The sequence below is a fragment of the Streptomyces sp. NPDC088246 genome (assembly GCF_044741025.1).
Lineage (GTDB): Bacteria > Actinomycetota > Actinomycetes > Streptomycetales > Streptomycetaceae > Streptomyces.
Map to the genome: position 1 here is coordinate 1 of NZ_JBIURV010000003.1, position 56,319 is coordinate 56,319.

General features: G+C 70.8%; 52 protein-coding genes, 2 pseudogenes and 1 riboswitch (1 of these 55 only partly in view). Of the genes and pseudogenes, 30 read left to right on the plus strand and 24 right to left on the minus strand.

The annotated features are described in order from the left end of the window. Nucleotides 1-87 precede the first annotated feature (87 nt). From ACIPEK_RS05135 to ACIPEK_RS05145, 3 genes are all read right to left on the minus strand, one after another. Complete coding sequence (locus tag ACIPEK_RS05135) at nt 88-879, minus strand: enoyl-CoA hydratase/isomerase family protein (RefSeq protein ID WP_383067883.1); 792 nt, start codon at nt 877-879, stop codon at nt 88-90. Between the two features lie 151 nt (nt 880-1,030). Further along, complete coding sequence (locus ACIPEK_RS05140) at nt 1,031-1,252, minus strand: helix-turn-helix domain-containing protein (protein WP_018518904.1); 222 nt, start codon at nt 1,250-1,252, stop codon at nt 1,031-1,033. Between the two features lie 341 nt (nt 1,253-1,593). After that, nucleotides 1,594-3,192: an ABC-F family ATP-binding cassette domain-containing protein gene (locus ACIPEK_RS05145; protein ID WP_401990837.1), complete on the minus strand. Its 1,599-nt coding sequence runs from the start codon at nt 3,190-3,192 to the stop codon at nt 1,594-1,596. A gap of 272 nt (nt 3,193-3,464) precedes the next feature. Here ACIPEK_RS05145 and ACIPEK_RS05150 point away from each other — a divergent pair, with 272 nt between their 5' ends. Next, nucleotides 3,465-4,355: a neutral zinc metallopeptidase gene (locus ACIPEK_RS05150; RefSeq protein WP_401990840.1), complete on the plus strand. Its 891-nt coding sequence runs from the start codon at nt 3,465-3,467 to the stop codon at nt 4,353-4,355. A gap of 116 nt (nt 4,356-4,471) precedes the next feature. After that, nucleotides 4,472-4,885, plus strand: a complete 414-nt coding sequence (locus ACIPEK_RS05155; RefSeq protein ID WP_114243849.1) for a VOC family protein — start codon at nt 4,472-4,474, stop codon at nt 4,883-4,885. A 57-nt stretch (nt 4,886-4,942) separates the two neighbouring features. Here the strand turns inward: ACIPEK_RS05155 and ACIPEK_RS05160 are convergent, their stop codons facing one another. The 3 genes from ACIPEK_RS05160 to ACIPEK_RS05170 all read right to left on the minus strand — a co-directional run bounded on the left by ACIPEK_RS05160 (nt 4,943) and on the right by ACIPEK_RS05170 (nt 8,341). After that, nucleotides 4,943-6,253, minus strand: coding sequence for a hypothetical protein (locus tag ACIPEK_RS05160; protein WP_093895737.1), 1,311 nt, complete (start codon nt 6,251-6,253; stop codon nt 4,943-4,945). A 185-nt stretch (nt 6,254-6,438) separates the two neighbouring features. Further along, nucleotides 6,439-7,566 (minus strand): alpha/beta hydrolase, encoded by a 1,128-nt coding sequence (locus tag ACIPEK_RS05165; RefSeq protein ID WP_401990843.1) that lies wholly within the window; start codon nt 7,564-7,566, stop codon nt 6,439-6,441. Nucleotides 7,567-7,681: 115 nt separating this feature from the next. After that, entirely contained in the window at nt 7,682-8,341 is a 660-nt protein-coding gene (locus tag ACIPEK_RS05170) for a class II aldolase/adducin family protein (RefSeq protein ID WP_401990846.1), read from the minus strand. 261 nt (nt 8,342-8,602) lie between these two features. On the opposite strand from ACIPEK_RS05170, the gene ACIPEK_RS05175 reads away from it, so the two are divergent. The 9 genes from ACIPEK_RS05175 to cobI all read left to right on the plus strand — a co-directional run bounded on the left by ACIPEK_RS05175 (nt 8,603) and on the right by cobI (nt 21,835). Further along, nucleotides 8,603-9,868, plus strand: a complete 1,266-nt coding sequence (locus tag ACIPEK_RS05175; RefSeq protein WP_401990849.1) for an anion permease — start codon at nt 8,603-8,605, stop codon at nt 9,866-9,868. Nucleotides 9,869-9,903: 35 nt separating this feature from the next. Beyond that, nucleotides 9,904-10,134: a hypothetical protein gene (locus ACIPEK_RS05180; RefSeq protein ID WP_114243854.1), complete on the plus strand. Its 231-nt coding sequence runs from the start codon at nt 9,904-9,906 to the stop codon at nt 10,132-10,134. A gap of 171 nt (nt 10,135-10,305) precedes the next feature. Continuing rightward, nucleotides 10,306-10,437, plus strand: a riboswitch (cobalamin riboswitch). A 144-nt stretch (nt 10,438-10,581) separates the two neighbouring features. Further along, nucleotides 10,582-11,610, plus strand: coding sequence for a cobalamin biosynthesis protein (locus ACIPEK_RS05185; protein ID WP_401990852.1), 1,029 nt, complete (start codon nt 10,582-10,584; stop codon nt 11,608-11,610). Beyond that, entirely contained in the window at nt 11,607-13,148 is a 1,542-nt protein-coding gene (locus ACIPEK_RS05190) for a cobyric acid synthase (protein WP_401990855.1), read from the plus strand. Before ACIPEK_RS05185 ends, ACIPEK_RS05190 begins: the two co-directional genes overlap by 4 nt. 8 nt (nt 13,149-13,156) lie before the next feature. Further along, the gene (gene cobN, locus ACIPEK_RS05195; protein WP_401991812.1) at nt 13,157-16,822 is read left to right on the plus strand and encodes a cobaltochelatase subunit CobN; all 3,666 of its coding nucleotides are present in this window, start codon (nt 13,157-13,159) and stop codon (nt 16,820-16,822) included. Between the two features lie 169 nt (nt 16,823-16,991). Continuing rightward, a complete protein-coding gene (locus ACIPEK_RS05200) occupies nt 16,992-19,001 on the plus strand; it encodes a putative cobaltochelatase (RefSeq protein WP_401990858.1) in 2,010 nt (669 codons plus the stop codon). Beyond that, nucleotides 19,001-19,600: a cob(I)yrinic acid a,c-diamide adenosyltransferase gene (cobO, locus tag ACIPEK_RS05205; protein WP_351198654.1), complete on the plus strand. Its 600-nt coding sequence runs from the start codon at nt 19,001-19,003 to the stop codon at nt 19,598-19,600. The genes ACIPEK_RS05200 and cobO overlap by 1 nt, the downstream gene beginning before the upstream one ends. A gap of 10 nt (nt 19,601-19,610) precedes the next feature. After that, nucleotides 19,611-21,092, plus strand: a complete 1,482-nt coding sequence (locus tag ACIPEK_RS05210) for a cobyrinate a,c-diamide synthase (protein ID WP_401990861.1) — start codon at nt 19,611-19,613, stop codon at nt 21,090-21,092. Beyond that, entirely contained in the window at nt 21,089-21,835 is a 747-nt protein-coding gene (cobI, locus tag ACIPEK_RS05215) for a precorrin-2 C(20)-methyltransferase (RefSeq protein ID WP_383067861.1), read from the plus strand. The genes ACIPEK_RS05210 and cobI overlap by 4 nt, the downstream gene beginning before the upstream one ends. A 23-nt stretch (nt 21,836-21,858) precedes the next feature. On the opposite strand, the gene ACIPEK_RS05220 is transcribed toward cobI, so the two are convergent. Next, a complete protein-coding gene (locus tag ACIPEK_RS05220) occupies nt 21,859-22,581 on the minus strand; it encodes a ZIP family metal transporter (RefSeq protein ID WP_383067859.1) in 723 nt (240 codons plus the stop codon). Nucleotides 22,582-22,696: 115 nt separating this feature from the next. On the opposite strand from ACIPEK_RS05220, the gene cobM reads away from it, so the two are divergent. The 6 genes and pseudogenes from cobM to cobC form a co-directional block, all read left to right on the plus strand. Continuing rightward, the gene (gene cobM / locus ACIPEK_RS05225; RefSeq protein ID WP_401990866.1) at nt 22,697-23,545 is read left to right on the plus strand and encodes a precorrin-4 C(11)-methyltransferase; all 849 of its coding nucleotides are present in this window, start codon (nt 22,697-22,699) and stop codon (nt 23,543-23,545) included. Continuing rightward, nucleotides 23,542-24,831, plus strand: coding sequence for a precorrin-6y C5,15-methyltransferase (decarboxylating) subunit CbiE (cbiE, locus tag ACIPEK_RS05230; RefSeq protein WP_401990868.1), 1,290 nt, complete (start codon nt 23,542-23,544; stop codon nt 24,829-24,831). The genes cobM and cbiE overlap by 4 nt, the downstream gene beginning before the upstream one ends. Next, a complete protein-coding gene (gene cobJ / locus ACIPEK_RS05235; RefSeq protein WP_401990871.1) occupies nt 24,828-26,552 on the plus strand; it encodes a precorrin-3B C(17)-methyltransferase in 1,725 nt (574 codons plus the stop codon). The genes cbiE and cobJ overlap by 4 nt, the downstream gene beginning before the upstream one ends. Continuing rightward, nucleotides 26,549-27,157, plus strand: coding sequence for a precorrin-8X methylmutase (locus tag ACIPEK_RS05240; RefSeq protein WP_401990874.1), 609 nt, complete (start codon nt 26,549-26,551; stop codon nt 27,155-27,157). Before cobJ ends, ACIPEK_RS05240 begins: the two co-directional genes overlap by 4 nt. Continuing rightward, nucleotides 27,154-28,062 carry a sirohydrochlorin chelatase gene (locus ACIPEK_RS05245; protein WP_401990877.1) on the plus strand — a complete coding sequence of 303 codons (909 nt, stop codon included), beginning with the start codon at nt 27,154-27,156 and terminating at the stop codon, nt 28,060-28,062. Before ACIPEK_RS05240 ends, ACIPEK_RS05245 begins: the two co-directional genes overlap by 4 nt. After that, a pseudogene (gene cobC, locus ACIPEK_RS05250) lies at nt 27,995-29,134 on the plus strand (Rv2231c family pyridoxal phosphate-dependent protein CobC); the annotation flags it as partial. The gene ACIPEK_RS05245 and the pseudogene cobC, both read left to right, overlap by 68 nt. A gap of 133 nt (nt 29,135-29,267) precedes the next feature. Here the strand turns inward: cobC and ACIPEK_RS05255 are convergent. Beyond that, entirely contained in the window at nt 29,268-30,296 is a 1,029-nt protein-coding gene (locus tag ACIPEK_RS05255; protein ID WP_401990880.1) for an SCO1860 family LAETG-anchored protein, read from the minus strand. A 335-nt stretch (nt 30,297-30,631) separates the two neighbouring features. Next, nucleotides 30,632-31,708: an amidohydrolase family protein gene (locus tag ACIPEK_RS05260; RefSeq protein ID WP_401991815.1), complete on the minus strand. Its 1,077-nt coding sequence runs from the start codon at nt 31,706-31,708 to the stop codon at nt 30,632-30,634. A gap of 132 nt (nt 31,709-31,840) precedes the next feature. Between ACIPEK_RS05260 and ACIPEK_RS05265 the strand changes: the two genes are divergently transcribed. From ACIPEK_RS05265 to ACIPEK_RS05290, 6 genes are all read left to right on the plus strand, one after another. After that, nucleotides 31,841-32,947 (plus strand): pyridoxal-phosphate-dependent aminotransferase family protein, encoded by a 1,107-nt coding sequence (locus ACIPEK_RS05265; RefSeq protein ID WP_401990883.1) that lies wholly within the window; start codon nt 31,841-31,843, stop codon nt 32,945-32,947. Nucleotides 32,948-33,275: 328 nt separating this feature from the next. Then, a complete protein-coding gene (ectA, locus tag ACIPEK_RS05270) occupies nt 33,276-33,806 on the plus strand; it encodes a diaminobutyrate acetyltransferase (RefSeq protein ID WP_401990886.1) in 531 nt (176 codons plus the stop codon). Nucleotides 33,807-33,900: 94 nt separating this feature from the next. Further along, nucleotides 33,901-35,169, plus strand: coding sequence for a diaminobutyrate--2-oxoglutarate transaminase (gene ectB, locus ACIPEK_RS05275; RefSeq protein WP_401990889.1), 1,269 nt, complete (start codon nt 33,901-33,903; stop codon nt 35,167-35,169). Between the two features lie 68 nt (nt 35,170-35,237). After that, nucleotides 35,238-35,636 carry an ectoine synthase gene (locus ACIPEK_RS05280; protein WP_401990892.1) on the plus strand — a complete coding sequence of 133 codons (399 nt, stop codon included), beginning with the start codon at nt 35,238-35,240 and terminating at the stop codon, nt 35,634-35,636. 3 nt (nt 35,637-35,639) lie between these two features. After that, nucleotides 35,640-36,533, plus strand: a complete 894-nt coding sequence (gene thpD / locus ACIPEK_RS05285) for an ectoine hydroxylase (RefSeq protein ID WP_401990895.1) — start codon at nt 35,640-35,642, stop codon at nt 36,531-36,533. A gap of 107 nt (nt 36,534-36,640) precedes the next feature. Continuing rightward, nucleotides 36,641-37,666, plus strand: a complete 1,026-nt coding sequence (locus ACIPEK_RS05290; RefSeq protein WP_401990898.1) for a VOC family protein — start codon at nt 36,641-36,643, stop codon at nt 37,664-37,666. An 86-nt stretch (nt 37,667-37,752) separates the two neighbouring features. Here the strand turns inward: ACIPEK_RS05290 and ACIPEK_RS05295 are convergent, their stop codons facing one another. After that, nucleotides 37,753-38,829 (minus strand): alkene reductase, encoded by a 1,077-nt coding sequence (locus ACIPEK_RS05295; protein ID WP_401990900.1) that lies wholly within the window; start codon nt 38,827-38,829, stop codon nt 37,753-37,755. A gap of 154 nt (nt 38,830-38,983) precedes the next feature. Between ACIPEK_RS05295 and ACIPEK_RS05300 the strand changes: the two genes are divergently transcribed. Further along, on the plus strand, nt 38,984-39,469 hold the full coding sequence (locus tag ACIPEK_RS05300) for a MarR family winged helix-turn-helix transcriptional regulator (protein WP_401990903.1): 486 nt from the start codon (nt 38,984-38,986) through the stop codon (nt 39,467-39,469). Between the two features lie 41 nt (nt 39,470-39,510). Here the strand turns inward: ACIPEK_RS05300 and ACIPEK_RS05305 are convergent, their stop codons facing one another. The 4 genes from ACIPEK_RS05305 to ACIPEK_RS05320 form a co-directional block, all read right to left on the minus strand. Next, nucleotides 39,511-40,572 carry an aminotransferase class V-fold PLP-dependent enzyme gene (locus ACIPEK_RS05305; protein ID WP_401990906.1) on the minus strand — a complete coding sequence of 354 codons (1,062 nt, stop codon included), beginning with the start codon at nt 40,570-40,572 and terminating at the stop codon, nt 39,511-39,513. A gap of 121 nt (nt 40,573-40,693) precedes the next feature. Next, nucleotides 40,694-41,413 (minus strand): DsbA family oxidoreductase, encoded by a 720-nt coding sequence (locus ACIPEK_RS05310; protein ID WP_401990909.1) that lies wholly within the window; start codon nt 41,411-41,413, stop codon nt 40,694-40,696. Nucleotides 41,414-41,545: 132 nt separating this feature from the next. Further along, nucleotides 41,546-42,256: an Imm52 family immunity protein gene (locus ACIPEK_RS05315; protein ID WP_401990912.1), complete on the minus strand. Its 711-nt coding sequence runs from the start codon at nt 42,254-42,256 to the stop codon at nt 41,546-41,548. Between the two features lie 44 nt (nt 42,257-42,300). After that, nucleotides 42,301-43,281, minus strand: a complete 981-nt coding sequence (locus ACIPEK_RS05320; RefSeq protein WP_401990915.1) for a GlxA family transcriptional regulator — start codon at nt 43,279-43,281, stop codon at nt 42,301-42,303. A gap of 70 nt (nt 43,282-43,351) precedes the next feature. On the opposite strand from ACIPEK_RS05320, the gene ACIPEK_RS05325 reads away from it, so the two are divergent. Continuing rightward, nucleotides 43,352-44,758 carry an MFS transporter gene (locus tag ACIPEK_RS05325; protein WP_401990918.1) on the plus strand — a complete coding sequence of 469 codons (1,407 nt, stop codon included), beginning with the start codon at nt 43,352-43,354 and terminating at the stop codon, nt 44,756-44,758. Nucleotides 44,759-44,836: 78 nt separating this feature from the next. On the opposite strand, the gene ACIPEK_RS05330 is transcribed toward ACIPEK_RS05325, so the two are convergent. The 3 genes and pseudogenes from ACIPEK_RS05330 to ACIPEK_RS05340 all read right to left on the minus strand — a co-directional run bounded on the left by ACIPEK_RS05330 (nt 44,837) and on the right by ACIPEK_RS05340 (nt 47,716). Continuing rightward, entirely contained in the window at nt 44,837-44,986 is a 150-nt protein-coding gene (locus ACIPEK_RS05330) for a hypothetical protein (protein WP_401990921.1), read from the minus strand. A gap of 38 nt (nt 44,987-45,024) precedes the next feature. Beyond that, nucleotides 45,025-46,617: an ABC transporter substrate-binding protein gene (locus ACIPEK_RS05335; RefSeq protein WP_401990924.1), complete on the minus strand. Its 1,593-nt coding sequence runs from the start codon at nt 46,615-46,617 to the stop codon at nt 45,025-45,027. 657 nt (nt 46,618-47,274) lie between these two features. Then, nucleotides 47,275-47,716, minus strand: a pseudogene (locus ACIPEK_RS05340) (ATP-binding protein). A gap of 174 nt (nt 47,717-47,890) precedes the next feature. Here ACIPEK_RS05340 and ACIPEK_RS05345 point away from each other — a divergent pair. Next, nucleotides 47,891-48,448: a Scr1 family TA system antitoxin-like transcriptional regulator gene (locus ACIPEK_RS05345; RefSeq protein WP_401990927.1), complete on the plus strand. Its 558-nt coding sequence runs from the start codon at nt 47,891-47,893 to the stop codon at nt 48,446-48,448. Then, nucleotides 48,445-48,651 carry a DUF397 domain-containing protein gene (locus ACIPEK_RS05350; RefSeq protein WP_401990930.1) on the plus strand — a complete coding sequence of 69 codons (207 nt, stop codon included), beginning with the start codon at nt 48,445-48,447 and terminating at the stop codon, nt 48,649-48,651. Before ACIPEK_RS05345 ends, ACIPEK_RS05350 begins: the two co-directional genes overlap by 4 nt. A gap of 457 nt (nt 48,652-49,108) precedes the next feature. Here ACIPEK_RS05350 and ACIPEK_RS05355 read toward each other — a convergent pair whose 3' ends face one another. From ACIPEK_RS05355 to ACIPEK_RS05385, 7 genes are all read right to left on the minus strand, one after another. Continuing rightward, nucleotides 49,109-49,900, minus strand: coding sequence for a class I SAM-dependent methyltransferase (locus ACIPEK_RS05355; RefSeq protein WP_401990933.1), 792 nt, complete (start codon nt 49,898-49,900; stop codon nt 49,109-49,111). A 93-nt stretch (nt 49,901-49,993) separates the two neighbouring features. Continuing rightward, nucleotides 49,994-50,410 (minus strand): transposase, encoded by a 417-nt coding sequence (locus tag ACIPEK_RS05360; RefSeq protein ID WP_401990936.1) that lies wholly within the window; start codon nt 50,408-50,410, stop codon nt 49,994-49,996. Further along, nucleotides 50,353-50,763: a transposase gene (locus tag ACIPEK_RS05365; RefSeq protein ID WP_401990939.1), complete on the minus strand. Its 411-nt coding sequence runs from the start codon at nt 50,761-50,763 to the stop codon at nt 50,353-50,355. Before ACIPEK_RS05365 ends, ACIPEK_RS05360 begins: the two co-directional genes overlap by 58 nt. Before the next feature lie 9 nt (nt 50,764-50,772). Continuing rightward, nucleotides 50,773-50,994 carry a hypothetical protein gene (locus tag ACIPEK_RS05370; RefSeq protein WP_401990942.1) on the minus strand — a complete coding sequence of 74 codons (222 nt, stop codon included), beginning with the start codon at nt 50,992-50,994 and terminating at the stop codon, nt 50,773-50,775. Beyond that, the gene (locus ACIPEK_RS05375) at nt 50,994-51,347 is read right to left on the minus strand and encodes a hypothetical protein (protein WP_401990945.1); all 354 of its coding nucleotides are present in this window, start codon (nt 51,345-51,347) and stop codon (nt 50,994-50,996) included. The genes ACIPEK_RS05370 and ACIPEK_RS05375 overlap by 1 nt, the downstream gene beginning before the upstream one ends. A gap of 121 nt (nt 51,348-51,468) precedes the next feature. Next, nucleotides 51,469-52,080: a DUF1349 domain-containing protein gene (locus ACIPEK_RS05380; protein ID WP_401990948.1), complete on the minus strand. Its 612-nt coding sequence runs from the start codon at nt 52,078-52,080 to the stop codon at nt 51,469-51,471. Beyond that, a complete protein-coding gene (locus tag ACIPEK_RS05385; RefSeq protein WP_401990951.1) occupies nt 52,077-53,597 on the minus strand; it encodes an aldehyde dehydrogenase (NADP(+)) in 1,521 nt (506 codons plus the stop codon). Before ACIPEK_RS05385 ends, ACIPEK_RS05380 begins: the two co-directional genes overlap by 4 nt. Nucleotides 53,598-53,751: 154 nt before the next feature. On the opposite strand from ACIPEK_RS05385, the gene ACIPEK_RS05390 reads away from it, so the two are divergent. From ACIPEK_RS05390 to ACIPEK_RS05400, 3 genes are all read left to right on the plus strand, one after another. Further along, nucleotides 53,752-54,522 (plus strand): IclR family transcriptional regulator, encoded by a 771-nt coding sequence (locus ACIPEK_RS05390; RefSeq protein WP_383067815.1) that lies wholly within the window; start codon nt 53,752-53,754, stop codon nt 54,520-54,522. 2 nt (nt 54,523-54,524) lie between these two features. Beyond that, nucleotides 54,525-54,998, plus strand: a complete 474-nt coding sequence (locus tag ACIPEK_RS05395; protein WP_401990954.1) for a GNAT family N-acetyltransferase — start codon at nt 54,525-54,527, stop codon at nt 54,996-54,998. A gap of 306 nt (nt 54,999-55,304) precedes the next feature. After that, nucleotides 55,305-56,319, plus strand: partial view of a peptidoglycan D,D-transpeptidase FtsI family protein gene (locus tag ACIPEK_RS05400; protein WP_401990957.1) — the 5' portion only. Its footprint extends 437 nt past the window's final position; only the first 1,015 of its 1,452 coding nucleotides appear in the window; it begins with the start codon at nt 55,305-55,307; its stop codon lies off the right edge, out of view.

The window sequence follows — 56,319 nt, forward strand, 5'->3', positions numbered from 1 at the left end:
GCTATGGGGGAGTCGGTGACTGACGACAACGCGGGAAGCGTGCGTGCCAGGGCGTGGCCGCCCGGTCGGAGGTCACCCGACAGGCTCTCAGTCGGTGATGCCCGCCAGGTCGCGCAGACGGCGGCCCTGCGCGGCGCGTTCGGCGACACGCTGCTCCTCGTAACCACGGGAAACGGCACCGCTCAGCAGCGCCTTGGTCTCCACGACCGCGTCGCGCGGGGCAGCCAGCAGTGCGCCGGCCAGATCGCGGGCGGTGGCGTCCAGTTCGTCGGCGGGGACGACGAGGTTGGCCAGGCCGGTGCGCTCGGCCTCCGCGGCGTGCACGAAGCGGCCCGTGGCGCAGATTTCGAGCGCGCGGGCGTACCCCACCAGGTTGACCAGGGGGTGTGTGCCGGTGAGGTCCGGGACGAGACCGAGGCTGGTCTCGCGCATGGCGAACTGCACGTCCTCGGCGACGATCCGCAGATCGCAGGCGAGGGCGAGCTGGAAGCCGGCACCGATCGCATGCCCCTGGACGGCCGCGATCGACACGATGTCGTTGCGGCGCCACCAGGTGAACGCCTCCTGGTACTCGGCGATGGTCGCGTCGAGCTCGGCCTCCGGGCCGCGCGCCATGTCGAGGAAGGACGGCTCACCGTCGAACCCCTCGGGGGTGAACGCCTGCCGGTCGAGGCCCGCGGAGAAGGACTTGCCCTCGCCGCGGAGCACAACGACCCGCACATTGCCGGGCAGTGCCCGTCCGGCCTCCGTCAACGCCCGCCACAGAGCGGGGGACTGAGCGTTGCGCTTGGCCGGATTGGTGAGGGTCACCGTGGCAACCGCGTCATCGACGGTGAGTCGTACGCCGTCCTTGTCGAGCACAGAGTCGAGCGAGGTCATGGGGCGCCTCCGGATCGGGTCAGTCAGCATTTCGCGCTAAGTGACTGAACAGTAACCACCCGGCCGATATCACGATCGACCGGGTGGCCACCGCCGAAACCGGTGAGCCCCGGGACGGGCCGGACGACCTGCCCCGATCCGCCGAAGGCCGTCAGGCCGTGGCGGCTTTCTTGCCTCGTGTCGCTCCGCCGCGTCCACGCAGCGTGACTCCGGACTCACTGAGCATCCGGTGGACGAATCCGTAGGAGCGGCCGGTCTCTTCGGCCAACGCCCGGATGCTCGCACCGGAGTCGTACTTCTTCTTCAGGTCTGCCGCGAGCTTGTCGCGCGCGGCGCCGGTAACCCGGCTGCCCTTCTTCAGAGTCTCGGCCACCCGTGCCTCCTCATGGGAAGTGCGCTCTGGACTCTCATGATCACCCCTCGGAGGCTTCCTGGCCACCCATTCGGCAAGGTCCGTGCAACCGGATCGCTGCCCGGAGAACGGGCCCACACAACCGGAATCCCGCATTCTGCGGGGCTGTGGGGGCGAGTGGGGACAGACCCGGGACGAACCGCCAGGTCAGGGCCACACGGGGATTGCAGCCCCAAATGGGTGCGCCCGGCAGGTATCTGCCGGGCGCCGCGCCGAGGTACGAGACGTACTCACGCAGATGATGGATCACGCATAGGCCGAATGATCCAGACGAAGTGGATCAGACGGCGACGGGGCCGGAGTCAGGCCAGAGCGACGAGGTCCCGGTAGTCCGCGCCCCACAGGTCCTCGACACCGTCCGGCAGCAGGATGATGCGCTCCGGCTGAAGCGCCTCGACCGCTCCCTCGTCGTGCGTGACGAGGACGACGGCGCCCTTGTACGTGCGCAGCGCGCCGAGGATCTCCTCGCGGCTGGCCGGGTCGAGGTTGTTCGTCGGCTCGTCCAGGAGCAGCACATTGGCGGAGGAGACCACCAGGGTCGCCAGCGCGAGACGGGTCTTCTCACCGCCGGAGAGGACGCCGGCGGGCTTGTCGACGTCGTCGCCGGAGAAGAGGAACGAGCCCAGCGTCTTGCGGACCTCTACAAGGTCGAGATCCGGGGCGGCGGAGCGCATGTTCTCCAGGACCGTGCGCTCCGGGTCGAGGGTCTCGTGCTCCTGGGCGTAGTAGCCGAGCTTGAGCCCGTGACCCTCGATGACCTCGCCGGTGTCCGGCTTCTCGGCGCCGCCGAGGAGCCTGAGCAGGGTGGTCTTGCCTGCACCGTTGAGGCCGAGGATGACGACGCGGGAGCCCTTGTCGATGGCGAGATCCACATCGGTGAAGATTTCGAGCGAGCCGTAGGACTTGGAGAGCCCCTCCGCCATCAAAGGGGTCTTGCCGCACGGCGAGGGCTCGGGAAAGCGCAGCTTGGCGACCTTGTCGGAGACCCGGACGGCCTCCAGGCCGGAGAGCAGCCGCTCGGCGCGCTTGGCCATGTTCTGCGCGGCGACGGTCTTGGTGGCCTTGGCGCGCATCTTGTCGGCCTGCGAGTTGAGCGCAGCCGCCTTCTTCTCGGCGTTCTGGCGCTCACGCTTGCGGCGCTTCTCGTCGGCCTCGCGCTGCTGCTGGTAGAGCTTCCAGCCCATGTTGTAGACGTCGATCTGCGAGCGGTTGGCGTCGAGGTAGAAGACCTTGTTGACGACCGTCTCGACGAGCTCGACATCGTGGGAGATCACGATGAAGCCGCCGCGGTAGGTCTTGAGGTAGTCGCGCAGCCAGACGATCGAGTCGGCGTCGAGGTGGTTCGTCGGCTCGTCGAGCAGCAGGATGTCGGCGTCCGAGAACAGGATGCGGGCCAGCTCGACGCGGCGGCGCTGACCGCCGGAGAGTGTGTGGAGCGGCTGTCCGAGCACCCGGTCGGGCAGGCTGAGCGCGGCGGCGATGGTGGCGGCCTCGGCCTCGGCGGCGTATCCGCCCTTGGTGAGGAACTCCGTCTCCAGGCGCTCGTACTTCTTCATCGCCTTCTCACGGGTGGCGCCCTTGCCGTTCGCCATCCGCTCCTCGTTCTCGCGCATCTTGCGCAGGATCTCGTCGAGACCGCGGGCGGAGAGGATGCGGTCGCGGGCGAGTACGTCGAGGTCGCCGGTGCGCGGGTCCTGCGGGAGGTAGCCCACCTCGCCGGATCGGGCGATGGTGCCGCCGGCGGGATTGCCCTCGCCCGCGAGGCACTTGGTGAGGGTGGTCTTGCCCGCCCCGTTGCGGCCGACGAGGCCGATGCGGTCACCCTTGGTGATACGGAAGGAGGCGGACTCGATGAGGATGCGGGCGCCGGCGCGCAGCTCGATGCCGGAAGCGGTGATCACGGTAAAACTCCAGGGCGGTGTGGACGGCGGACGGGACGATGACAGAGTTCGACTCGACGCCGCTACTCATGCACAAGGAGATTTGCCATACGGGTCATTCTACTGGCGGTGTGCAACTGCTTTTCCGCATGCGCTCACGGCACTTGCCGAAAACTCGCTCAGTGCTGCCGCTCCACTCCACCGCGCGACCAAAAAAGGGCATTGCGGTGTGAACTACCTAATACTCGGCGGAGGTGGTGAGGCCACCACGGCCGCAGCAGAGGGTGGTGCCCATGCAGTTCGACGACGACGCCGATCTGGACACGTCCGAGGTCCAGGATGTGCGCGGCAGCCGTATCCCCGGCGGCAAAGCCACCGTGGGCGGTGGCATCGCCGGTCTCATCGCACTGATCCTGGGGCTGCTCTTCGGCGTCGGCCCCGATCAGCTCGGCCTGTCGTCCGGCGGCTCCGGCACGACGGCGACCGCGTCCTCGGCCGCGCAGGTACAGCAGTCCTGCCGGACCGGGCAGGACGCGAACACCAGGGAGGACTGCCGGATCGTCGCGGTGGTCAACAGCGTGCAGGACTACTGGAAGCAGGAGTTCCGGCGGCGCGGCGGGACGTACACGGCTGCGCCGACGGTCCTGTTCACCGACCGGGTCGCCACCGCGTGCGGCACCGCGACCTCGGCGGTCGGGCCGTTCTACTGCCCGGGTGACCGGAAGGTCTATCTGGACCTGGGTTTCTTCGACGAGCTGCGGACGAAGTTCGGCTCCAGCGGTGGCCCGTTCGCCCAGGCGTACGTCGTCGCCCATGAGTACGGGCACCATGTGCAGGACCTCATGGGGACGCTGAGCCGTGCGCAGGACAGGCAGACCGGCGCCAACAGCAACGCGGTCAGGGTGGAGCTGCAGGCGGACTGTTACGCCGGGGTCTGGGCGCATCACGCGACGACCACGCCCGACGAATCGACCGGGCGGCCGCTGATCACCTCGTTGACGCAGGCGGACATCCGGGACGGACTCGACGCGGCGGCCGCGGTCGGCGACGACCGGATCCAGGAGAGGTTCCAGGGCCGGGTCACGCCCGAGTCCTGGACGCACGGCTCGGCCACGCAGCGGCAGCAGTGGTTCACCACCGGCTTCCGCAGCGGAGACATGGCCGACTGCAACACCTTCCGCTGAGCCGGGCCTCTTGAGCCGGGCCGGGCCGTTGTCAGTGGCCGGTGGAAGACTGAGATGCAGATCACAGAGACAGGTCACAGAAACAGGTAACGGGAGTACGAGAAGGGGTGAGCGCGATGGCAGGCGCACCGGCCGGCGTTCCGACGATCTATCCGACGATTCTGTACGACGACGCGAAGGCCGCGATCAGGACGCTGACGGAGGGCCTCGGCTTCACCGAGGAAGCGGTGTACGAGGGCGAGAGCGGCACGGTGCTGCATGCGGAGCTGTCCTGCGGCAACGGCAGGGTGATGCTGGGCTCCAAGGGCCGCGAGGGTGTCTTCGCCAAGGCGATGCAGGGCGCGGGCCCGGCCGGTGTCTACGTCGTGGTGGACGAGGTCGATGAGCATCACGCCCGGGCCGTGGAGTACGGGGTGGAGATCCTGATGCCGCCGACGGACCAGGACTACGGCTCCCGCGACTTCATTGCGCGGGACGCGGAGGGCAATGTGTGGAGCTTCGGGACGTACGCACCGGGGTCGGCGGACTGACGGGTGGTCGGCCGGACGGGCTTGGGGCCAAGCCCGTCCGACGCGGACCCACCCGCGCTACGCACCGCCCGTGTGTACCTGGAACGCGGCCCGGCGCACCGCTTTGGCCAGCGCGGGGTCCGGGTGCGCGGCGGCCAGGGCCACCAGGACCTGCACGGTGCGCGGGTGGCCGACTGCCCGTACCTCGTCCAGCAGCGCCGGCACCGTGCCCTGGACGGCCGAGTCGAGATGGCGGACCAGCAGCCCGGTCTCGCCGTGGTCCGCGACCGCCGCCGCGGTGTCGACCCAGAGCCAGGTGGCTTCCTCGCGGCTGAGGACGTCCTGGGCGTCCTCGGGGTCCGTTCCGCCGTACTCGGCCAGCCACAGCAGCGCGTAGGGGCGCAGCGACGGGTCGCCCACGACGGAGCGCACCTCGGGCTCGGCGGGTGCGCCGACGACCCGGAGCGCCTCGAAGGCGAGCCCGCGCAGCAGCGCGTCCTCCCCGCGGGCGACGCCGAGGAGTTCGGCAACGGCGCTGCCGACGGGGCGGGCGGCGAGCCAGGCCCGGTATTCGGCGCGGGCCGGGCCGGGGGTGAGCCGGGCGCAGCCGAGCAGCATGTCCGCGGCGGACTGCTCGATGTTCCCGGCCGGACTCTGGGCCGCGACACAGATCTGTTCCAGCTTGACCCAGACCGCCCAGTTGCCGAGCGGGGTGAGGGTGGCGTGCCCGGCGCCGAGGGTGAGCGCGCCTACCGCGGCCAGTCCCTCAAGGGCCCAGTCGAGAAGGAGGGCGACCAGGGCTGCGGGGTGTGCCGCGGGGGCGGATTCGGCCGGTGCGGGCGGCGCCTGCGGCCCGTACGGCACCTCGCAGCGCTCCTCGTGGAGTTCCGCGACACGCTGGCCGAGAAGGTCCAGGAGGGCGGGCACGGTGACCGGGCCCGCCGAGAGCTGGAGGAGGGAGAGCACCTGCGGCACGGCCTCGACGGCCTCCGCGACCGCGGTGGACTCGATGCCCTCGGGCGCGGGGTGGACGAGCGACCAGGCGTCGAAGAGCGCCACCCAGCCGCGGAGCACGGCGGAGTCGTCGCGGTCCCAGGCGCGCAGCCGCCAGCCGGGACGTGCGGTGTCGCCGTGCAGTTCGACCAGACCGGCGAGCCGGGCCCGGTCCCAGCCGGAGCGCACCTGGGCCGGGGACAACTCCAGTGCTGTCGCGGCCCGTTCGAGGGCCTGGGCGGCCAGGGGCGGCGCGCCGGGGATCGCGCCGTCGGCTGCCCAGCGGGCGATCCGTACAGCGTCGGCGAGGGCCGTCCTGGCCTGGCGGGCCAGTTCCGCCCTGGGAGGGGTGCCCTCCGGGGGGCGGGGAGCCGGCCTGGTGCGCCGGGTGGTCACGGCCTTGCGAGCGGTGGCAAGGGGTCGCGGGCGGACAAGTCGCAGCCTGGAGTCGCGCGGGGTACGGGACGTCACGGGGAGCAGTCTTGCCCCTGACGGCCCGAAAGCCCAAACGGAACCCGAATTCGCGGTGGAAGGGGGTGGCGGGCGGGTCCGGCACCAATCGGCCGATCCCTCGCATCAGGTCACATCAGAGGCGTGAGGAAGCGGCGCAGGGCCTCTTCGTAGTGGACCGGGTCGGCATTCCACATCGCCGCATGCGGAGCCTGTGGTACGACGCGCAGGGCGACCAGGTCCGGGCGGCGGGCGGCCAGATCGCGGGACGGCTGCCAGGGGGCCAGGGTGTCGTCCGGGCCGTGGAAGATCAGGGTCGGGACATGCAGCGCCGTTGCGAGGGAGCCGTCCAGGAGCCGGGCGCCGCGCAGCCCTGTCTGCCCCTGGGCGGCGCGGACGGCGAGCGGCAGCAGTGCGGTCGGGACACCGCGGGCGGCGGCCAGGGCGCGCAGCGTGGTGACCCAGTCCAGGACCGGGGAGTCGAGGACGAGACCGCAGATCCGATTGCGGAGCGCGGAGTTGACGGCCGCGTGCAGCGCCATCGAGGCGCCGGTGGACCAGCCGTGCAGGACGACCTTCTCGGCTCCGTACCGCACGGCGAAGCGGATCGCCGCGTCCAGGTCGCGCCATTCGGACTCGCCGAGGTGGGCGAGGCCGTCCGGCGAACGCGGGGCTCCGGCGTCGCCGCGGTAGGCCAGGTCGAGCACGGGCAGGCGCAGATCGTGCAGGAACTCCATGACGTTCATGGGGTGTTCCCTGGTGGTGCCGAGTCCGTGCACGGTGATGACCCAGGTGTCGCGGGGGCCGGGCAGGAACCAGGCGGGCAGGGGGCCGAGTTCGCCGGGGATCTCGACTTCCCTGTGATCGAGTCCGAGGGCCGATGAGGGGTCACCGCTGTGCAGCTGCGGGGTGATGCGGACCTTGGCGCCGGTTTCCAGGCTGCCGCGGTTGACTCGTTCCAGTCTGCGGACGACGGTGTCGGGGGCGTGGTGGGCGTGTTCGATCACCGGGCCGACGACGGCGTGGACGTCGTCGTCCTCCAGTCCGTACGTACCGGGCCGCAGGGCGGCGAAGGAGCGGGTCAGGGTGATCTGCCCGGCCGCTGTGGCGTGCACGGTGAGTCTGCGGTCGGCGGGGAGCGGTCGTCCGGACGGCACTCTGAGGGCGGCGTCGCTGGCGTACCGGCCGGCCGCGACCGTTGCCGCACCGACGCCGAGGATCGTGGTGACGGCTGCTGCCGTGACTGTTGCCGGGCGCACCGCTTCAGTGTCGTGGGGTGCGCCGCGCCCTGCCAGCGGACGGGGGCCGTCCGGTGCCCCGCCGGGGGCAGGACGGACGGATGGGACGGGACAGCCGGGACAGGCAGGGGTCGCGTCAGCCCGGTTGTCCGTATCCCTTCAATGCCTCCTGCACGTCGCGCAGCTGGGCCGGGGAGAGCAGGGTCGGGGTGTGCCCGGGTACGGAGCTTGCGGTGAGCCATAGCCGGCAGAGCCATTCCAGCTGGGCGGTCCTGTCGTACGCCTCGTCCAGGGACGCTCCATAGGTCACGGTTCCGTGGTTCTGGAGCAGGCAGCCCGTACGGCCCCGCAGAGCGGCGAGCATGTTCTCGGCCAGTTCCTCGGTCCCGTAGCGCGCATAGGCCGCGACCCGGACGGGGCCCCCGAGCACGGCGGCGGCGTAGTGGACCGAAGGGACCTCGGGGACCAAGGTGGAGACGGCCGTGGCGTGCACCGCGTGGGTATGCACGACGGCGGCCGCATCGCTGTTCCGGTAGACCGCGAGATGAAGCGGGAGTTCGCTGGTCGGGGCCAGTTCGCCGAGGACGCGGTTGCCTTCCAGATCGACGCCGACGGCGTCCTCGGGGCGGAGCCGGTCGTACGGCACTCCGCTCGGGGTGACCAGGACCGTCCCGCCGACCCGTGCCGACACATTTCCCGAGGTCCCGACGACGAGGCCGTCCGCCGCCGTCCTGCGGGCGATGGCGACGACACCGTCCCAGGCACGTTCGATCGCGTCCCGTTGCTGATCGCTCATGCGGAGATCCTGTCAGCCCTGGAGGCGAACGGGCATGCGATCGGGGGGATAAGTCACAAACCGGAGAAGTTCACAAAAAGGGTGACGGGGCCGAATCGGTCCCAAATCGGCCCCGCGTCCGGCCCGCACCGCCCCGCAATGGACAAACGGAACGACCCGACTCCAGTTGGAGTCACCACAACGCCCTGCCCAGTTCATCTTCTGTTCATCCAGGTTGCCTACGGTCCACGTGCCAATGACGTCGAACGATTGCCTGGGTAAATGGAACACATCACGCTGCTACTCGCGATTGTGATCGTGACAGCTCTAGTGTTCGATTTCACGAACGGTTTCCACGACACCGCCAACGCGATGGCGACCACCATCTCGACCGGCGCACTCAAACCGAAGACAGCGGTGGCCATGTCCGCCGTTCTCAACCTCGTCGGCGCGTTCCTGTCGGTCGAGGTCGCCAAGACGATCTCCGGCGGGATCATCAACGAGGACGGGCTGCGGACAGAAGTCATCTTCGCGGCTCTCGTCGGCGCCATCCTGTGGAATCTGCTGACCTGGCTGGTCGGACTGCCGTCCAGCTCCTCGCACGCCCTGTTCGGCGGCCTGATCGGCGCAGCCGTGATGTCGGCCGGCTGGTCATCGGTCAACGGCGGCACCGTCGTCACCAAGGTGCTGCTCCCCGCGGTCGCCGCCCCGGTCGTCGCCGGTCTGGCCGCGCTGCTGGCCACCAGGCTGACGTACCGGATCGGCGGGAAGATCCGCAACGACGCCCAGGAGAAGGCCACCGCCAAGGGCTACCGCGCCGGCCAGATCGCCTCGGCCGGACTGGTCTCCCTGGCCCACGGCACCAACGACGCGCAGAAGACCATGGGCATCATCACCCTGGCCCTGGTCACCGGTGGCGTCCTGCACCCCGGCTCCAACCCGCCGGTCTGGGTCATCGTCTGTGCCGGTACGGCCATCGCACTCGGCACCTACCTGGGCGGCTGGCGCATCATCCGCACCATGGGCAGCGGCCTCACCGACCTCAAGCCGCCGCAGGGCTTCGCCGCCCAGACCAGCGCGGCCACGGTCATCCTGGCCTCCTCGCACCTCGGCTTCTCCCTCTCCACCACCCAGTCCTGCTCCGGCGCCGTGATGGGCGCCGGGCTCGGCCGCCAGGGCGGCGTGGTCCGCTGGTCCACCGCCACCCGGATGTTCATCGCCTGGGGTCTGACCCTGCCGGCCGCGGGCCTGGTCGGCGCGGGCGCGGAACTCCTCACCAAGCAGGGCACCTGGGGTGTCGTGGTCGTCGCGGCGCTGCTGGTCGTGGGCTCCGGGGCGATCTGGCTGGTATCGCGCCGCAAGCCGGTCGGCCACGGCGATGTCGCGCCGACGGGCGGCGACGCCGAGCCCGCGGGCGTCGTCACCACGGCCATCGCCGCCGTCAGCCCGCCGCTCACCGCGGCCCAGGCAGCGGCCCAGGACCTCAAGACCACCATTCCGGCTCCGGCCGGAACCACCCAGGACCCGGCGCGACCCGCCACCGTCTAGGTCAGCCGCCTAGGCAGGCCGTCTAAGGATTCAGCATGAACATCGACTGGGCAGCCCTCGGCTCCGTCTTCGGCGTCTCCCTCGTCGTCACCGTCGCGCTGGTGGGTTTCTTCACCCTGGGCATCGTCGGTCTCTCCAAGCAGCCCGAACCGGCGGCGCAGGGCGGCTCCGGCGGCTCGCTGCTGCTGGCCCGGGCCGGCGCCTACGTCTGCTTCGCGCTGTGCGCTGCGGCGGTCGCGTACGGGATCTATCTGATCGTCGCCTGAGCCCGCCTCCGCGCACTCCCCCGTCGGGCCGGACACACCTCGTGTGTCCGGCCCGTTGTGGTGTGCCCGGCCCGATGTGGGGCTCAGCACACTGCACCGTCGCAGGTCAACGGCAAGTTGACGGGCGTTCGCGGAGCGTGGTGGACTGCCGGAGCCAATTACGGCGACAGCAGAGGAAGCCGGTGCGAATCCGGCGCGGTCCCGCCACTGTCACCGGGGAGCAGTCCCCCACACCGGAAGTCACGGCACGCGCGAGCGGGTTGGAAGGCCGGGGGAACTGCGGATCCGGGAGCCAGGAGACTCTCGTCGCCGGTCACGTCGAACCAGGGCGCGGACCCTGAGTGAGGACATATCGCCATGCCTGGCTGCCGTGCGTCCGTTGCTGTGGCTCTCTCGACGAGAGCCGCCTGTACGAAGGTCCTTCGAGGCGTAACGGCCGGTTGAGCCGTGCGTGCCGACCGCATTTTCGCGTACGGCGCCACGGCCGGTCTGATCGGCGATCTGCTGCTCGGTGACCCCCGCAGGGGACATCCGGTCGCCGCCTTCGGGCGGGCCGCAGCGGGCGTCGAGCGCCGTCTGTGGCGCGACCACCGTGGGTGGGGCACGCTGCACATGCTCGTCTGCGCCGGAGGTGCCGCGGGTGGTGCCGCGCTGGTCACCCGTGCCGTACGCAGCCACCCCGCCGCCTCCGTCGCGCTGACCGCGGCCGCCACCTGGTCCGTCGTCGGCGGTACGTCCCTGGGGCGTGAGGCCCGGGCGATCGGCGGCGCCCTGGCCGCCGGTGACATCGAGTCGGCCCGCGAGCGTCTGCCGCATCTGTGCGGGCGCGACCCGTACTCCCTCGACGGACCGCAGATCGCCCGCGCCGTGGTGGAGTCCGTGGCCGAGAACACCTCGGACGCCGTGGTCGGCGCCCTGGTCTGGGGTGCGCTGGCCGGTGTGCCCGGGCTCGTCGGCTTCCGGGCGGCCAACACCCTCGACGCCATGGTCGGCCACAAGTCGCCCCGCCACCGGCGCTACGGCTGGGCCTCGGCCCGCCTCGACGACCTCGCGGGCTGGCCCGGTGCCCGGCTCACCGCCCTGCTCGCCGTGGGCGCCGGGGGGCGGCCACGTGGAGCGGTACGGGCGTGGCGGGCCGACGCGGCGAAGCACCCGAGCCCCAACGCGGGCCCGGTGGAGGCCTCGTTCGCGGGTGCGCTCGGCGTACGGCTCGGCGGGACCCTCGCGTACGGCGGCCGGGTCGAACACCGCCCCGTCCTCAACGGGGAGACGGGCCGGGCGGTGGAGACCGAGGACATCGAACGCGCGGTACGGCTGTCGCGCCGGGTGAGTGCGCTGGCCCTCGGCGTGTGTGTGGCGGGACGACTGGGTGCGGGCCTCGCCGCACGACGGATCGCAGGACTTCGGTCCGCAGGACTTCAGGTCACGGAACTTCAGGTCACAGGACGTCGGATCGCAGGACGGAGACGGACATGAGCGGCGGGCTGCTGGTCGCCGGAACCACCTCGGACGCGGGCAAGAGCGTCGTCACGGCAGGCATCTGCCGCTGGCTCGTACGCCAGGGCGTGAAAGTGGCGCCCTTCAAGGCACAGAACATGTCGCTGAACTCCTTCGTCACCCGCGAGGGCGCCGAGATCGGCCGCGCCCAGGCCATGCAGGCCCAGGCCGCCCGGATCGAGCCGACCGCGCTGATGAACCCGGTCCTGCTCAAACCCGGCAGCGACCGCTCCAGCCAGGTCGTCCTGATGGGCAGACCGGTGGGCGAGATGAGCGCACGCGGCTACCACGGAGGCAGGCAGGAAGCGCTTCTCTCCACGGTCGTGGACTGTCTGGAGCAGCTTCGGGGCACGTATGACGCGGTGATCTGCGAGGGGGCGGGCAGTCCGGCCGAGATCAATCTGCGGCGCACGGACATCGTGAACATGGGCATCGCACGGGCGGCACGCTTCCCGGTGGTGGTCGTCGGCGACATCGACCGCGGCGGCGTCTTCGCCTCGTTCTTCGGTACGACGGCGCTGCTCGACGCCGAGGACCAGTCGCTGATCGCCGGCTACCTCGTCAACAAGTTCCGTGGCGACGTGTCGCTGCTGGAGCCCGGCCTGGAGATGCTGCGCGGGATCACCGGACGGCAGACCTACGGGGTGCTGCCCTTCGCCCACGGCCTGGGCATCGACGAGGAGGACGGGATGGGGGTCTCGTTGCGCGGGACCGTACGCGAATCGGTCGTCGCGCCGCCCTACGGCGACGACGTGCTGCGCGTCGCGGTGTGCGCCGTACCCCTGATGTCGAACTTCACCGATGTGGACGCACTGGCCGCCGAACCGGGCGTCGTCGTCCGGTTCGTGGACCGCGCCGAGGAGCTGGCCGACGCCGACCTCGTCATCGTGCCGGGCACCCGCGGCACCGTGAACGCGCTGGCCTGGCTGCGCGAGCGCGGCCTCGCCGACGCCCTGGTGCGGCGTGCCGCCGAGGACCGGCCGGTCCTCGGCATCTGCGGCGGCTTCCAGATCCTCGGTGAACACATCGAGGACGACGTCGAGTCGAGGGCCGGGCACATCGACGGCCTCGGCCTGCTGCCCGTACGCATCCGCTTCGACCGCGAGAAGACCCTCGCCCGCCCCGTCGGCGAGGCGCTCGGCGCCCCCGTCGAGGGGTACGAGATCCACCACGGCGTCGCCGATGTACGCGGCGGCGAAGCGTTCATCTCCGATGACCGAGGTCGCAGCCTGGACGGCTGCCGGGTCGGCGCCATGTGGGGCACCCACTGGCACGGCTCGCTGGAGAGCGACGAATTCCGCCGCCGCTTCCTGACCGAGGTCGCGCGGGCCGCAGGCCGGCGCTTCGTCCCCGCCCCCGACACCTGCTTCGCCGCGCTGCGCGAGGAACAGCTCGACCGCCTCGGCGACCTCATCGAAGAACACGCGGACACCGACGCGCTGCTGCGGCTCATCGAGTCGGGCGCACCGTCAGGACTTCCCTTCATCGCCCCCGGAGCACCTGGAGCACGCGCATGAACGCCCCTATGAGCACCGTGCTGTTGCTGTCGACCGCCGACACGGACCTCCTCGCCGCCCGCGCCTGTGGCGCGCCGTACCGGATCGGCAACCCCACCCGCATCGACGCCCACGAGGAACTCCCCGCACTGATCGAGGGTTCCTCCGTCGCCGTCGTCCGCCTCCTCGGCGGCAAGCGCGCCTGGGAGGACGGGCTGGCCGTCCTCAAGGCATCGGGCATCCCCACCGTGCTGCTGGGCGGCGAGGCCGTGCCGGACGCGGAGCTGATGGCCGAGTCGTCCGTACCCGCCGGTGTCGTCGCCGAGGCGCTGCGCTACCTCGTGGAGGGCGGCCCCGGAAACCTCGTAGAACTGGCCCGCTTCCTCTCCGACACCGTCCTGCTGACCGGCCACGGCTTCGCCGAACCGCACAAGATGCCCGAGTGGGGCCTGCACGGCAGCCGCGAGTTCGTCGAGGGCCGCCCGACCGTCGGCGTGCTCTTCTACCGGGCGCACCAGCTGTCCGGGAACACCTCGTTCGTGGACGTCCTCTGCGACGCGGTCGAGGCCCGTGGCGCCAACGCCCTGCCCGTGTACTGCGGTTCGCTGCGCGGCGCGGACGCCGGTCTCTACGAGCTGCTCGGCAGGACCGACGCCCTGGTCGCCACGGTGCTCGCGGCAGGCGGCACCCGTGCGTCGGACGCCTCCGCCGGGGGCGACGACGAGGCCTGGGACATCGGCGCGCTCGCCGATCTCGACGTCCCTGTGCTGCAGGGCCTGTGCCTGACCTCCTCGCGCGCCACGTGGGACGCCTCCGACGCCGCGCTCTCCCCCATGGATGCCGCGATGCAGGTCGCGATCCCCGAATTCGACGGTCGTCTGATCACCGTCCCGTTCTCCTTCAAGGAGCAGGGACCCGACGACGTGCCGGTGTACCGCGCCGACCCCGAACGGGCCGCGCGCGTCGCCGGAATCGCGGTGCGCCACGCCGTCCTGAAGCACAGGACGAACGCCGAGAAGAAGCTCGCTCTCGTCTTCACCGCCTACCCGACCAAGCACTCCCGCGTCGGCAACGCCGTCGGCCTGGACACGCCCGCGTCGGCGGTACGGGTCCTGGACGCCCTGCGGGAGGCCGGTTACGCGGTCGACGGATACCCGGACAACGGCGACGAGCTCATCCACCGTCTGATCGAGGCCGGTGGGCACGACGTCGAGTGGCTGACCGAGGATCAGCTCGCGGCCGCCCCCGCGCGGGTGCCGCTCGCCGACTACCGGGCCTGGTTCGAGAAGCTGGAACCGGAGCTGCGCGACTCGATGCTGGAGCACTGGGGCGAGCCGCCGGGTTCGCTGTACGTGGACGGGGACGACATCGTCCTCGCCTCGTTGCAGTTCGGGAACGTGGTGGTGCTGATCCAGCCGCCGCGCGGCTTCGGCGAGAACCCGATCGCGATCTACCACGACCCTGACATGCCGCCGTCCCACCACTACATGGCGACGTACCGCTGGCTGGAGGCCGCAACATCGGAAGGGGGCTTCGGTGCGGACGCCGTCGTCCACATGGGCAAGCACGGCACGATGGAGTGGCTGCCGGGCAAGGGCCTCGGCCTGTCCGCCGGTTGCGGCCCCGACGCCGTGCTCGGCGAACTGCCGCTGATCTACCCGTTCATCGTCAACGACCCGGGCGAGGGCACCCAGGCCAAGCGGCGTGGGCACGCCACGGTGGTGGACCATCTGGTGCCGCCGATGGCGCGCGCCGACACCTATGGCGACCTGGCCAAGCTGGAGCAACTGCTCGACGAGTACGCGCTGGTCAGCGATCTCGACCCGACGAAGGCCCCGTCGGTGCGGGCGCAGATCTGGACGCTGGTGAAGGCCGCCGAGCTGCACCACGACCTCCATGTCGACGAACAGCCCGGCGACGACGACTTCGACTCGTTCGTCATGCACATCGACGGCTACCTCTGCGAGATCAAGGACGTCCAGATCCGGGACGGCCTGCACATCCTGGGCGGCGGTCCCGTCGACGAGGCGCGGGTCAACCTGGTGCTGGCCGTGCTGCGTGCCTCCCAGGTGTGGGGCGGAACGGCGAACGCGCTGCCGGGGCTGCGGGCGTCGGTCGCCGAGCACTTCGGGCTCAGCGAGAAGGAGTTGCTGGCCGAGCCCGGCGCCGCGGTGAAGGTGCCGGTCGAGCTGACCGAACTGGTCCACGGCCCGGCGCGCACCGGTGCGGATGCGATCGATCTGCTGGAGCAGCTGTGCCGCCGGCTCGCGGAGGGCATGGAGGAACGCGGCTGGGACCTCGCGGCCGTGGCGGGACTGGTACGGGACGTCCTCGGCTCCGAACTCCCGGACGCCGTGGCCGTGCTGGGCTTCGCGTGCGAGGAGGTCGTACCGCGGCTGGCCCGGACGACGGACGAGATCGACCACATTCTGCGGGCGCTGGACGGCGGCTTCGTACCGGCCGGCCCGTCCGGATCGCCCACGCGCGGGCTCGTCAATGTGCTGCCGACGGGCCGCAACTTCTACTCCGTGGACCCGAAGGCGATTCCGTCCCGGCTGTCGTGGGAGGTCGGGCAGTCGCTCGCCGACTCCCTGATCGCCCGGTATCTCGCCGACACGGGCGACTACCCGAAGTCGGTCGGCCTGACCGTGTGGGGCACCTCCGCCATGCGCACCCAGGGCGACGACATCGCGGAGATCCTCGCGCTGCTCGGCTGCCGGCCGGTGTGGGACGACGCGTCGCGGCGGGTCACCGGCTTCGAGGTCGTGCCGGTGAGCGAGCTGGGCCGGCCGCGCATCGATGTGACGGTGCGGATCTCCGGGTTCTTCCGGGACGCGTTCCCGCATGTGGTGGGGCTGATCGACGACGCGGTACGGGCGGTGGCGGAGCTGGACGAGCCGGCCGAGGCCAACTACGTACGGGCACACGCCGACGAGGACACGGCGGTCCACGGCGACCGGCGCCGGGCCACGGCACGCGTCTTCGGCTCGAAGCCGGGGGCGTACGGTGCGGGGCTGCTGCCGCTGATCGACGCGCGGAACTGGCGGTCGGACGCGGACCTGGCCGAGGTGTACGCGGTATGGGGCGGCTACGCGTACGGGCGCGGGCTCGACGGGCGGGCGGCGCGCGGGGACATGGAGACGGCGTTCCGGCGGATCGCGGTGGCGGCGAAGAACGTGGATACGAGAGAACACGATCTGGTCGATGCCGACGACTACTTCCAGTACCACGGCGGGATGGTCGCCATGGTGCGGCATCTGACCGGCGAGTCGCCCGAGGCGTACGTCGGCGACAGCGCCACGCCGGACCAGGTGAAGACGCGAACGCTGGGCGAGGAGACGCACCGGGTGTTCCGGGCTCGCGTGGTGAACCCGCGGTGGATGAGCGCGATGCGGCGGCACGGGTACAAGGGTGCCTTCGAGATGGCCGCGACCGTCGACTACCTGTTCGGGTACGACGCGACGGCGGGGGTCGTGGACGACTGGATGTACGAGAAGCTCAGCGCGGAGTACGTCTTCGACCCGGAGAACCAGGACTTCATGCGGAAGTCCAATCCGTGGGCGCTGAGGGGCATCACCGAGCGCCTGCTGGAAGCAGCGGATCGGGGCCTTTGGGCGGAGCCGGACCAGGAGACCCTGGACCGGCTCCGGGCGACCTACCTCGAACTTGAGGGCGACCTGGAGGGAGAGGCGTGATCTCCCTGGAAAGCCCCGCGGTGGCGGGGAGCACGTCATCCCGCGCAGTGCCCACGGGTTCGGCTTCGGACCACCCCCGCGTCGGCGGGGACTACGGCAACAGCCTGGCAGCCTCCTCGGACCGCGGCGCCCTGCCAGTGCATCAGCCACTCGAAGGAGTGATCGCAGCGTGAGTACCCCGTTTCCCTTCACCGCCATCGTCGGGCAGGACGATCTCCGGCTCGGGCTGCTCCTCAATGCTGTCTCGCCGGCCGTCGGCGGCGTGCTGGTGCGTGGTGAGAAGGGCACCGCGAAGTCCACCGCCGTGCGCGCGCTGGCCGCGCTGATGCCGGAGGTTCCGGTCGTCTCCGGGTGCCGGTTCTCGTGCGACCCGGCGTCGCCCGATCCGGCGTGTCCCGATGGCCCCCACGAGGCCGGGACCGGCGTGTCGCGGGATGCGCGGATGGTCGAGCTGCCCGTCGGCGCGTCCGAGGACCGTCTCGTGGGGGCGCTCGACATCGAGCGGGCGCTCGCCGAGGGCGTGAAGGCCTTCGAGCCGGGGCTGCTCGCCGACGCGCATCGCGGGATTCTCTACGTCGACGAGGTCAATCTCCTCCACGACCACCTCGTGGACCTGTTGCTGGACGCGGCCGCCATGGGCGCGTCGTACGTGGAGCGTGAGGGCGTCTCCGTACGGCATGCAGCGCGCTTCCTGCTCGTCGGGACGATGAACCCGGAAGAGGGGGAACTGCGGCCGCAGTTGCTCGACCGTTTCGGGCTGACCGTCGAGGTCGCCGCCTCCCGTGAGACCGATCTGCGGGTCGAGGTCGTGCGGCGTCGGCTCGCGTACGACGACGATCCGGCCGCCTTCGCCGCCCAGTGGGCCGACGAGGAGGGTGCGTTGCGGGCGCGGATCGTGGCCGCGCGTGCACTGTTGCCCCAAGTACGGCTCGGTGACAGTGCGTTGCGCCAGATCGCGGCCACGTGTGCAGCCTTTGAGGTCGACGGAATGCGGGCGGACATCGTGATGGCCAGGACGGCCACGGCGCTGGCCGCCTGGGCAGGGCGTACGGATGTGCTGGCTGAGGACGTCCGGCAGGCCGCCCTGCTCGCCCTCCCCCACCGCCGCAGGCGCAACCCGTTCGACGCGCCGGGCCTGGACGAGAACAAGCTCGACGACACGCTGGAGCAGAACAGCGGCGAGGACGACGATCCGGACCCGGACGGCCCCGGTGGCGGCGGCCGGCCCCCGCAGGGCGACGGGCCCGACACACCGCCGCAGCCCGAGGGCGAGGCGGGCGACACGCCCGCGCAGACCGTTCCCGAGCAGGGGCAGGGGCAGCAGTCTTCCGGGGGCGGCGAGCAGCAGCCCGTACGCGCTGCCGAGCCGTTTCGTACGAAGATGCTGAGCGTGCCGGGTCTGGGCGAGGGCGCGGCGGGGCGGCGGTCCCGGGCGCGTACCGAGCACGGGCGTACGACCGGTGCGCGGCGCCCGCGGGGCGCCCTGACCAAACTACATCTGGCCGCGACCGTGCAGGCCGCTGCCCCGCATCAGCGGGCGCGGGGGCGGTCGGGGCGGGGACTGGTGGTCCGGCGGGACGATCTGCGGCAGGCGACCCGGGAGGGACGGGAGGGAAACCTCGTCCTCTTCGTGGTGGATGCGTCCGGATCGATGGCTGCCCGGCAGCGTATGAGTGCCGTGAAGGGTGCGGTCCTTTCGCTGCTGCTGGACGCGTATCAGCGGCGGGACAAGGTCGGGCTGATCACCTTCCGGGGCAAGGACGCCGAGGTGGTGCTGCCGCCGACGTCGTCGGTGGACGCCGCGGCGGCACGGCTGGAGATGCTGCCGACCGGTGGGCGTACGCCCGTCGCGGCCGGGCTGTTGAAGGCCCATGACGTGCTGCGGGTGGAGCGGCTGCGTGATCCGTCGCGGCGGCCGTTGCTGGTCGTGGTGACCGACGGGCGGGCGACCGGGGGGCCCGAGCCGGTGGCGCTGGCGTCGCGGGCGGCACGGCTGCACGAGGTCGAGGGCATCGCGTCCGTCGTCGTGGACTGCGAGTCGGGGCCCGTACGGCTCGGTCTCGCGGACGCTCTCGCGCGCGATCTGGGGGGCGCCGCCGTCACGCTCGACGACCTGCGGGCCGACTCGATCGCCGGGCTCGTCAAGGACGTTCAGGGAACCAGCAGGAGGGCCGCGTAATGCCACAGGGACAGCCGACCACCGTGCCGGACGACGGGCTCACCACCCGTCAGCGCCGCAACCGCCCGCTGCTGGTGGTGCACACCGGCATCGGGAAGGGGAAGTCGACGGCGGCCTTCGGGCTCGCGTTGCGCGCCTGGAATCAGGGGTGGCCCATCGGGGTCTTCCAGTTCGTCAAGTCGGCGAAGTGGAAGGTCGGCGAGGAGAACGCCCTGAAGGTCCTCGGAGCCAGTGGCGAGGGCGGGTCCGTCGCCTGGCACAAGATGGGCGAGGGCTGGTCGTGGGTGCAGCGCGACAAGCAGCTGAACAACGAGGAGGCGGCGCGCGAGGGCTGGGAGCAGGTCAAGCGCGACCTGGCCGCCGAGACGTACCGGCTGTACGTCCTCGACGAGTTCGCGTACCCGATGCACTGGGGCTGGGTCGACACCGACGAGGTGATCGAGGTGCTGCGGAGCCGTCCCGGTACGCAGCATGTGGTCATCACCGGGCGCAACGCGCCCGAGAAGCTGGTGGAGGCCGCCGACCTGGTGACCGACATGTCGAAGGTCAAGCACCCGATGGACGCCGGTCAGAAGGGCCAGCGGGGCATCGAATGGTGAGGGGTCCGCGGTGAACGTTCCGCGTCTGGTGATCGCCGCGCCCTCGTCGGGGAGCGGCAAGACGACCGTGGCCACGGGGCTGATGGCGGCCTTCGCGGGGCGGGGACTTGCCGTGTCCGCGCACAAGGTCGGGCCCGACTACATCGATCCCGGCTACCACACGCTGGCCACGGGACGGCCGGGGCGCAATCTCGACGCGTACATGTGCGGTCCCGAGCTGGTCGCTCCGCTGTTCGCGCATGGGGCGCGCGGCTGCGACCTGGCGGTCGTCGAGGGCGTGATGGGGCTGTACGACGGGGCTTCGGGGAAAGGCGAGCTGGCGTCCACCGCGCAGGTCGCGAAGCTGCTGCGGGCGCCTGTGGTGCTGGTGGTCGACGCTTCGTCGCAGTCGCGGTCCGTGGCCGCGCTGGTGCACGGCTTCGCTTCGTGGGATCCGCAGGTGCGGATCGGTGGCGTGATTCTGAACAAGGTCGGCTCCCAGCGGCACGAGGTGCTGTTGCGGGAGGCGTTGGACGAGTCGGGTGTGCCGGTGCTGGGGGTGTTGCGGCGGGCCGAGCAGGTGGCTGTGCCGTCGCGGCATCTGGGGTTGGTGCCGGTGGCGGAGCGGCGGGGCGATGCGGTGGGCGCTGTCGCGGCGATGCGGCGGCAGGTGGTGGCGGGGTGCGATCTGGAAGCGCTGATGGCTTTGGCCCGGTCGGCGCCCGCGTTGCCAGGTGAGGTGTGGGACGCGGTCGAGGCGGTGGGCGCAGGCGGGGCTGTTCCCCTGCCCGCCCCTTCCCACGAACGGGGATCCGCCCCGGACCCCGGTCCTCAAGCGCCGGGCGGGCTGATAGATGCCCTCAACCGCCGGGCGGGCTGGGGTGTGCCGGAGGGAATGGGTGGGCCGGAGGGGCCGAATGTGGTCGCCGTCGCTGCCGGGGCGGCGTTCACCTTCTCCTACGCCGAGCACACCGAGCTGCTGGCCGCCGCCGGGGCCGAAGTCGTGCCGTTCGATCCGTTGCGGGACGAGGCGTTGCCCGAGGGCACTCGGGGGCTGGTCATCGGTGGCGGATTCCCGGAGGTGTACGCGTCGGAGCTGTCCGCCAACGCGGCACTGCGCAAGGCCGTTGTCGAGCTGGTTGAGTCCGGGGCTCCGGTGGCTGCCGAGTGTGCGGGGCTGCTCTATCTGGCGCGTTCGCTCGACGGGCTGCCGATGTGCGGGGTCCTCGGTGCCGAGGCGCGGATGTCCGAGCGGCTGACGCTCGGCTACCGGGAGGCCGTGGCGGTCTCCGACAGTGTGCTGGCGGCGCCCGGGACGCGGGTGCGCGGGCACGAGTTCCACCGGACCGTTCTGGAGCCGGGCGCCGGGGCCGAACCGGCGTGGGGTCTGCATCAGCCGGAGCGTCGCGTGGAGGGGTTCGTACAGCAGGGCGTGCACGCGAGTTATCTGCATACGCATTGGGCTTCGGCGCCCGGTATGGCCCGCCGATTCGTTGAGAGGTGCAAGGGATGAACCACGATCACGGGACGAGCAGGCTGGTCGGCGTCGGTGTCGGGCCCGGTGACCCGGAGCTGGTGACCGTCAAAGGTGTGAACGCGCTGCGTGGTGCCGCGGTCGTCGTCGTACCGGTGATGGACACCGGTGAGCGGGGGCGGGCCGAGGCGACCGTCCTGCATTACGTGGCGGCCGACAAGGTCGTACGTGTGGTGTTCGCGCTGAATGAGCGGACGGACCGGGCGCGCCGGGAGGCGGCGTGGGACGCGGCGGGTGAGCGGGTCGCGGAGCTGCTGCGTACGCATGGTTCGGTGGCGTTCGCGACGATCGGCGACCCCAATGTGTACTCGACGTTCACGTATCTCGCGCACACGATAGGTGAGCTGCTGCCGGGTACGGCCGTGGAGACCGTTCCGGGGATCACGGCCATGCAGGATCTGGCCGCCCGCAGTGGTGCGGTGCTGACGGAGGGCACGGAGCCGTTGACGCTGGTACCGGTGACCGCCGGGGCCGCGGTGCTCAAGGAGGCTCTGGAAGGTCCCGGGACGGTCGTCGCGTACAAGTTCGGGCGGCTGGCCGCGGAGGTGGCCACGGCACTGCGTGAGACGGGGCGTACCGAGGACGCGGTGTGGGGTTCGGCGCTCGGGCTGCCCGAGGAGTCGATCCGGCCGGCGGCAGAGCTGGCCGAGGGGCCGTTGCCGTATCTGTCGACGCTGATCGCGCCCGCGCCGCGCGACGGCGGGCGGGGCGGGAAATTGTGAGGCGCCGGGGTACGGCGCGGTGGTCAGTCCGCGATGCCCACCACAAGCCAGATGAAGCCCACCCCGGCCACCGTGCACAGCAGCGTGGAGCGGGCCGGGTGTTCGTGGTGTGCCTCGGGAAGGATCTCGGCGGCGGCCAGGTAGAGCAGTGCGCCGCCGAAGAAGCCGAGATAGCAGCCGAGCGGTTCCTCCGGAAGGGTGAACAGCAGTGTCGTCGCCGCGCCCACGAGCGGGGCCACGGCGTCCGCGAACAGCATGAGCACGGCCTTGCGGCGGGCGTTCCCGTACAGGCTGGTGATCGTGTAGGTGTTGAAGCCGTCGGCGAAGTCGTGCGTGATGACGGCGAGGGCGACGGCGGCTCCCATGCCGGCGCCCACCTGGAAGGCCGCGCCGAGCGCGACACCGTCCATCAGGCTGTGGCCGACCATCGCCGCCGCTGCCGTGAGTCCGACCTGCGGCACCCGCTCCTCGCCCGCGCCGTGTGCCGCTTGGCGTACGGCGAGCAGACGCTCCACCAGGTGGGCGACCAGGAAGCCGCCCACGAAGAGCAGCAGGGCAGCCGGGACGCCGAAGACCGGATCGCCCGCGGCGTCGATCGCCTCCGGCAGCAGGTCCAGGCCGACCACACCGAGCATCAGTCCGCCGGCGAAGCCGAGCACCAGGTGGCGGCGGTCGGTGACACGTTGGGCGACCCAGCCGCCGGCCAGGGTCATCAGGAACGCGCCGAGCGCCACGAACACCGCCATGCGCTCTTGCTAGCCGATTGACCCCGGTGCGCGCATCTCACCGCGCCCTGCCGTCCGTCCCGCCCTTCTGTCCGCTTTTTTTACCGTTTCCCGTTTCCCGAAAGGACCCCGTCCCATGTCCGAAGCAGTCGACGCAGCCGGCCCGGTCGCCGCGCCCACCCACGGCAAAGTGACGTTCGTCGGTGCCGGCCCCGGCGCCGCCGATCTGCTGACCTTCCGGGCGGCGCGGGCCATCGCGGATGCCGACATCGTCATCTGGGCGGCGAGCCTGGTGCAGGCGGAGGTCCTGGAGCATGCCCGGGAGGGCGCGGAGATCCTCGACTCGGCGCAGATGTCGCTGGAACAGGTCGTCGCCGTGTACGAACGCGCGGCCGCCGAGGGGCTGAAGGTGGCCCGTATCCACTCCGGCGACCCGGCGCTGTGGGGCGGCACGCAGGAGCAGGTCGACCGGTGTGCCGGGCTGGGGGTCGCGGTCGAGATCGTGCCGGGGGTGTCGTCGTTCTCGGCCGTCGCGGCGATCGCGCAGCGGGAGCTGACGATTCCGGAGGTCGCGCAGTCCGTGATCCTGACCCGTCTCGGTGGCGGCAAGACGCCGATGCCGCCGGGCGAGGAGGTACGGGAATTCGCGCGCCACGGCACGACGATGGCGCTGTTCCTGTCGGCCGCCCGGTCCGGGCAGCTCACCCAGGAGCTGCTGGAGGGCGGCTATCCGACGTCGACGCCGGTCGTGATCGCGTACCAGGCGACCTGGCCGGAGGAGCTGATCCTGCACTGCACGATCGAGACCCTGGAGGAGACGGTCAAGGAGCACAAGCTCTGGAAGCACACCCTCTTCCTGGTCGGCCCGGCGCTTTCGGCTTCGGGGACACGTTCGCACCTCTACCACCCGGGGCACTTCCACGGTTTCCGCAAGGCCGACAAGGCGGCGCGGGCCGAACTGCGCGCCCAGCGGTCCGGCTCATGATCCGGGGATTCGGTACGAGTACCGCCGCGCCGATCCGGGTCTTCGGTACGGGGACGGGCGAGCCGCTCGGTCCCGAGGCCCGGGCGGCTCTGGAGGTGGCCACCCTGGTGGTCGGCGCCCGGCGCCATCTGGAAGCCGCGGGGCTGCCGGAGCGGGTGCGGCGCGTCGTGCTCGGTCCGCTGGCGCCGGCGCTCGACCGGATCGCGGAGCATGCGCACGGGGGCGGGGCGCGGGTGGTCGTGCTGGCCTCCGGTGACCCCGGATTCTTCGGGATCGTACGGGCGCTGGCCGAGCGTTTCGGGGCGAGTGCGCTCGATGTGCGGCCGGGTTCGCCTTCCGTCGCGGTCGCGTTCGCCCGGCTCGGGCTGGCGTGGGACGACGCGGTCGTGGTCAGTGCGCACGGCCGCGACCCGAGGACCGCCGTGAACGTATGTCTGGCGCATCCGAAGGTGGCCGTCCTGACCGGACCCGGCGCCGGGCCCGCGGAGCTGGCGGCCGGTCTGGTGCACGGAGCCGGGGGACGCACCCTGGTCGTCGCGACGGCGCTCGGCGATCCGGAGCGGGAGCGCGTCGAGCGGCTGACTCCCGCTGAGGCGCTGGCCCGTGACTGGCCGGATCCGGTGAGTGTGGTGCTGTGCCTGGACGAGTCACGGGCGCTCTCCCCCGTACGGACCGTCGCGGGAGCGTCCGCCGGGCCGGGGCAATGGGCGCTGGACGATGCGGAGTTCGAGCACCGCGACTCGATGATCACCAAGTTCGAGGTGCGGGCACTGGCGCTGGCCCGGCTGGGACCGCGCACCGGGGACCTGGTGTGGGACATCGGCGCGGGTTCGGGTTCGGTGGCGGTGGAGTGCGCGCGGCTCGGCGCGGCGGTCGTCGCTGTGGAGAAGACCCCGGACGGGGTCGGGCGGATCAGGGCGAACGCGGCGGCGCACGGGGTGTACGTCCGCGCGGTGCACGGCTCCGCGCCCGCCGTGCTCGACGGTCTGGGCGAGCCGGACGCGGTGTTCATCGGAGGCGGCGGGCGTGAGCTGCCCGCCATCGTGACGGCGTGCGCCCGGCGGGCGCGGCGCTCGGTGGTGGTGGCGCTGGCGGCGCTGGACCGGGTGCCCCAGGTGCGTGCGGCGCTGGCCGGCGCCGGGCTCGTGCCCGAGGGCGTGCTGCTGCAGTCCTCCCGGCTGGCGCCGCTGCCCGGTGAAGTGACGCGGCTCGCCGCGGCCAACCCGGTCTTTCTGCTGTGGGGCACCCGCCCCGCGGTCCGTGCAAGTGAAGGAGCAACCCAGTGATCGGCCTGATCTCCGCCACGGCGGCGGGCACCGTCGCCCGCGACCGGCTGGCCGCGGCCTGGCCCGGCCGCACCGTGGTCTACGAGGGACCGGTGCGCGAGGCCGTGCAGCGGGCGTTCGCCGAGTGCGAGCAGCTGGTGTGTTTCCTGGCGACGGGGGCCGTGGTGCGGCTGCTCGCGCCGCTGCTGTCGGACAAGTCCTCGGACCCGGGTGTCGTCTGTGTCGACGAGGCGGGTCGCCATGCTGTGGCGCTGCTCGGCGGGCACGGTGGCGGGGCGAACGCCTTGGCCGGGGCGGTCGGTGAGGTGCTGGGCGCGGCGCCGGTCGTGACTACGGCGACGGATGCGGCGGGGGTGCCGGGGCTGGACATGCTGGGCCTCCCCGTTGAGGGCGATGTGGCGGGGGTGTCGCGCGCGATGCTCGACGGGGCGGGGGTGGAACTGCTGGCGGATGCGGTGTGGCCGTTGCCGCCGTTGCCGTCGAATGTGTCCCCCGGCGCCGGGGGTGCTGCGGTGCTGCGTGTCACCGACCGGATCGTGGAACTCGGTACGCAGGCCGTCGTGTTGCGGCCCGCGTCACTCGCTGTCGGGGTCGGCGCGTCCAAGGGCGCGCCGGTCGAGGAGGTCGTCGGGCTGATCCGGGACGCCCTGCACGAGGCCGGGCTGTCGCCGCTGAGCATCGCGGAGTTGGTGACGGTCGACGCGAAGGCGGACGAGCCGGGGATCGTCGCCGCGGCCTCGCAGCTCGGCGTACCGCTGCGGACGTACGCCGCCGCCGAGTTGGCCCGTATCGAGGTGCCCAATCCGTCGGGCGCGCCGCTCGCCGCCGTCGGCACGCCGTCCGTGGCGGAGGCCGCCGCACTCGCCGCGGGAGGCGAACTCCTCGTACCGAAGCGGAAGTCGAACCCTGTAGGGCGGGCCGCGATGGCCACGTGTGCGGTGGTGCGCCGCAGCCCGCGCGGGCGTCTGGCCGTCGTCGGTCTCGGCCCGGGTGCGCGCGATCTGCTGACCCCGCGGGCCCGCGAGGAGCTGCGGCGGGCCTCGGTGCTGGTCGGGCTCGATCAGTACGTCGACCAGATCAGGGACCTGCTGCGGCCCGGCACCACCATTCTGGAGTCGGGGCTCGGCGCCGAGGAGGAGCGGGCCCGTACGGCGGTCGCCGAGGCGCGCAAGGGGCATGCGGTGGCGCTGATCGGCAGCGGTGACGCGGGCGTGTACGCGATGGCGTCGCCCGCGCTCGCCGAGGCCGGCGCCGATATCGATGTGGTGGGTGTGCCGGGGGTGACGGCCGCGCTGGCGGCTGCCGCGATCCTGGGCGCCCCGCTGGGCCACGACCATGTGTCGATCAGCCTCTCCGATCTGCACACGCCGTGGGAGGTCATCGAGCGCCGGGTACGTGCCGCGGCCGGGGCCGACATCATCGTGACGTTCTACAACCCGCGCAGCCGGGGCCGCGACTGGCAGCTCCCGAAGGCCCTGTCGATCCTGTCCGAGCACCGGGAACCGGCGACACCGGTCGGTGTCGTACGCAACGCCTCGCGCCCTGACGAGAGCAGCCGGGTGACCTCGCTCGCCGCTCTGGACCCGGCGACGGTGGACATGATGACGGTCGTGACGGTCGGCAACACGGCCACCCGGGAGATCGCGGGCCGCATGGTGACACCGCGCGGCTACCGCTGGCAGTCGGCCACCACGGCACCCGCACAGGAGGGAGCCGAGTGAACCGGCCCTGGGAGAGAACCGTTCACCCCATCGAGCAGGAGTCGTTCCGGCGGCTGCGCGCCCGGCTGGACACCTCGCACTTCGCACCGCTGACCCGGGCCGTCGTGGAGCGGGTCATCCACTCCGCGGCGGATCTGGAGTACGCGACGGACCTGGTCTGCGACGAGGCGTCGCTCGTCGTCGCACATGCGGCGCTGCACGCCGGTGCGCCGGTCGTCACCGATGTCGAGATGGTCGCGGCGGGCATCACCCGCCGCGAGACCGTGTGCCGCCTCAAGGAGGCCAGATCCGGCCTGGGGCTGACCCGTTCGGCACATGCGATCCGGCTCGCGTACGAGCAGGTCGGACCGGGCGCGATCTGGGTGATCGGCAATGCGCCGACCGCGCTGGAGGAGCTGCTCGTCCTCGATGCCGCGCCCGCGCTCGTCATCGGGCTGCCGGTCGGTTTCGTCGGTGCGACCGAGTCGAAGGCGGCGCTGCGCGAGAGCGGTCTGCCCGCCGTGAGCAATGTGTCCGAGAAGGGCGGCTCGGCGGTCGCGGCCGCCGCTCTCAACGCCCTGCTGTACCACCCCGTATCCCCCACGCACACCGAGGAGAACCTGTGACCACCCCGTCCACCCAGCCCGCACTGCTCATCGCCGGCCACGGCACCAGGGACCAGGGCGGGGCCGCGGCGTTCCGTGACTTCGTGACCGAGCTGGGCGAGCGCCACCCCGAACTGCCGGTCGCGGGCGGCTTCATCGAGCTGTCCCCGCCGCCGCTCGGCGACGCCGTGACCGAGCTGGTCGAGCGCGGTGTGAAACGCTTCGCCGCCGTGCCGCTGATGCTGGTGTCGGCCGGGCACGCCAAGGGGGACATTCCGGCGGCGCTGGCCCGTGAGAAGGAGCGCCACCCCGGCATCTCGTACACCTACGGCCGTCCGCTCGGCCCGCACCCGGCGCTGCTGAAGGTGCTGGAGCGCCGGGTCGACGCGGTGCTGGGCGACACCGACCGGTCCGAGGTGACGGTGCTGCTGGTCGGGCGCGGTTCGACCGACCCGGACGCCAACGCCGAGGTGTACAAGGCGGCGCGGCTGTTCTGGGAGGGCCGTGGTTACGCGGGGGTGGAGACGGCGTTCGTCTCGCTCGCGGCGCCGGACGTACCGTCCGGTCTCGACCGTTGCGTGAAGCTGGGTGCCGGGCGCATAGTCGTTCTGCCGTACTTCCTCTTCACCGGCATCCTGCCGGACCGGGTGCGTCATCAGACCGAGGAGTGGGCCGCCGCCCACCCGGAGCTCGATGTCCGCTCGGCCGAAGTCATCGGTGCGGCCGAGGAACTGTACGACCTGGTCATGGAGCGCTACCGGGAGGCCGTCAAGGGCGATCTGCGGATGAACTGCGACTCATGCGTGTACCGGATCTCGCTGCCGGGCTTCGAGGACAAGGTGGGGCTGCCGCAGCAGCCGCACTTCCACCCCGACGACGACGGCCATCACCACCACCCCCACGGCGGTCATGCACACTCACACTGAAAGACCCGACGCGACAGGCGCGGGCACGCACGATCTGCGGCACCACGGTGACGCGGAAGTACGGGGCCGGGATCTGACCGATCTCGCCGTCAACGTACGGGCCGATACGCCCCCGGCCTGGCTGAAGGCGCGGATAGCCGCGTCGCTGGGCACGCTCGCCGCGTACCCGGACGGCCGTCCGGCGCGGGCGGCGGTCGCGGCCCGGCACGGGCTGCCGGTGGGGCGCGTGCTGCTGACGGCGGGTGCGGCAGAGGCTTTCGTGCTGATCGCACGGGCGCTGCCGGCCTGCCGCCCGGTCGTGATCCATCCGCAGTTCACCGAGCCCGAGTCGGCGCTGCGTGCGGCCGGGCACGAGGTGCGGCGGGTGCTGCTGTCGGCCGAGGACGATTTCCGGCTGGACCCGGCGGCGGTGCCCGAGGACGCGGATCTGGTGGTGGTCGGCAATCCGACGAACCCCACGTCGGTCCTGCACCCGGCGGCCGTGCTGGAGAAACTGGCGCGCCCCGGACGGACGTTGGTGGTCGACGAGGCGTTCATGGACGCGGTGCCGGGCGAGCGCGAGGCGCTGTGCGGGCGTACGGACATCCCGGGGCTCGTGGTGCTGCGCAGCCTCACCAAGACCTGGGGGCTCGCGGGGCTGCGGATCGGTTACGTACTGGCCGCCCCGGAGACGATCCGCGCGCTGGAGGAGGCGCAGCCGCTGTGGCCGGTGTCGTCCCCGGCGCTGGCGGCGGCCGAGGCGTGCATGGAGCCGCGGGCCCTGGCCGAGGCGGCTGCCGCGGCGGAGCGGATCGCGGTGGACCGGGACCATCTGGTCGCGGGGCTCAGGGAGTTCACCGAAGTGCGGGTGGTGGAACCGGCCGAGGGATCGTTCGTCCTGGTGCGGCTGGAGGGGGCCACCGAGGTACGGGAGCGGTTGCGGGCGCTGGGCTTCGCGGCGCGGCGTGGGGATACGTTTCCGGGGCTCGGTACGCAGTGGCTGCGGCTGGCGGTACGCGACCGTACGACGACCAACCGTTTTCTGCAGGCACTCGATCAGGCGTTGCAGGCGCTGACCGCCGTCACACGCTGACGGGACGGCCACGCTCCGTCCCACGCCGACGGGGAGCGGCATTCCTCACGCTCACGGGGAGCGGCGTTCCGTCACGCGAACGCCGCTCCCCTCCTGACCTACGACTGCCCCCCCTCGGGCCTTGGTTCAGGGATCAGCCCTGGGCGCGGCGCCTGGCCACGACCATCGCCCCGGCGCCCACCGCCAGCAGCACGGCCGCGCCGCCCGCGATGTACGGGGTCGTGGAGCTGCCGCCCGTCTCCGCGAGGTTGGAGTCGGCGGCCGGGGCGTGGCCGGTGCCGGTCTGGGGCTTCACATCGCCGCCGTCACCGCCCGTGCCCCCGGACGTGCTGCCACCGCTGCCGGAGGTGCCTCCGCCACTCGTCCCGCCGTTGCCGGAACCGCCGTTGCCGGAACCGCCGTTGCCGGAGCCCCCGTTGCCGGAACCGCCGTTGTCGCCGCCTCCGGTCGCCTTCGGTGTCTCGCAGGTCGCCTCGGCGAGCGTGACCTCACCCTGCACATCGGCGACATTCAGCTTGAGCGGGTTGACCGAGACCTTCAGCTGAAGCGCGGCCGCCGCTGCGGTGCGCGAGGTGGTGTGCGTCTTCGACAGGTCGAGGGTCACCTCACCGACGCCCGGCACCTTCAGCTGCGTGGTACCGCCCGCGGTGAGGGTGATCCGCTTGCCGAGGACCGACACATGCCCCAGCACGTTCGACTCGGCGACCGGCTTCCTGCCCACCTCGCAGACCGCCTTGGAGGTGACCTTCTCGACCTCGATCAGCGAGAGCAGCGGCAGTCCGGGCACATGGACCCGGGCCTTCGCGAGATTGCTGTAGCCCTCGGCCCTGTGCTTGCCGACGGTCGCCCTGGCGGTGGCCACATCGGCGCTCAGCACGCTGAACGGCTGTCCGTGGTCCACCCCGTCGAGCCGCACGCTCAGCGCGGTCTTGTCGGCGCTGGCGGGTGCCTGCACTTCATTGAGCGTGGCCTTGAGCGGCACATCGATCGTCTTGTTCAGGAGCGAGACGTCGAGTGCGGTACGGAGCACGACCGCGCTCGCCTTCCCGTCGCCGGTGGTCGTGGTGGTCGCGGTGGCGGCCTGCGCCGGGACGGCGACCAGCAGGGCGACGGGAGCGGCGGCAACCGCCAGGGCGGCCAGGCGGAAGGTATTGCTGTTCAAGATGGTGGAACCCCCACAAGAGACATGGAGCCACCGGCGCCGTCCAATGGGGGACATCGCGGGCACCGGTGACCTCGACCCCGAAAGCTTTACGCACGGAGGGTGAACTGGCAGACACCTGACGTGAGTTCACTCCAAAGTGGGGTTTCCGCGCCTGTATTCGAATATCTCGGTACGTTCGTTCCTCGGGGTCACCCGATCCACCGAGCGCGGACGGCGCGGAGGCCGACTGCGCCGGGGTGCGCGCAAGGGTGTTTCAACGACATCGCAGGGATTCGGTAACTGCCGGTCAACACGGCACACCCCGGTCGGGAGGCAGCTCCGTGAGCCGTCCCTCAGCCGATCACCCGCCCGTTCAGCACCACGCGTCGCGGCGCCGCCAGCACCCGCACGTCCGCCCGCGGGTCCTCGTCGTACACCACCAGGTCCGCCGGCGCGCCCTCCTCCAGCACCGGCCGCCCGAGCCACTGGCGCGCACCCCAGGTCGTCGCGGACAGCGCGTCCAGGGCCGGGATGCCCGCCTTCACCAGCTCGGCGACCTCGTCCGCCACCAGCCCGTGGGCGAGCACCCCGCCCGCGTCGGTGCCGACGAAGACCGGGATCCCGGCGTCGTACGCGGCGCGAACGGTGTCGTAACGCCGCTCGTGCAGCCGCCGCATATGGGCCGACCAGCGGGGGAACTTGGTGTCGCCGCCCGCCGCGAGCGAGGGGAACGTGGCGATGTTGACCAGTGTGGGGACGATCGCGACACCGCGCTCGGCGAAGAGCGGAATGGTGTCCTCGGTCAGCCCGGTGGCGTGCTCGATGCAGTCGATGCCGGCCTCGACGAGATCGCGCAGCGAGTCCTCGGCGAAGCAGTGCGCGGTGACCCGGGCGCCGAGCCGGTGCGCCTCGGAGATGGCCGCCTCGACCGCCTCGCGCGGCCAGAGGGCGGTCAGGTCACCCACCTCCCGGTCGATCCAGTCGCCGACCAGCTTCACCCAGCCGTCGCCGCGGCGCGCCTCCTGTGCGACGTACGCGACCAGCTGGTCCGGCTCGATCTCGTAGGCGTAGTTCCGGGTGTATCTGCGGGGCCTGGCGATGTGGCGGCCGGCCCTGATGATCTTCGGCAGGTCCTCGCGGTCGTCGATCCACCGGGTGTCGGCCGGCGAACCCGCGTCCCGCAGCAGCAGCGCACCTGCCTCCCGGTCGGCGACGGCCTGCTTCTCGCTGGTCGCCGCGTCGACGGCACCGTGATGGTCGAGCCCGACGTGACAGTGGGCGTCGACCAGCCCCGGCAGCGCCCAGCCGGTGACGGTCACCGCCTCGTCCGCGCCGGCCGGCCTTCCGTACGAGATCCGTCCGTCGACGGCCCAGAGCTCGTCGCGGACGTCCTCCGGTCCGACGAGCACCCGCCCCTTCACGTGCAGCACCTGCGGTGCCCTGTGATCACTCATGAGCAGCACTGTACGAGGCACCGCCCGGCGCCCTGGGTACGCTTCGACGGAAGCACTGTCCGTACGCAGCACCGCGGCGCACCGACCCGATCCGAAGAGAGCACCACCGTGACGCACCCCTTCCTCGACCTCACCCCGCTCACCGCCGCGCATTTCGCGGCCATCGAGAAGCGCGTGGCCGGCCTCCTCGCCACCGAGCAGGACGTCGTCATCATGCAGGGCGAGGCGCTGCTCCCCCTCGAAGGCTGCATCCGGGGCGGCGCCCGGCCCGGCTCGACCGCGCTGAACGTCGTCACGGGACCGTACGGACAGACCTTCGGGAACTGGCTGCGGGACTGCGGTGCCAATGTCGTCGATCTGGCGGTTCCGTTCCACACGGCGGTCACCGCCGATCAGGTCGCACGGGCGCTGACCGAGCACCCGGAGATCGACTTCGTCTCCCTCGTCCACGCCGAGGCGGCGACCGGCAACACCAATCCGGTCGCCGAGATCGGTGAGGTGGTCCGTTCGCACGGGGCGCTGTTCATGCTGGACGCCGTCGCCTCGGTGGGCGCCGAGCCGCTGCTGCCGGACGTGTGGGGCGTCGATCTCTGTGTGATCGGCGCGCAGAAGGCGATGGGCGGCCCGGCCGGGGTGTCGGCGGTGTCGGTGAGCGAGCGGGCCTGGGAGCGGATCGCCGCCAACCCCCAGGCCCCGCGCCGCTCGTACCTCTCCCTCCTGGACTGGAAGGAGCGCTGGATCGACGGCGGTCGCAGGGCGCTGCTGCACGCCCCCGCCCAGCTGGAGATGCTGGCTCTGGAAGCCTGCGTGGAGCGGATCGAGGCCGAGGGCCTGGACGCGCTGATGGCCCGGCATGCCTCGGCTGCCGCGGCGACGCGTGCGGGTGCGGTGGCGCTCGGCGGCGGTCTGTCGCCGTATGTGCACGAGGCGAAGGACGCGGCGCCGGTCGCGACGACACTGCGCGCCCCGGCGGGCGTCGACGCCTCCGAGCTGGTCGCGCGGGCACTCGCGGCCGACCCGTCGCTGCCGCTGATCGCGGGCGGCGGCGCACTGTCCAAGGAGATGATCCGGGTCAATCACTACGGTGTGGATGCGACGCGGGGCGCGGTGCAGTCCTCGCTCGCGGCTCTGGGGGCGGCGCTGGCCGATTCGGGCCGGCAGGTCGACTTCGAAACTGCCCGCAAAGCCGTTTCGGAAACCTGGCCGAGCGAGTAGAAGCGCACCGGAACGTCCGTATTCCATAAATGCGGGGAGCTGCTCCATCCAGAGCAGCTCCCCGCATTCTTCTGCCCGCTTCCCCGGACCCTAAACGCCCAAGTTTCCAGAAGCCCGATCCACACAATTCCGTTGCGTCACCCGAGAGTTACGACCTTGTGACCGACTCCACATCGCGGCCGTTATGCCGGATAAATAGCACCCAAAACATAAGAAAGTGCAACCGGATCGCGCCTGTGCATGCACCCGCGTGATAACACAGAGAATCGCCCCATCCAACCCCTTGCGTCGATGCAATTTCAGAATTTGCTGGGTAAATTCAATTCGCATGACCGCCGCACCAGCAGATTTTGCAAGTGCCCGAAGCGAATTCCTCACCATCGACACCCCACGAGTGGAGGACGGAGCCGCGATCTGGCGCATCGCCCGCGACTCCGAGGTCCTGGACCTCAACTCCTCGTACAGCTACCTGCTGTGGTGCCGTGACTTCGCGGCCACCTCCGTGGTCGCCCGCGACGAGACCGGCGGGCCCGTTGCCTTCGTGACGGGATACCTCCGGCCGGACCGCCCCGAGACACTCGTCGTCTGGCAGGTGGCCGTCGACCACGGCCACCGCGGGACCGGACTGGCGGGAAAGCTGCTGGACGCGCTGACCTCGCGGGTCGCAGCCTCGCAGGGCCTGGCCTCGGTCGAGACGACCGTCACCCCGGACAACACCGCGTCGGACCGGCTGTTCACCTCCTACGCGCTGCGCCACGACGTGGCCCTGGAGCGTGAAGTGCTCTTCGACGGCGGGCTGTTCCCCGAGGGAGCGCATCTGCCGGAAGTGCTGTACCGCATCGGCCCGTTCCACGCCTGAGCGAATCGGCCTGTTCCACGTCCGAGCGCATCGGCCCGTTCTGCACCTGAGCACACCGCTGCCCGTCACACCCCCCTCAAGCAGGAGATTCCCTGTGACCATCACCCCGCCCGCGCTGAGTGTCTTCGAGACCCTGGAGTCGGAGGTACGGAGCTACTGCCGCAGTTGGCCCGCAGTGTTCGACCATGCGCGGGGCGCCCGTCTGACCGACGAGGACGGCCACACCTACCTTGACTTCTTCGCCGGCGCCGGATCTCTCAACTACGGCCACAACAACCCGGTACTGAAACGCGCGCTGATCGACTACATCGAGCGCGACGGCATCACCCACGGCCTCGACATGGCCACCACCGCGAAACGCGCCTTCCTGGAGTCCTTCCAGAACAACGTGCTGCGCCCGCGTGATCTCCCGTACAAGGTGATGTTCCCCGGCCCGACCGGCACCAACGCGGTCGAGGCGGCGCTGAAGCTGGCCCGTAAGGTGAAGGGGCGCGAGTCGATCGTCTCGTTCACCAACGCCTTCCACGGCATGTCGCTGGGCTCGCTCGCCGTCACCGGCAACGCCTTCAAGCGGGCCGGGGCCGGTATCCCGCTGGTGCACGGCACCCCGATGCCGTTCGACAACTACCTCGACGGCCGGGTACCCGACTTCCTCTGGTTCGAGCGGCTCCTGGAGGACCAGGGCTCCGGTCTCAACCAGCCCGCCGCCGTGATCGTCGAGACGGTGCAGGGCGAGGGCGGCATCAATGTGGCGCGCTCCGAGTGGCTGCGGGCGCTCTCCGGCCTGTGCCACCGCCGCGACATGCTCCTGATCGTCGACGACATCCAGATGGGCTGCGGACGCACGGGGGCGTTCTTCTCGTTCGAGGAGGCCGGCATCACCCCCGACATCGTCACCCTGTCCAAGTCCATCAGCGGCTACGGACTGCCCATGTCGCTCTGCCTGTTCAAACCGGAGCTGGACATCTGGGGGCCTGGCGAGCACAACGGCACCTTCCGTGGCAACAACCCGGCGTTCGTCACGGCCGCCGCCGCGCTGGACGCCTACTGGGCGGACGGACAGATGGAGAAGCAGACCCTGGCCCGGGGCGAGCAGATCGAGCAGGCGCTCCTTGCGATCTGCGACGAACACGCCCGGCTCGGTGCGCAGTTCCGGGGCCGCGGCCTGGTCTGGGGCATGGAGTTCACCGACAAGTCGCGCGCCGTCGCGGTCTGCGCCCGCGCCTTCGAGCTGGGACTCCTGATCGAGACCTCCGGTCCGCAGAGCGAGGTCGTGAAACTGCTGCCGCCGCTGACCGTCACCCCCGAGGAGCTGGACGAGGGCTTGCGGACCCTGGCCCGCGCAGTCCGCGAGACCGCCTGATCCCGGACCCGTCCCCGACGCGGGTCCGACGAGAAACACCGCCGCAGAGAGAAAGGCACCGACCCACCGTGATCGTCCGATCGTTCAGTGACATCGAGAACACCGACCGGCATGTGAAGGCCGCTTCCGGAACCTGGGAGAGCAAGCGCATCGTGCTCGCCCGGGAGAAGGTGGGCTTCTCGCTCCACGAGACCACGATGTTCGCGGGTACCGAGACGTCGATGTGGTACGCGAACCACATCGAGGCCGTCCTGTGCGTGGAGGGCGAGGCCGAGCTCACCAATGACGAGACCGGCGAGAAGCACTGGATCACGCCCGGCACGATGTACCTGCTGAACGGCCATGAGCACCACACCATGCGGCCGAAGACCGACTTCCGCTGTGTCTGCGTCTTCAATCCTCCGGTCACCGGACGGGAGGAGCACGACGAGAACGGTGTCTACCCACTGCTCAGCGAGGAGGGCTGAACCATGACCACCGATGTACGTACCGATCTGTACCCCACGCGCGGCGCAGCCGAGATGATCACGCCCCGCCAGGACCCGGTCATCTGGTCCCCGCCCGGCGCACCGGGGCCGGTCGCCGTGAAGGATCTGCAGGGCTTCGAGCGCGACGGCTTCCTCGGCGTGGACCAGCTGATCACACCGGACGAGGTCGCCGCCTACCACGCCGAACTGGACCGGCTGATCACCGATCCGGCGGTGCGGGCCGACGAGCGCTCGATCATAGAGCCGAAGTCGCAAAAGGTACGGTCGGTCTTCGAGGTCCACCGGATCAGCGAGGTCTTCGCCCGGCTGGTCAGCGACGAGCGCGTGGTGGGCCGGGCCCGTCAGATCCTCGGTTCGGACGTGTACGTCCACCAGTCCCGGATCAACGTCAAGCCGGGCTTCGGCGCTTCGGGGTTCTACTGGCACTCGGACTTCGAGACCTGGCACGCCGAGGACGGCCTGCCGAACATGCGGGCGGTGTCCGTGTCGATCGCGCTGACCGAGAACCACGACACCAACGGCGGGTTGATGATCATGCCCGGTTCGCACAAGTCGTTCCTCGGCTGTGCGGGCGAGACGCCGAAGGACAACTACAAGAAGTCCCTGAAGATGCAGGACGCCGGCACCCCGTCCGACGAGGCGCTGACGAAGCTGGCCGACCGGCACGGCATCAAGCTCTTCACGGGCAAGGCGGGTTCGGCGACCTGGTTCGACTGCAACTGCATGCACGGCTCGGGGGACAACATCACCCCGTACCCGCGCAGCAATGTCTTCATCGTCTTCAACAGCGTGGAGAACGCCGCCGAGGAGCCGTTCGCGGCACCGGCGCGGCGTCCGGAGTTCATCGGGGCGCGGGACTTCACACCGGTGGAGTGACGTGTCGACGAGCTGAACCGGGCAGGGGGTGGGGCGACGTCCGTCGCCCCACCCCCTCGGCCAAACCTGGTGGACCGAGACGGCCGTGAGCGGCGACAGTGGGGTCCATGACTTCACTGGTACGTCACATAACGATCGACTGCGCCGACGCCTACAAGCTCGCCGGTTTCTGGTCCGGGGTACTCGGCGCCGCGCTCTCCGACGAGGACGCCCCCGGCGATCCCGAGGCACTCGTCGAGGCCCCCGGTGCCGCGCTGCTGTTCATCTCGGTGCCGGAGCCGAAGAGCACCAAGAACCGTCTGCACCTGGACATTCAGCCGCAGGACCGCACCCGCGACGAGGAGGTGGAGCGGCTGCTCGGCCTGGGCGCCACCCTGGTGGCCGACCACCGCAGGCCGAACGGGCGGGGCTGGGCGACGCTCGCCGATCCGGAGGGCAATGAGTTCTGTGTCGAGTGCAGTGCGGCGGAACGGGCTGCGCTGACCGGGACCCGGCTGCCGGTCACGGCGGACGACGTGACCACTGCGGTCCGCCTCGCGGTCGACACGCTCCGGGAGTCCTCGGTGGACAACTGGCTGGTCCCGGCCGGGTCGTTGGAGTGGGACTGCTGGGGGACCGCCGAGCACCTGAGCGACGATCTCTTCTCCTACGCGGCACAGCTGGGCCCGCGGCAACCGTCGCTGGACACGTACGTCCCCTACCGCTGGAGCGCCGATCACAAGGGCGGTCCGATGAACGCGATCTTCGCGGACCGGTCGGCCGGACCCGCCGGACTGCTCCAGACGCTGGAGGCGAGCGGCTCGCTGCTCGCTGCGATGGTACGGACGGCCTCGCCCGAGGTCCGCTCGTACCACTCCTACGGGGTGTCCGACCCGGAGGGCTTCGCCGCCATGGGCATCGTGGAGACCCTGGTGCACGTGCATGACCTCGCCGCGAGCCTGGATGTCCCCTGGGCTCCGCCCGCCGATCTCTGCGACCGGGTACTGGCCCGGCTGTTCCCGGACGCCCCGAAGGACGCCGACCGGTGGGCCGTCCTGCTCTGGGCCACCGGCCGCGGCGAACTGCCCGGCCATCCCCGGGTCACCTCGTGGAAGTGGCACAGTGCGCCGCTGGAGGAGTCCGGCCGGGATTAGCGGGAGGGCGCGGGCGCTGCAGAAGGATGTGCTGAACCTCTTCGGGGACGCCGGGCCCTGGCCGCAACCCGGCGACCCGCACGGCCTCAGGACTGGACGGCGTCCAGCGCCGGGTAGTCGACGTATCCCTTCGCGTCCCCGCCGAAGAAGGTCGACGGGTCCGGGGTGTTGAACGGGCCGCCGGCCTTCAGCCTGGCGGGCAGGTCCGGGTTGGCGATGAACAGGGCACCGTAGGAGATGATGTCGGCGATCCCGTCGTCGATCAGCGAGTGGTCGTCCGGTCCGGTCGGCCCTTCCGTCAGCGCGTTGAGGATGAAGGTGCCGGAGAACTGCTTGCGCAGCGCGAGGGTCAGCTCGCGGATCTCCGCCGCTTCCAGGACGTGCAGATAGGCAAGGCCGAGTGGCTCGATCTCCTGTACCAGCGCGGTGTAGACGGCGTCCGGCGCGGGCTCGTCGATGTCGTTGTACGGGTTTCCGGGCGAGATGCGCAGCCCGGTCCGCTCCGCACCGATCTCGGCGGCGACGGCCTTGACCACCTCGACGGCGAACCGGATTCGGGCCTCCGCGGAGCCGCCCCACTCGTCGTTGCGCAGGTTGGTGTTGGGCGCGAGGAACTGGTGGATGAGGTAGCCGTTGGCGCCGTGCAGCTCGACCCCGTCGAAGCCGGCGTCGACCGCGTTGCGGGCGGCCGCCGCGAAGTCGGCTATGGTCTGCCGGGCTTCGTCGCCGGTCAGTTCGCGCGGTGCGGTGAAGTCCTCCAGCCCCGTGCCGGTGTAGAGCTGACCGGCGGGCTTGAGCGGGGAGGCGCTGACCGGGGTGAGCCCGTCCGGCAGCAGGTCCGGGTGGCCGATCCGGCCGGCGTGCATGAGCTGGGCGAAGATCCGGCCGCCCGCCGCGTGCACCGCGTCGGTGACCTTGCGCCAGGACACGACCTGCTCCGCGCTGTGCAGCCCAGGAGTGGAGGGGTAGCCCTGGCCCACCGCCGACGGCTGGATGCCCTCCGTGATGATGAGGCCCGCCGACGCGCGCTGGGCGTAGTACTCGGCGACGAGATCCGTGGCAATGCCGCCCTCACCGGCCCGGCTGCGGGTCATCGGGGCCATCGCGATGCGGTTGGCGAGCCGGCTGCCGGACAGGTCGATCGGGTCGAATGCGGTGGTCATGGAAGCTCCAAAATTATGTGGTCGGCCAACTATCTGCGCCGTGCGCCACTGTAGTCCATTAATTGGCCGACCAAGGTAAAGTTCGCAGAAAACGACCGGCTCCGCGCTCCCGACCCACCAGGAGCACCGCCCGGCACCACCCCGAGGAGTCCCTATGAAGGCCGATCCCGCCTGTACCGAGCTGCCGAGCGCCGCCCGCGGCGGCCCCGTCAGCCATGCCGTCTCGCGGGTCGCCCGGCTGCACCGGATCGCCGCGGGCAGGCTGCTCAAGGGGCTCGGGCTCTACCCCGGCCAGGAGTTCCTGATGATGTATCTGTGGGACGCGGGTGCGGTGCGCCAGTCCGAGCTGATCAAGGCCGTCGACCTCGACCCCTCCACCGTCACGAAGATGCTCCAGCGCCTCGAACAGACCGGGCACGTCCGCCGCCGCCCCGACCCGGACGACCGCAGGGCCGTCCTGGTCGAGGCCACCGACGACAGCTGCGCGCTGCACGCCGACGTCGAGCGGGCCTGGACGAATCTGGAGGAGCACACCCTCGCCGGGCTGGACCCGGCCGAACGCAAGGAGCTGGCCCGGCTGCTCGCCAAGGTCGAGGAGAACCTCTGCCACGAGACCGAGGACTGCCCCGAGCGCCGCTGATCCCCGGCGTCCGGGCGGGGCCGGCCGGTATCCGGGCGGGTTCAGCCGGAGAGCACGTCCAGGGCACGGTCCACATCGGCCTGCGTGTTGTACAGGTGGAAGGCCGCGCGCAGACTCCCCGCCCGGTTCGAGACCATCACCCCGGCCCGCGCCAGCTCCGGCTCCCGCCCGCCGAGTCCGGGCACGGCCACGATCGCCGACTCCCCAGGCACCGCCTCGTGCCCCAGCCCGGCCAGCCCGGTCCGCATGCGGGCGGCGAGCCCGGTGGCGTGGGCGTGGACGGTGTCGATGCCGACCTCGCCCAGCAGCGCGAGGGAGTGCTCGGCGCCGTGGTACGAGAGGAAGGCCGGCGGTTCGTCGTAGCGCCGGGCGGTCGGGGAGAGCCGCCCGACCGGGCCGTACGTACTGTTCCCGGGGTCATCGGAGGCGACCCACGCGGCGAAGACGGTCGGCAGGGTGCGCTGCGCCTCCTCGGTGACGGTGAGGAACGACGCACCCCGCGGGCAGAGCAGGAATTTGAAGCCGCCGGTGACGGTGTAGTCGTATGCCCCGGCGTCCAGCGGCAGCCAGCCGGCCGACTGGGTGGCGTCGAGCAGCATCCGGGCGCCGTGGGCGGCGGCCGCCGCACGTACCGCGTCCAGATCGGCGATCCGGCCATCGGCGGACTGCACGGAGGAGAAGGCGACGAGATCGGTGCCGGGCCGTACCGCGTCGGCCAGCCCGTCCAGCGGGACGTAGCGCATCCGGAGATCGCCACGGACCGCGAACGGGCTGACGACGGAGCTGAACTCCCCTTCGGGCGCCAGGACTTCGGCCCCCGCCGGCAGCGAGGCCGCGATCAGCCCGACGTGTACGGAGACCGAGCTGCCGGTGGCGACCCGGTCGGCGTCGACACCGGCGAGGCGGGCGAAGCCGGTCCGGGCCGCGTCCACCGCCTCGAAGTCGCCGGAGCCGGCCCTGCGGCCCGTGGCGATCGCCTCGGCGAGCTCCCTCACCGCGTCCACGGTGCGCCGGGGCAGCAGCCCACAGGTGGAGGTGTTGAGGTAGGCGGTCTCCGGCGCGAACTCGTCGTCCACCGCACGGCTGAGCGAAGTAGTCTCCATGAGCCCAGCCTGAAGCCCCCTTGACTCATCGTCAATTACAAAGAGTTAAGGGGGTACGCCCAAGCAATGCTTATGTATGCGGCTGAGCGAGGTGTCGGGCGACAGCGTCCGGCCTGCGCGCTCAGGCGTTGCTTCCGGTCTGCGGGACCTCGCAGGCACCGTCGGCGTCGCACGCCGCGGCGTCCCCGCCGATCGCGGTCAGCGGCCGGTCCTTCCACGCCTGTTCGAGCGCCTGGGCGAAGACCTCGGCGGGCTGGCCGCCGGAGATCCCGTACCGACGGTCGAGCACGAAGAACGGCACCGCGTTGGCCCCCAGCTCGGACGCCTCGCGCTCGTCGGCCCGCACCTCGGAGGCGTACGCCTCCGGGTCGGCGAGGACGGCACGCGCCTCGTCGGCGTCGAGCCCGGCCTCGACGGCCAGCTCGACCAGCACGTCACCGTCGAAGACGGAACGCTCCTCGGCGAAGTTCGCCCGGTAGGCGAGGCCCAGCAGCTCGTCCTGGCGGCCGCGGGCCTTGGCCAGGTGGAGCAGCCGGTGGATGTCGAAGGTGTTGCCGTGGTCGCGGCCCTCGGTGAGGTAGCCGAGGCCCTCGGCCTGGGCGTTGGCCGCGACGTTCGCCTCCATGGCCTTCGCCTCTTCGCGGGTGCGCCCGTACTTCTGCGCCAGCATGTCGATCACCTGCACGGTGTCGCCCTTGGCGTGCGTGGGGTCGAGTTCGAAGGAACGGTGCACGACCTCGACCTCGTCGCGGTGGGCGAACCCCGCCAGGCCCTTCTCGAAGCGGGCCTTCCCGATGTAGCACCAGGGGCAGGCGATGTCGCTCCAGATCTCGACGCGCATGTCTCTTCTTCTCTCCGTGTTCTCGTACGTACAGCTCAGGCGGCGCGGAGCCACCCTCCGCTCCTGAGGACAACGTGCGAGCGGACTCCCTCATTCCCCGGCCCGCCCCGTACGTCTCCCCGGTCCGGACGGTCACAGCACGGACCGGTCCATCGGGCACGGCAGCGGCTGCAGCGCACCGGCGTCGCGCAGCCGCAGATGGGCCCGCAGTACGTCCTGCACGTTGCCTCGCGGAGCGATGTCGAGGAGAACGCCTCCGACACGGGACTCCTTTTGCCCCGCCGTCATGCCCTCCGGCAGCAGGGCCGCGCGCGCCGGGGAGAGATAGCCGGCCCAGCCGACGCAGGGCTCACCGACGACGAAACCCGCGTCGTCCTCCAAGGCGTCGAGCACGTCGTCGTCGGTGACATCGCCGAAGTCGGGCTCCCATGCCTCGGCGACAGCAGCAAGGAGACTCACGTCGGAGATCTCGGCGTTGTCCGGCGATCTGACACCGATCACCATCGACTGGAGGAGGAACTCCGAGGCGCCGCCCCCGTTCCCGCTGACCTCGATCTCCCAGCCCGGCTCGCCCGCGAGGACGAGTCGCAGCCCGAACCCGACACGGTCCGACCAGCCGTCGGCATCCCGGGCCGCGCGCAGAGCGGCGAGGAGGGAGTCCCCGTCCGGCGCGAGATCAGTGGCGGGCCCGGACGAATGGATCTGCCGCCACGTCCACACAGCTCCGGGGCCACCCGCCGGAAGGATCTCGGCAAGCTGGTCCAGGGTGAGCTTCCATCGCCTGGTCAGCGCCTCGGCCGACTCCTTCCGGGGCCCCCAGAAGCCCCGCACCACACGTCGCATGTCCTGCCTCCGCCGCCCTACGCCCGAACCCGCCCCGGGCCGGATCAGACCGTGGCCGCCGCGACCGGCGCCGCGGTCAGCCTGCTGAAAGACGCACGGTACGCGCTCGGGGTGAGGCCGAGGCGGCGCTGGATGTGCTGGCGCATCGAGTCGGCGGTACCGAGGCCGCTGGCGCGGGCGACCCGGTCCATGGGAAGGGTGGTGGTCTCCAGCAGTTCGCGGGCCCGCTCGATGCGCTGGTGGAGCAGCCACTGGAGGGGGCTGAGTCCGGTCTCGGCATGGAAGCGGCGCGAGAGCGTCCGTACGGAGACGCCCGCGTTGCGGGCCAGGTCGGTGAGGGACAGCGGTTCGTCGAGGTGCTGCATCGCCCAGGCACGGGTGCAGGCGAAGGAGGCGCCGCGCTCGGGCGGCAGCGGGGTGTCGGTGAACTGCGTCTGCCCACCGGGCCGTACGGGAGCGACGAGGGTGAGGCGGGCGACGCCGTTGGCGACGGCCGCGCCGTAGTCGGTACGGATGATGTGGAGGCAGAGATCGATCCCGGCCGCGTAGCCGGACGAGGTGAGGACCGTGCCGTCCTGGACGAAGAGGACGTCCTTCTGGAGATCGACGGAGGGGTAGCGGTCGCCGAGTTCACCGGTGTACGTCCAGTAGGTGGTGGCGGCGCGCCCGTCGAGCAGCCCCGCCTCGGCGAGGGCGAAGGCGCCGGTGCAGATGGAGGCGATGCGCTTGCCGTCGGCTGCGGCCCTGCGCAGCGCGGCGAGGATGCGCGGATCGGGCTCCTCGCGGGAACCCGCACCGGCGATGATCACGGTGTCCGCGGTGTCGATGACGTCCAGCCCGTGCGGGATGTGCACGTCGAGTCCGCTGCTGGTGCGGACGGGACCGGGTTCCGCGGTGCAGAAGAGCGTCTCGTATCCCGGGGCGCCGTCGATCTCGACCTTGCTGAACAGCATCTCGGGGATGGCGATGTTGAACATCGACACGGGTGGCGTCGAGATGACGACGACACGGTGCACAGGCGACATGGCCAGAACCTCCGGAGGTATGGCATTCAGGCCACTACTGTACGCCGGGGTCGATCGCCAGGCTTGACACATGCCAACAGAGAACCTTGTCCAAGCACCGGATTCCGCCGTCGAGTTGCCCCGCGACCGGCGCGCGCAGAGCCCCTCCCCCACCCTGTCCCTGGTGGCCTCCCTGCTCGGCTTCGCGCTGATCATGCTGGACGCGTCGGTGGTGAATGTGGCGCTCCCGTCGATGGGCTCGGACCTCGGCGGCGGGATGGCGGGGCTGCAGTGGGTGGTCGACGCGTACACGATCGCCTTCGCCGCACTGCTGCTGTCGACGGGCGCGTTCTCGGACCGGATCGGCGCGACCCGTGCGTACACCGCCGGGATCGCCCTGTTCACGCTGGCGTCCGTCGCCTGCGGCCTGGCCCCGAACCTCCCGGCGCTGATCGGCTTCCGGGTGGTGCAGGGCATCGCGGCGGCGGTCGTACTGCCGACGACGCTCGCCCTGGTGCGGCAGGCGTACGCCGATCCCGCGCAGCGCGGCCGTGCGGTGTCGCTGTGGGCGGCGGGCGGTACGACGGCGGCGGCGCTGGGCCCCGTCGCGGGCGGTGCACTGACCACGGCCTGGGACTGGCGGGCCATCTTCTTCATCAATCTGCCGGTGGGTCTGATCGCCCTCGCGCTGACGTTCCGCGCACCCCGCTCGGCCCGCCGTCCCGCGCCGCTGGACCTGCCGGGCCAGGTGACCGCCGTACTCGCACTGGTCGCGCTGGCCTTCGCGGTGATCGAGCACGGGACCCTGGCCCTGGTGGCGCTCGGGGTGGCGGTGCTGTCGCTGGCCGCATTCCTCCGCATCGAGTCGCGCCACCCGCATCCGGTAGTGCCGCTGGGCCTGTTCCGTAACCGGACGGTGGCGGTGGCGGTGACGGCCGGTTCCGCGCTGAGCGTCGCGTTCTACGGAATGATCTTTGTCTTCGGCCTCTTCTTCCAGCAGGTGCGCGACCAGTCGGCGCTGGCCGCGGGCCTGATGTTCCTGCCGATGACCGGACTGCTCGTGGTGGTGAACGTGCTGTCGGGCAGGCTGGCCAGCCGTCACGGCCCCCGGCTGCCGATGCTGACCGGTCAAGTGCTCGCGGTCGGCGGCCTGTTGCTCCTGCAGCTCGTCGACACGGACACGTCGCTGGTCCTGACGTCCATGCTCCTCGTGCCGCTGGCCCTGGGCGCGGGCCTGGCTCTGCCACCACTGACCGCGGCCATGATGGAGGCCGTGCCGACGGACCGGGCCGGTGTCGCCGCGGGCGTCCTGAACGCCGCCCGCCAGGTCTCCGGCGGCCTGGGCGTGGCGGCGTTCGGCGCCCTGGTCGCGACCGGCTTCGAGGACGGCCTCCGGACGAGCCTGGCGATCAGCGCCGCTTTGCTGACGCTGACGGCACTGGCAACGACCCGGCTGGCACGTGGCGGGCCGGCCGCCCCGTCGAAGGACAGCGACTGAGCTGCCGGGAGCATCGAGAATGCCGGAACGACGCGTGCTGGGCCGGGCCCGACCCAGCACAAGGCAGGACGGGCGTGATCAGGTGCGGTCGTCGAGGTCGTCCTCGATGCCGTCGGAGCTCTGCTGCCCCTGCTGCCGGGTCTGCTCAGCGCGTCGGCGCAAGCGCTCCCTCTCACTCCGGCCGTGCTGGGCCGCCTTGCCCCGCTTGCCCCGAGCGCGGGCACGCAAGAGCCCCGGCGGTCACGGGGACTGCCGGGGCTCAGTGCCTAATACGCGGTGTTGAGTTCCCAGAACCGGAAGACAGTCGATGTGTCCAGGCAGTTCTGCAGGCCCCGGACGTTCTCGTGGGCGACTGCGTACTGCTTGCCCTGCCAGAGCGGCAGGAGCGGAAGCTCGCGCGCCACGATGTCCTGCAGCTCGATGAACTTCTGCCGGGTGCTCGCGCGGTCGGTCATGGACGAGGTCTGCGGGATGATCCGATCGGTTATCTCGCTGTTCTCGTAATTGTTCGACAGGACGTTGCCCTTACCGAAGAACGGCTGGGTGAAGTTGTCGGGGTCGGGATAGTCCGGCACCCAGCCCTTGACGTAGACCCCGTACTTGCCGTCGGCGATGTCCTTCTCGTATTGGTCGAACGGGACAGTCTCCATCCTGGCGTCGAAGAGTCCGCTCTTGTTCAGCTGATCCGCGATGGTCCGCAGTTCGTCGTCGGTAGCGGGTCCGTAACGGCTCGGGGTGGACCAGAGGGTGAGTTTCACCTTGCGGGTGATACCGGAGTCCCTCAGGGCGTCCTTCGCCTTCTGCGGCTGCGGGCCGTCGCCGTACATGTCGAAGAACGAGGTGCCGTGGCCGGTGATGCCGCCCGGGACGATCGAGTAGAGGGGCGCCGCCGTGGACTGGTAGACCTCGCTCAGCAGGGCGTTGCGGTCGAGGAGATAGGCGATGGCCTTGCGCACGCCGATCTTGCCGACCAAGGGGTCGGCCGTGTTGAAGACCATGTGCTGGACCTCGGCGCTGCTGCCCTGGACTACGTCCATGCCGTCCTTCCCCGCGGTGGGCGAGGCATCCAGGGCGGCTATCGCCTTGGCGGTGAGGCCACGGTATGCGACGTCGACCTCGCCCTTCTCCAGGGAGGATTTGAGGGCCTGCTGGTCGCCCTCGAAGAGTCGCAGCGTCACGCCGGAGTTCTTCACCTCGGCGGTTCCGTGGTAGCCGGAGTAGACCGAGAAGACGGCCTTCGACTTGTCGATGGAGTCCAGCATGTAGGGACCCGAGCCAACCGTTTTGCCGCCCTTGAGCAGCCTGTCCTTGGGATAGACGTGCCGGTCCACGATGGAACCGGCACCCGATGCGATCTTGCTGGGAAATATCGCATCGGGCACCTTGAGGTGGAAGACGACGGTCTTCTCGCTCGGGGTGCTGATCGACGAGATGGTGGAGAGCAGCGGCGCCGGGCCCGCCGGGTCGTTGATTCCGATCGCCCGGTCGAAGGAGTATTTGACGTCCGCCGAGGTGAGGCTGTTGCCGTTGCTGAACTTCAACCCGCCACGCAGGGTGCAGGTGTAGGTCTTGCTGCCGTCCGAGAAATGACACTCCTCGGCGGCCTCCGGCACAGGGGTGGAAGCCCCGGGCGGAAAGCTCATCAAGGACTGGAAGACGTTGTTGAACAGCAGCCAGGACCCCGGGTCGTACCCCGCGGCCGGATCCGTCGCGAGGATGCCGTCGGACATCCCGACGACCATCCTCCCCTTGTCCTCGTCGAACGGCCAGATCTCACCCTGGGAGCCGCAACCCGTCAGCAGCACCCCTGCCAATCCCCCGGCGATCAGAGCGCTCGACCACCTCGTGCGAACCTTCACAGAACGTGCCTCATACTCTCGGCCGGCCCCATGGGGGGTGTCCCCGGACAACCGGATCGGGTCAGGAAGTACTGCGAACGCCACGACCGTCCAGCACTGTCAGCCCGGCCGGGCGCGGTGGTGCGGACCGACAGCCTGCCTGGACTCGGCTTTCACCGGGAATTCCAAGCATGGTGACTGACTGTCAGAAGATCAGCAGGTGAACGACAGGGGCATGTCATAGTCGGCCACGTGGTGCCGTTGAGCAATCTAGTAGTACACCGCACTGCGCGGTGGCACATCGTGCGCCAAAAATCGCCCCCGGACAGTCGGTGCTGTTGGTCCGGTATGCCTGGTATCAGATCACGGTTTTCGAGCCGGCCGACGCGGTCCTCACCCCGCCCGGCCGACCGGCGAACAGGCCCCGAAAGGGGCGGCACACGGGTCGTGCGGCGCCATCGCGGGCCGCCCTCCTGGAAGCCGTGGCGGCCCGGCAACTCCAGACCGCCATCACGTCCACCACGGCACCATCGAGGCCGAAAATCGTCGGATCGGCCACGGAACATGCATGCCTTCGACGTCCATCGGCAGACCATGGACACCTTTCCCGGTACGCCGAGGTGCGGGTGTGATCAATCGCCGCCCGGAGCCCGTTGCTTGCCGGGTCGGGGTGCGCAATCACCGGCAGATGTCGCCCGATGCCGGATGCCGGATGCCCGTTCGCGTCTCGGAGACCTCTACCCATACCGTCTTGCCGGACGGCGGGTACGGATGTACGCCCCAGTCCGCCGCAAGGGCATCGACGATGAGCAGCCCCCGCGGTGGGGAGGCGTTCGCCGCGCGGGTCCGTGACCTCGATCCGCAGCCGTCCGCTCGGAAGGAGCGCAAGCCCGAGCCGGAAGCCCCGCCCGTCCAGCCGCCCGTGCGTGACCGCGCTCGCCGCCAGTTAGGCGACGACGAGCGCGGCCGCGTCGGTGCGTTCGGCGTTGCGCGGCCACCCCCATGCCACCAGTTGCTCCACAGCGAGCAGGCGAGCCAGGCGGGCACCTCGGCGGGTGGCACTGAACAGCTGTGTGAACTGTTGTGCGGAAGTCGGCTGTTGGGGAGTTTCGATCTCCACGGATTCACTCGTCACGCCACTCAGCGTGGCCAACTCGCCATACGCTGACCAGCAACGACAACGGTACGTAGCGTGCGCGTACCGGTACGCAACGCGACCGGTACCGTCTGTCCGCCGTGACGGGACGACGGTACGACGCGCACGACCGGCCCTCAGGAACGGGAGCGGGCAGTCATGGAACTGGACGGTGCGATCGGTGGCGACGACGACTCGGAGGAGGCCGCGGACCTGTTCCGCGTGATCGGCAGCCAGCTCCGGCTACTGCGCGAGCGTGCAGGCCTCACCCAGCGGGAGGTGGGCGACCGGCTCGGGTACAGCGAGGACCTGATTCGGTCGCTGGAACGGGGACGCAGGACGCCACAGCCGGAGTTCCTGGACGCGGCGGACGACCTGCTGGAGGCGGGCGGGCTGCTGCGGGCCACGAAGGAGGAGGTGGCGCGGGCGAAGGCACGGGCGCGGGCGCGGGTGAAGCATCCGGCATGGTTCAACGACTATGCGAAGCTGGAGGCTGATGCTGTCGAACTCTCCTACTACAGCAACCACACGGTGCCCGGCCTCTTCCAGACTGAGACACATGCCCGCGCCCTGTATGCCATGCGCAAGCCGCTACTGGACGACGAACTCATCGAGCGGCGCGTGGCGGCGCGCCTGACCAGACAAGCGGTTCTGACGAACCGACCAGCCTCGATGGTGAACTGCGTCATCATCGAAAGGTTGCTGAAAGACCAATGAAGCCCGACGTCCACGTTCAGAACCCGGCAGACATCTCGTGGTTCAAGAGCAGCTACAGCTCCAACGAGGGCGGCGAATGCATCGAGGTGGCCCCTACCGAAGAGGCGATCCTCGTCCGCGACTCGAAAGATGCATCCCTCCCCTACCTGGCAGTCGGCCGCGTCGGCTGGACGCACTTCGTGCGGTACGCGGCCGGAGCCTGAACGAAGGACCGCCGGGCGCCACCCGCACGACGCCGGGCGCTCGTCCGCCGGGACTATACGGAGCTTGCTCATCGGCACCTTGAGCGCCTGCTCCTTGCCCGCGTCCCACAGCACGACTGTGCCACCCGCGTCGCCCACCTTGAGATACGGCCGAGGGGGCGCGAATTCGCCGCCATCAACCGGGATCGCCGCCACCTTGCCGATGAGGTGGGCGCAGACCCACTCGGTCGGCAGCGACAGTCGGCAACGACAACGCGGCGAGGCGCGGTGCGGTGCCGGGGCATGCGAGCCCGGCGTGATCCAAACGAAAAACCCTAGGTGCGTGGCCGTCGCGGACGCCCTGGGGCTGCCGAGTCGGGACGTTGTCGGCTCAGCGAAGTTAGTGGGGGTCGGGCTGGCACAGCGCTCCACTTGGCCATTCGAAGACACGGCCGTATCGGCCGGCCCCACGGCTGGGTCAGCCCGGCTTGACCGCCAGCGTCGCAAAATAGTTCGACATGTATTGAGCGGATGCGTTGGATTGGTGCGGCGCTTCCGCGAAGCCGGTGAGGACGAACCCCGCGGCGAGTTGCCCGCCGATCTGGTCGGCGAGGGTGTGGCTGTATTCAAGAGGGGCATCCGCGCCGAACTTCGTGGCGCGTTCCTCGGCGGAGTACTGCGTGACATCGCTGTAGGGCAGCTTGTGCACGACGATCAGCTCGCCGCGCTCGTCGAGCGCCTCGTGGTCGAACAAGTACACATCAGGGTTGAGGAAGCCCACGAGCAGAGTTCCGCCCGGTCGCAGGACGCGGAAGCACTCACGCCACACCGGTGCCAAGTCTGGTACGAATAGGTTAGAGACCGGATGGAATACGACGTCGAATGTTGCGTCGCCGAAGGCGCTGAGGTCGCGCATGTCGCCTAGGACGGTGCGCAGCTCGAGTCCGTCGCGCGCCGCCACCATCTGGTCCTGGCCGAGCTGGCGGGGTGAGTTGTCGAATACGGTGACCCGCGCCCCTGCGGCGGCGAGGATCGGACCCTGCTGGCCACCGCCGGAGGCCAGGCACAACACGTCCTTGCCGGTCAGGTCCGTCGGCAGCCAGGAGCGGTCGACTGGCTCACGCCCGATGAGAACAATCGACCAGTCGCCCATGCGGGCGCGCTCGACATCCTCAGCACTCACCGGCCTCGACCACTCGTTGCCCTCTTGGACACACTTGTCCCAGGCTGCCCGATTGTGGGCAACGGGGTCGACAACAATGTCCTGCACGTTTAACTCCCTGCTAAAGCCAAGCGGACACCTGCGGTACTGACAGTTCGGTGCCGCTAGCCAACACGATTGCAGGGTGCGGACTCAACGAAATTAGCGGGCATCGAGGTGTCCACGGGCTCGACGGGTGGTCGCGCAGCGGGTGCGTAAGCGCCGGTTGCCGGGGTTGCGGAAGCCGTAGGCGTCGCGGGCGATGGTCTTGATGACCCGGTTGGTGCCTTCGGAGCCAGCGTTGGTGATCCCAGTGTGCAGGAACGCAAGGATCTCTGGCCACCATGTCTCGACGGTTGTGGCTAGGCGCTGCAGTTCGGGAAGGTCGGCGTCGGCGCATCGGCGGTAGAACCGGTACAGCAGATCGCGGACCTGTTCCCGGTCCGGGCGGGTCCGGGCGGTGGCAAGCAGGTCCAGGAGGTCTTCCTTGGCGTTCCACGCAACGGTGATCGGCGCGCCGATCACCCTGGGCAGGTTGGACAGCTCGTCGAGGAGAGCGTCGACGTGCTCGCCGCGCATCCGGGCGGCGAGCGGGTGAGCCGGTTGCGCAGTTCCCACTCGCGGTTGCCCTTGCGGCCGCGCCGGCCGCGGTGGGTCACGGTGACCCGGCGGCGGACCTCGGTGAGGGTCTGGTTCGCCAGCTGCACCAGGTGGAAGTGGTCCACGACCAGGGTGGCCCGCGGCAGGACCCGGCGGATCGCCGACTTGAAGATCGTGCACATGTCGATCGCGACGTACTGGACCGCGTCGCGCCAGGCTTGGTCGCGGTCGGCCAGCCAGTCGATGACCGACTGGGCGGTGCGGCCTTCGACCTGCCCGAGCAGGCCCTGCTTGCCGGACAGGTCGACGAAGCCGACGTGCCAACGGTCCACGGCGGTCTGTCAGATCCCGGTGGCCTCGTCGGGGATCCATCTCGGCCGGCCTCGGCGGATCTCGTCGATACCGAGCGCCTGCACCGGCTCGGGCTGGGCCGGCAGCACCGCCCGGGCGTGACTGGTGAACGCCGCCGCAACGACCGGCCAGGAGAGCGCATAGTCGCGGGCCGCCTGGACGACCGTGCGGCCCTGATCGGCCACCGCCGCCCCGGCCGCAGCCCGTCTCATCAGGCGTAGCTGAGAACCAGTGACGCCGTCATGAACTGCGCGGCGATGTGCAGGCCCAGCAGCCAGCCGCGTGCGGAGGCGAACGGCAGCCACTTTCTCGGCCAGGCGACCGCCGCGATGCCGAGCACGACTGCTGCCACGAGGCACCAGGGGCTCCAGTCCGGGACGGTGGCGCAGTCCTCGCCGTAGGTCACGCAGCCGGACGCCCGGGGCGTACTCAGCACGAAGAGGACGCAGCCGATCAGCACGGGCACGAGCATTCCCAGGGCGAACCAGGAGGCCGTGCGGATGTTGCGGTCCGCGCGTTGGGTGTCGGCCGTGCGCTGCTCGGCGGGGGCGGGCGTGGTTTCCATGCGGCCCATCCAACCCTCCGGCGATGCCGGAGGGTTGGGGGCCGGTACTCGGTTCCGCTGAGTAGGCGCGCCCATTCGTTCGATGGCGCGACGGATCTGCGGGGCGGGTGTGTGCGACGGTTCAGCTGCCGTCGCGCAGGTCGTCAAGTCCCGTCGTGCGGAACGCGATCCGGTCGAACGTCGCCTCGCAGCCCTCGCCCGTCGGGGACTGGACGAGGAAGCCGACCGACGCCTCGGCCGCCTGCTCGGGCTCGCCGAGGGCGAAGACGCGGACGAAGGTCCACTTCTCGCCGTCGGCCGAGGCGTGGAAGGCGAACGCGTTGCCCGTGCGGCTGAGGCGGAGCCAGCAGCTGTCGCCGTCCACGACGAAGGAGTTGACGTCGTCGGAGTGGCCGCGGGTGACGACCGTGCAGACGGTGGGGTGGTCCGGGGAGAGTTCCAGGCAGATCTTGGCCCACTCCCGTTCCCCGACGTGGAGGTAGAGCACTCCGGCATCGAAGGCCGCGGCGAAGCCGACCCTCACCCGGGCGATCAGCTGGAAGTCGCCCCGGGGCGCGGGGCCGAGGAGGCGCGGTGCGTCGCTCACGCTGTCGAGAGCGGCGCCGCCCGGCGGTACGAAGCGGTCCTGGCGGGCGCCCGCCCGGCCGGCCAGTACGCCGTTCTCGTACGTCCAGTCGACCTCGGGGCCGAACGGACTCAGGCCGAAGGGGAGTTCGGGGAGGTGCGGGGTCATGCGCGGCGGCCGTCCACTCGGCGGGGCAGGTTCAGGGGGTTGTCGTCACGGAGCTCCGGTGGGAGCAGGGCCTCGGGGGTCGTCTGGTAGGTGATGGGGCGCAGCCAGCGTTCGATCGCGGTGGCGCCGACCGAGGTGGAGGTGGAGGTGGTGGCCGGGTAGGGGCCGCCGTGGTGCTGGGCGGGGGCGACGGCTACGCCGGTCGGCCAGCCGTTGACGAGGACCCGGCCGGCCAGCGGGGTGAGGGCCGCGAGGAGTGCGGGGGCGTCGGCGTCGGCTCCGTCCGTGGCCGTCTGGAGGGTGGCGGTGAGGTTGCCGGGGAGCCGGGAGAGGACGGCGGTGATCTCGTCCTCGGAGGCGTACCGGGCGACGACGGTGACGGGGCCGAAGCACTCCTCCAGGAGCGCGTCGTGCGGGCCCTCTGTGGTGAGGAGGTGCGCCGGTACGGTCAGGAAGCCGGCCGCGACGGTGTGGTCGCCGCCCGCGCCGGGGGTGACCGGGGCCTCCACGTCGGGGAGTTCGGCGCGTTCGCGTACGCCCGCGAGGAAGGCGTCGCGCATCCGGTGGTCGAGCAGGACTCCGGCCTCGGTGTCGCTGACCGTCTCGGTCAGCGACTTCAGCAGCCGGTCGCCGGTCTCGCCGGCCGGGGCCAGGACGAAACCGGGCTTGGTGCAGAACTGGCCCGCTCCCATGGTCATCGAGCCCCCGAGCCCGGCGCCGATCTGCTCGCCGCGCTCGGTGGCGGCCGCCTCGGTGACGACGACGGGGTTGAGGGAGCCCAGCTCGCCGTGGAAGGGGATGGGGGCGGGGCGGGCCGCTGCCGCGTCGAACAGGGCGCGGCCGCCGCGTACCGAGCCGGTGAAGCCGGCGGCGGCGACGAGCGGGTGCTTGATCAGCTCGATGCCCGCCTCGAAGCCGTGGACCAGGATCAGTACGTCCTCGGGCAGTCCGGCCTGCGCCGCGGCCCGGCGCAGTACGGAGGCGCACAGCTCGGAGGTGGCGGGGTGGTCGGGGTGCGCCTTGACGACGACCGGGCAGCCGGCCGCCAGTGCGCTCGCGGTGTCGCCACCGGGGACGGAGAAGGCGAGCGGGAAGTTGCTGGCCGCGTACACGGCGACGACCCCGAGCGGGATCTTGTAGCGTCGCAGGTCGGGCCAGGGCGGGGTCCTGGTGGCGTCCTCGTGGTCGATGTGGATGTCGAGGAAGGCGCCCTCGTCGACGACCTCCGCGAAGGCCCGCAGCTGGGCCGCGGTGCGGGCGAGTTCGCCGGTGAGCCGGGCCGGGCCGAGTGCGGTCTCCGCGTCGGCGGCCTCGATGACGTGTTCCCCGGCCTCGGTGAGCAGATCGGCCGCGGTACGCAGGAACGCGGCGCGCACGGTGCGGTCGGCGAGCGAGTCGCGTACCGCATGGGCGGCCCGGACCGCGCGGTCCACCTCCTCCGTTGTAGCCTCCACCGCAACCTGCTCACGCGGGTTCCCGGTGCGGGGGTCGACGCTCCAGACTGGTGCTGCTGCCACCGTGATTCCTTCCGCTCCACTGCCACACATCAGAAGTTGTTCGGTATTCTGAACAGAGTTCCCGATCGTGAATATGAAGCGACTCTATTTCCGGGCGTTCAGTGTGGCAAGGAGTCGCAGGGTTTCGTAAGTGGGCTGGAAGGGACGTAGGGCGATGTCGGTTGCCGAGTCTGGTGGGGCACAGGTCAAGTCCGCGGTGCGGACCGTGGAACTCCTCGAATACTTCGCCGGGCGGCCCGGTATGCACTCGCTCGCCGCGGTGCAGGAGGCCGTCGGCTATCCCAAGTCCAGCCTCTACATGCTGCTGCGCACCCTGGTGGAGCTGGGCTGGGTGGAGACCGACGCGACGGGCACGCGGTACGGGATCGGCGTACGGGCCCTGCTGGTCGGCACCTCGTACATCGACGGTGACGAGGTCGTCGTGGCCGCCCGCCCGACCCTGGACCGGCTCTCCGACGACACGACGGAGACCATCCACCTGGCCCGCCTCGACGGGACGAACGTGGTGTACCTCGCCACCCGGCAGTCCCAGCACTATCTGCGGCCCTTCACCCGCGTCGGCCGCCGGCTGCCCGCCCACTCCACCTCGCTCGGCAAGGCGCTGCTCGCCACCCACAGCGACGAGCAGGTCCGCAAGATGCTCCCCGAGACGCTGCCCGCGCTGACCGAGCACACCATCACCGACCGCGAGAAGCTCATCGAGGAGCTGCACCTCATCCGCGAGCAGGGGTACGCGGTGGACCGCGAGGAGAACACCCTCGGGCTGCGCTGCTTCGGCGTCGCCATCCCGTACCGCACCCCCGCCCGCGACGCCATCAGCTGCTCGGTGCCGGTCGCCCGGCTCACGCCCGCGCACGAGCAGATGGTGAAGGACGCGCTGTTCGACGCGCGGGACCGGCTGACGCTGGCCACCCGGAGGCTCTGATCATGCGAGTTGCCCTGCGCGAGGTGCGCGAGCGCGATCTGTCGTTGTTCTTCGCGTTCATGTCCGACCCGGAGTCGGTCAGGACGGCCGCCTTCACCAGCGAGGACCCCACCGACCGGGATGCGTTCGACGCCCACTGGCGACGGATCCTGGCCGACGGCTCCATCGTGATGCGGACGGTGGTCGTGGACGGCGCGGTGGTCGGCAACGCCGGGGCGTACGGGCCGCCGGACGACCGTCAGGTCACCTACTGGATCGACAGGGCGCACTGGGGCCGCGGGCTCGCGACGGCCGCGCTGCGCGCGTTGCTCGACGTCGTACCGGAACGCCCGCTGCACGCACGGGCCGCGGCCGACAACACCGGTTCGCGCCGGGTGCTGGAGAAGTGCGGGTTCGCCGTCACCGGCACGGATCACTGGTACTCGCACGCTCGCGGCGAGGAGACCGACGAGCTGCTGTTCACGCTGCCGGGGTGACGCGGCGACGGTCCGTGCCCTCCGCGCGGCAAAGGGAGATGCCGCTGTGGATCCCGGTCCGCGATCTCTCGGACGCGGTCGGCCGCGTGCGGCTCCGGCCCGCTGCCATGAACCGGTGTTCCCGCGTACATCGGACGCATACGCTCGCAACAGATTTCTCGCGGCGCAAGAGCGGCTGCAGACGCCCGCTGCGCCTTGCCATGCTCCGGCCGGACGGCGCTCGCGCCCCCGGCCAATGATGAGGAATCGGTGAGAAGCGGCACAACCGGGAACGCCGCGCGGCGCCCCGCTCGTCCCTCCCGTGGGATGAACAAAACGATCAGGCACACCTCGGTCTTCTGCCTGCTGCTGGTGCTCGCCCTGCTGCTGCGGGCGACCTGGGTGCAGGCGTACCAGGCACAGGCGCTCGCAGACAACGACCACAACCGGCGGAACACCATCGCGCAGTACGCGCAGCCGCTCGGTGACATCATCGTGGCCGGGAACCCGGTCACCGGATCGAAGAGGACGGTGGGCAGCGACCTCGCGTACAAGCGCACCTATACGCAGGGCGAGCTCTACTCGGCCGTCACCGGCTACAGCTCGCAGGCGTACGGTGCCACGCAGCTCGAAGGGATCTACAGCCATGTGCTGGACGGCACCGACGACCGGCTGAAGAACCCGATGGACGTGGTGACGCGCAAGCAGGCCTCCCCCGGCAACGTCCTGACGACGATCGACCCCGATGTGCAGAAGGCGGCGTACGAGGCGCTCGGCAACGACAAGGGTGCAGCGGTCGCGATCGACCCGAAGACCGGGCAGATCCTCGGCTTGGTCTCCACCCCTTCGTACGACCCGTCGACGATCAGCGGGACGACGGACGGGAACGCCTGGAAGAAGCTGCTCGACGACGACAACAAGCCGATGGTCAACCGTGCGCTGCGGCAGCCGCTGGCACCCGGTTCGACGTTCAAGCTGGTGGTGGCGGCCGCGGCGCTGGAGAACGGACTGTACGGCTCCGTCGACGAGCGCACGGACAGCCCCAATCCGTACACCCTGCCGGGCACCAGCACGGTCCTGAAGAACGAGAACGCCTCGGCCCCCTGCGAGAACGCCACGCTGCGCACCGCGCTCCAGTACTCCTGCAACAACGTCTTCGCGAAGGTCGCCGCCGACCTCGGCCAGGACAAGATGAGGGCGATGGCGGAGAAGTTCGGCTTCAACACCGAGAAGCTCGACGTGCCGGTACGGGCCTCCAAGAGCATCTACCCGTCCGGCATGGACAAGCCGCAGACGGCGCTGACGGGCATCGGCCAGTTCGAGGTCACCGCGACGCCGCTGC

Excerpts from the sequence above, each read along its gene's own strand:
- ACIPEK_RS05135 (WP_383067883.1), bottom strand. The coding sequence starts at position 879 with ATGACCTCGCTCGACTCTGTGCTCGACAAGGACGGCGTACGACTCACC.
- ACIPEK_RS05150 (WP_401990840.1), top strand. The coding sequence starts at position 3,465 with ATGCAGTTCGACGACGACGCCGATCTGGACACGTCCGAGGTCCAGGAT.
- ACIPEK_RS05155 (WP_114243849.1), top strand. The coding sequence starts at position 4,472 with ATGGCAGGCGCACCGGCCGGCGTTCCGACGATCTATCCGACGATTCTG.
- ACIPEK_RS05170 (WP_401990846.1), bottom strand. The coding sequence starts at position 8,341 with ATGAGCGATCAGCAACGGGACGCGATCGAACGTGCCTGGGACGGTGTC.
- ACIPEK_RS05175 (WP_401990849.1), top strand. The coding sequence starts at position 8,603 with ATGGAACACATCACGCTGCTACTCGCGATTGTGATCGTGACAGCTCTA.
- ACIPEK_RS05180 (WP_114243854.1), top strand. The coding sequence starts at position 9,904 with ATGAACATCGACTGGGCAGCCCTCGGCTCCGTCTTCGGCGTCTCCCTC.
- ACIPEK_RS05190 (WP_401990855.1), top strand. The coding sequence starts at position 11,607 with ATGAGCGGCGGGCTGCTGGTCGCCGGAACCACCTCGGACGCGGGCAAG.
- cobN (WP_401991812.1), top strand. The coding sequence starts at position 13,157 with ATGAGCACCGTGCTGTTGCTGTCGACCGCCGACACGGACCTCCTCGCC.
- cobO (WP_351198654.1), top strand. The coding sequence starts at position 19,001 with ATGCCACAGGGACAGCCGACCACCGTGCCGGACGACGGGCTCACCACC.
- cobI (WP_383067861.1), top strand. The coding sequence starts at position 21,089 with ATGAACCACGATCACGGGACGAGCAGGCTGGTCGGCGTCGGTGTCGGG.
- ACIPEK_RS05220 (WP_383067859.1), bottom strand. The coding sequence starts at position 22,581 with ATGGCGGTGTTCGTGGCGCTCGGCGCGTTCCTGATGACCCTGGCCGGC.
- cobM (WP_401990866.1), top strand. The coding sequence starts at position 22,697 with ATGTCCGAAGCAGTCGACGCAGCCGGCCCGGTCGCCGCGCCCACCCAC.
- cbiE (WP_401990868.1), top strand. The coding sequence starts at position 23,542 with ATGATCCGGGGATTCGGTACGAGTACCGCCGCGCCGATCCGGGTCTTC.
- ectA (WP_401990886.1), top strand. The coding sequence starts at position 33,276 with ATGACCGCCGCACCAGCAGATTTTGCAAGTGCCCGAAGCGAATTCCTC.
- thpD (WP_401990895.1), top strand. The coding sequence starts at position 35,640 with ATGACCACCGATGTACGTACCGATCTGTACCCCACGCGCGGCGCAGCC.
- ACIPEK_RS05290 (WP_401990898.1), top strand. The coding sequence starts at position 36,641 with ATGACTTCACTGGTACGTCACATAACGATCGACTGCGCCGACGCCTAC.
- ACIPEK_RS05295 (WP_401990900.1), bottom strand. The coding sequence starts at position 38,829 with ATGACCACCGCATTCGACCCGATCGACCTGTCCGGCAGCCGGCTCGCC.
- ACIPEK_RS05300 (WP_401990903.1), top strand. The coding sequence starts at position 38,984 with ATGAAGGCCGATCCCGCCTGTACCGAGCTGCCGAGCGCCGCCCGCGGC.
- ACIPEK_RS05305 (WP_401990906.1), bottom strand. The coding sequence starts at position 40,572 with ATGGAGACTACTTCGCTCAGCCGTGCGGTGGACGACGAGTTCGCGCCG.
- ACIPEK_RS05310 (WP_401990909.1), bottom strand. The coding sequence starts at position 41,413 with ATGCGCGTCGAGATCTGGAGCGACATCGCCTGCCCCTGGTGCTACATC.
- ACIPEK_RS05315 (WP_401990912.1), bottom strand. The coding sequence starts at position 42,256 with ATGCGACGTGTGGTGCGGGGCTTCTGGGGGCCCCGGAAGGAGTCGGCC.
- ACIPEK_RS05320 (WP_401990915.1), bottom strand. The coding sequence starts at position 43,281 with ATGTCGCCTGTGCACCGTGTCGTCGTCATCTCGACGCCACCCGTGTCG.
- ACIPEK_RS05325 (WP_401990918.1), top strand. The coding sequence starts at position 43,352 with ATGCCAACAGAGAACCTTGTCCAAGCACCGGATTCCGCCGTCGAGTTG.
- ACIPEK_RS05345 (WP_401990927.1), top strand. The coding sequence starts at position 47,891 with ATGGAACTGGACGGTGCGATCGGTGGCGACGACGACTCGGAGGAGGCC.
- ACIPEK_RS05350 (WP_401990930.1), top strand. The coding sequence starts at position 48,445 with ATGAAGCCCGACGTCCACGTTCAGAACCCGGCAGACATCTCGTGGTTC.
- ACIPEK_RS05360 (WP_401990936.1), bottom strand. The coding sequence starts at position 50,410 with ATGCGCGGCGAGCACGTCGACGCTCTCCTCGACGAGCTGTCCAACCTG.
- ACIPEK_RS05370 (WP_401990942.1), bottom strand. The coding sequence starts at position 50,994 with ATGAGACGGGCTGCGGCCGGGGCGGCGGTGGCCGATCAGGGCCGCACG.
- ACIPEK_RS05375 (WP_401990945.1), bottom strand. The coding sequence starts at position 51,347 with ATGGAAACCACGCCCGCCCCCGCCGAGCAGCGCACGGCCGACACCCAA.
- ACIPEK_RS05380 (WP_401990948.1), bottom strand. The coding sequence starts at position 52,080 with ATGACCCCGCACCTCCCCGAACTCCCCTTCGGCCTGAGTCCGTTCGGC.
- ACIPEK_RS05390 (WP_383067815.1), top strand. The coding sequence starts at position 53,752 with ATGTCGGTTGCCGAGTCTGGTGGGGCACAGGTCAAGTCCGCGGTGCGG.
- ACIPEK_RS05395 (WP_401990954.1), top strand. The coding sequence starts at position 54,525 with ATGCGAGTTGCCCTGCGCGAGGTGCGCGAGCGCGATCTGTCGTTGTTC.